Annotated in this window: 62 protein-coding genes and 4 tRNA genes (2 of these 66 running past the window's edge); 28 read left to right on the top strand and 38 right to left on the bottom strand. The window is 51.9% G+C overall.

Annotated elements, in window-relative coordinates; genetic code table 11:
• The 7 genes from EYA77_RS07145 to EYA77_RS07115 form a co-directional block, all read left to right on the top strand.
• Positions 1 to 243 carry the 3' portion of a 4Fe-4S binding protein gene (locus tag EYA77_RS07145; protein ID WP_167816314.1) on the top strand. 354 nt of this gene lie to the left of the window's left edge, so the window shows 243 of its 597 coding nt (coding positions 355–597); its start codon lies beyond the left edge, outside the window; it ends in the stop codon at positions 241 to 243.
• Positions 244 to 1,944 carry a formylmethanofuran dehydrogenase subunit A gene (locus EYA77_RS07140; RefSeq protein ID WP_042699936.1) on the top strand — a complete coding sequence of 567 codons (1,701 nt, stop codon included), beginning with the start codon at positions 244 to 246 and terminating at the stop codon, positions 1,942 to 1,944. It abuts the gene before it with no gap.
• Positions 1,941 to 2,711: a formylmethanofuran dehydrogenase subunit C gene (locus EYA77_RS07135; RefSeq protein WP_042699933.1), complete on the top strand. Its 771-nt coding sequence runs from the start codon at positions 1,941 to 1,943 to the stop codon at positions 2,709 to 2,711. Before EYA77_RS07140 ends, EYA77_RS07135 begins: the two co-directional genes overlap by 4 nt.
• Positions 2,712 to 2,906: 195 nt before the next feature.
• Entirely contained in the window at positions 2,907 to 4,385 is a 1,479-nt protein-coding gene (gene argH, locus EYA77_RS07130) for an argininosuccinate lyase (protein ID WP_042699931.1), read from the top strand.
• Positions 4,382 to 5,617, top strand: coding sequence for a Glu-tRNA(Gln) amidotransferase subunit GatD (gene gatD / locus EYA77_RS07125; protein WP_167816313.1), 1,236 nt, complete (start codon positions 4,382 to 4,384; stop codon positions 5,615 to 5,617). The genes argH and gatD overlap by 4 nt, the downstream gene beginning before the upstream one ends.
• The gene (gene gatE, locus EYA77_RS07120) at positions 5,617 to 7,446 is read left to right on the top strand and encodes a Glu-tRNA(Gln) amidotransferase subunit GatE (RefSeq protein WP_042699925.1); all 1,830 of its coding nucleotides are present in this window, start codon (positions 5,617 to 5,619) and stop codon (positions 7,444 to 7,446) included. Before gatD ends, gatE begins: the two co-directional genes overlap by 1 nt.
• A 67-nt stretch (positions 7,447 to 7,513) precedes the next feature.
• Positions 7,514 to 7,792 carry a DUF5350 domain-containing protein gene (locus EYA77_RS07115; RefSeq protein ID WP_095642073.1) on the top strand — a complete coding sequence of 93 codons (279 nt, stop codon included), beginning with the start codon at positions 7,514 to 7,516 and terminating at the stop codon, positions 7,790 to 7,792.
• Positions 7,793 to 7,968: 176 nt separating this feature from the next.
• Here the strand turns inward: EYA77_RS07115 and EYA77_RS07110 are convergent, their stop codons facing one another.
• Positions 7,969 to 9,213: a tRNA (N(6)-L-threonylcarbamoyladenosine(37)-C(2))-methylthiotransferase gene (locus EYA77_RS07110; protein WP_167816312.1), complete on the bottom strand. Its 1,245-nt coding sequence runs from the start codon at positions 9,211 to 9,213 to the stop codon at positions 7,969 to 7,971.
• 79 nt (positions 9,214 to 9,292) lie between these two features.
• Between EYA77_RS07110 and ppk1 the strand changes: the two genes are divergently transcribed.
• From ppk1 to EYA77_RS07085, 5 genes are all read left to right on the top strand, one after another.
• Positions 9,293 to 11,362, top strand: coding sequence for a polyphosphate kinase 1 (gene ppk1 / locus EYA77_RS07105; RefSeq protein ID WP_095642075.1), 2,070 nt, complete (start codon positions 9,293 to 9,295; stop codon positions 11,360 to 11,362).
• A 55-nt stretch (positions 11,363 to 11,417) separates the two neighbouring features.
• A complete protein-coding gene (locus tag EYA77_RS07100) occupies positions 11,418 to 11,987 on the top strand; it encodes an HdeD family acid-resistance protein (protein WP_042699922.1) in 570 nt (189 codons plus the stop codon).
• A 284-nt stretch (positions 11,988 to 12,271) separates the two neighbouring features.
• Complete coding sequence (locus EYA77_RS07095) at positions 12,272 to 12,841, top strand: MerR family transcriptional regulator (protein ID WP_095642076.1); 570 nt, start codon at positions 12,272 to 12,274, stop codon at positions 12,839 to 12,841.
• A 71-nt stretch (positions 12,842 to 12,912) separates the two neighbouring features.
• A complete protein-coding gene (locus tag EYA77_RS07090) occupies positions 12,913 to 14,076 on the top strand; it encodes a hypothetical protein (protein WP_167816311.1) in 1,164 nt (387 codons plus the stop codon).
• A 139-nt stretch (positions 14,077 to 14,215) separates the two neighbouring features.
• Positions 14,216 to 14,713 (top strand): hypothetical protein, encoded by a 498-nt coding sequence (locus EYA77_RS07085; RefSeq protein WP_167816310.1) that lies wholly within the window; start codon positions 14,216 to 14,218, stop codon positions 14,711 to 14,713.
• Positions 14,714 to 14,772: 59 nt separating this feature from the next.
• On the opposite strand, the gene EYA77_RS07080 is transcribed toward EYA77_RS07085, so the two are convergent.
• Genes EYA77_RS07080 through EYA77_RS07050 form a run of 7 tightly spaced genes read right to left on the bottom strand, consistent with a single transcriptional unit; the run spans position 14,773 to position 18,754 of the window.
• On the bottom strand, positions 14,773 to 14,955 hold the full coding sequence (locus tag EYA77_RS07080; RefSeq protein ID WP_095642078.1) for a hypothetical protein: 183 nt from the start codon (positions 14,953 to 14,955) through the stop codon (positions 14,773 to 14,775).
• A 24-nt stretch (positions 14,956 to 14,979) separates the two neighbouring features.
• Positions 14,980 to 15,357 (bottom strand): YigZ family protein, encoded by a 378-nt coding sequence (locus tag EYA77_RS07075; protein WP_042699914.1) that lies wholly within the window; start codon positions 15,355 to 15,357, stop codon positions 14,980 to 14,982.
• Positions 15,354 to 15,965, bottom strand: a complete 612-nt coding sequence (locus EYA77_RS07070) for a DUF5591 domain-containing protein (protein ID WP_167816309.1) — start codon at positions 15,963 to 15,965, stop codon at positions 15,354 to 15,356. The genes EYA77_RS07075 and EYA77_RS07070 overlap by 4 nt, the downstream gene beginning before the upstream one ends.
• A 2-nt stretch (positions 15,966 to 15,967) precedes the next feature.
• Positions 15,968 to 16,213, bottom strand: a complete 246-nt coding sequence (locus tag EYA77_RS07065; protein ID WP_042699910.1) for a PspC domain-containing protein — start codon at positions 16,211 to 16,213, stop codon at positions 15,968 to 15,970.
• Positions 16,214 to 16,237: 24 nt separating this feature from the next.
• Positions 16,238 to 16,948 (bottom strand): HesA/MoeB/ThiF family protein, encoded by a 711-nt coding sequence (locus tag EYA77_RS07060; RefSeq protein ID WP_042699907.1) that lies wholly within the window; start codon positions 16,946 to 16,948, stop codon positions 16,238 to 16,240.
• Entirely contained in the window at positions 16,945 to 17,577 is a 633-nt protein-coding gene (locus EYA77_RS07055; protein WP_042699905.1) for a TfuA-related McrA-glycine thioamidation protein, read from the bottom strand. Before EYA77_RS07055 ends, EYA77_RS07060 begins: the two co-directional genes overlap by 4 nt.
• Positions 17,549 to 18,754: a YcaO-related McrA-glycine thioamidation protein gene (locus EYA77_RS07050; RefSeq protein WP_167816308.1), complete on the bottom strand. Its 1,206-nt coding sequence runs from the start codon at positions 18,752 to 18,754 to the stop codon at positions 17,549 to 17,551. Before EYA77_RS07050 ends, EYA77_RS07055 begins: the two co-directional genes overlap by 29 nt.
• Positions 18,755 to 18,887: 133 nt before the next feature.
• Between EYA77_RS07050 and msrB the strand changes: the two genes are divergently transcribed.
• The 4 genes from msrB (at position 18,888) to EYA77_RS07030 (ending at position 22,084) form a co-directional block, all read left to right on the top strand.
• On the top strand, positions 18,888 to 19,877 hold the full coding sequence (gene msrB, locus EYA77_RS07045) for a peptide-methionine (R)-S-oxide reductase MsrB (protein ID WP_167816307.1): 990 nt from the start codon (positions 18,888 to 18,890) through the stop codon (positions 19,875 to 19,877).
• Positions 19,878 to 20,266: 389 nt separating this feature from the next.
• Entirely contained in the window at positions 20,267 to 21,295 is a 1,029-nt protein-coding gene (gene hypD, locus EYA77_RS07040; RefSeq protein ID WP_167816306.1) for a hydrogenase formation protein HypD, read from the top strand.
• Positions 21,296 to 21,305: 10 nt separating this feature from the next.
• The gene (locus EYA77_RS07035; RefSeq protein WP_167816305.1) at positions 21,306 to 21,965 is read left to right on the top strand and encodes an HAD family hydrolase; all 660 of its coding nucleotides are present in this window, start codon (positions 21,306 to 21,308) and stop codon (positions 21,963 to 21,965) included.
• A gap of 45 nt (positions 21,966 to 22,010) precedes the next feature.
• Positions 22,011 to 22,084, top strand: a tRNA-Arg gene (locus tag EYA77_RS07030).
• A 78-nt stretch (positions 22,085 to 22,162) separates the two neighbouring features.
• Here the strand turns inward: EYA77_RS07030 and EYA77_RS07025 are convergent.
• Complete coding sequence (locus EYA77_RS07025; protein ID WP_081406700.1) at positions 22,163 to 22,954, bottom strand: FkbM family methyltransferase; 792 nt, start codon at positions 22,952 to 22,954, stop codon at positions 22,163 to 22,165.
• 187 nt (positions 22,955 to 23,141) lie between these two features.
• Between EYA77_RS07025 and EYA77_RS07020 the strand changes: the two genes are divergently transcribed.
• The 10 genes from EYA77_RS07020 (at position 23,142) to EYA77_RS06975 (ending at position 32,648) form a co-directional block, all read left to right on the top strand.
• Positions 23,142 to 23,471, top strand: coding sequence for an ATPase (locus EYA77_RS07020; RefSeq protein ID WP_042699886.1), 330 nt, complete (start codon positions 23,142 to 23,144; stop codon positions 23,469 to 23,471).
• Entirely contained in the window at positions 23,458 to 25,443 is a 1,986-nt protein-coding gene (locus EYA77_RS07015; RefSeq protein ID WP_167816304.1) for a V-type ATP synthase subunit I, read from the top strand. Before EYA77_RS07020 ends, EYA77_RS07015 begins: the two co-directional genes overlap by 14 nt.
• A gap of 3 nt (positions 25,444 to 25,446) precedes the next feature.
• Positions 25,447 to 25,698 carry an ATPase gene (locus EYA77_RS07010; RefSeq protein WP_042699880.1) on the top strand — a complete coding sequence of 84 codons (252 nt, stop codon included), beginning with the start codon at positions 25,447 to 25,449 and terminating at the stop codon, positions 25,696 to 25,698.
• Between the two features lie 15 nt (positions 25,699 to 25,713).
• Positions 25,714 to 26,292: a V-type ATP synthase subunit E family protein gene (locus EYA77_RS07005; protein ID WP_042699879.1), complete on the top strand. Its 579-nt coding sequence runs from the start codon at positions 25,714 to 25,716 to the stop codon at positions 26,290 to 26,292.
• A gap of 8 nt (positions 26,293 to 26,300) precedes the next feature.
• Complete coding sequence (locus tag EYA77_RS07000; protein ID WP_042699876.1) at positions 26,301 to 27,359, top strand: V-type ATP synthase subunit C; 1,059 nt, start codon at positions 26,301 to 26,303, stop codon at positions 27,357 to 27,359.
• Positions 27,360 to 27,662, top strand: coding sequence for a V-type ATP synthase subunit F (locus EYA77_RS06995; protein WP_042699873.1), 303 nt, complete (start codon positions 27,360 to 27,362; stop codon positions 27,660 to 27,662).
• A complete protein-coding gene (locus EYA77_RS06990; RefSeq protein ID WP_042699871.1) occupies positions 27,653 to 29,398 on the top strand; it encodes a V-type ATP synthase subunit A in 1,746 nt (581 codons plus the stop codon). Before EYA77_RS06995 ends, EYA77_RS06990 begins: the two co-directional genes overlap by 10 nt.
• Positions 29,399 to 29,400: 2 nt before the next feature.
• Positions 29,401 to 30,777, top strand: coding sequence for a V-type ATP synthase subunit B (locus tag EYA77_RS06985; protein ID WP_042699868.1), 1,377 nt, complete (start codon positions 29,401 to 29,403; stop codon positions 30,775 to 30,777).
• A 7-nt stretch (positions 30,778 to 30,784) separates the two neighbouring features.
• On the top strand, positions 30,785 to 31,450 hold the full coding sequence (locus EYA77_RS06980; protein ID WP_042699865.1) for a V-type ATP synthase subunit D: 666 nt from the start codon (positions 30,785 to 30,787) through the stop codon (positions 31,448 to 31,450).
• 250 nt (positions 31,451 to 31,700) lie between these two features.
• Complete coding sequence (locus tag EYA77_RS06975; protein ID WP_167816303.1) at positions 31,701 to 32,648, top strand: MBL fold metallo-hydrolase; 948 nt, start codon at positions 31,701 to 31,703, stop codon at positions 32,646 to 32,648.
• Between the two features lie 164 nt (positions 32,649 to 32,812).
• Here EYA77_RS06975 and EYA77_RS06970 read toward each other — a convergent pair whose 3' ends face one another.
• Genes EYA77_RS06970 through EYA77_RS06960 form a run of 3 tightly spaced genes read right to left on the bottom strand, consistent with a single transcriptional unit; the run spans position 32,813 to position 34,080 of the window.
• Positions 32,813 to 33,007, bottom strand: coding sequence for a 30S ribosomal protein S17e (locus tag EYA77_RS06970; RefSeq protein WP_042699859.1), 195 nt, complete (start codon positions 33,005 to 33,007; stop codon positions 32,813 to 32,815).
• Between the two features lie 9 nt (positions 33,008 to 33,016).
• Positions 33,017 to 33,529, bottom strand: a complete 513-nt coding sequence (locus tag EYA77_RS06965; protein ID WP_052320004.1) for a thiamine-phosphate synthase family protein — start codon at positions 33,527 to 33,529, stop codon at positions 33,017 to 33,019.
• Entirely contained in the window at positions 33,529 to 34,080 is a 552-nt protein-coding gene (locus EYA77_RS06960) for an HDIG domain-containing metalloprotein (protein ID WP_167816302.1), read from the bottom strand. The genes EYA77_RS06965 and EYA77_RS06960 overlap by 1 nt, the downstream gene beginning before the upstream one ends.
• Positions 34,081 to 34,134: 54 nt before the next feature.
• Here EYA77_RS06960 and EYA77_RS06955 point away from each other — a divergent pair, with 54 nt between their 5' ends.
• Positions 34,135 to 34,317, top strand: a complete 183-nt coding sequence (locus tag EYA77_RS06955; RefSeq protein WP_042699853.1) for a hypothetical protein — start codon at positions 34,135 to 34,137, stop codon at positions 34,315 to 34,317.
• A gap of 32 nt (positions 34,318 to 34,349) precedes the next feature.
• On the opposite strand, the gene EYA77_RS06950 is transcribed toward EYA77_RS06955, so the two are convergent.
• From EYA77_RS06950 to EYA77_RS06840, 23 genes are all read right to left on the bottom strand, one after another.
• Positions 34,350 to 36,038, bottom strand: coding sequence for a class I adenylate-forming enzyme family protein (locus EYA77_RS06950; protein WP_167816301.1), 1,689 nt, complete (start codon positions 36,036 to 36,038; stop codon positions 34,350 to 34,352).
• A gap of 159 nt (positions 36,039 to 36,197) precedes the next feature.
• A complete protein-coding gene (locus EYA77_RS06945; protein WP_167816300.1) occupies positions 36,198 to 37,886 on the bottom strand; it encodes a class I adenylate-forming enzyme family protein in 1,689 nt (562 codons plus the stop codon).
• A 4-nt stretch (positions 37,887 to 37,890) separates the two neighbouring features.
• Positions 37,891 to 39,597: a class I adenylate-forming enzyme family protein gene (locus EYA77_RS06940; protein WP_167816299.1), complete on the bottom strand. Its 1,707-nt coding sequence runs from the start codon at positions 39,595 to 39,597 to the stop codon at positions 37,891 to 37,893.
• Between the two features lie 92 nt (positions 39,598 to 39,689).
• Complete coding sequence (locus EYA77_RS06935; RefSeq protein ID WP_167816298.1) at positions 39,690 to 42,122, bottom strand: heavy metal translocating P-type ATPase; 2,433 nt, start codon at positions 42,120 to 42,122, stop codon at positions 39,690 to 39,692.
• Positions 42,119 to 42,715 (bottom strand): L-threonylcarbamoyladenylate synthase, encoded by a 597-nt coding sequence (locus tag EYA77_RS06930; RefSeq protein ID WP_167816297.1) that lies wholly within the window; start codon positions 42,713 to 42,715, stop codon positions 42,119 to 42,121. Before EYA77_RS06930 ends, EYA77_RS06935 begins: the two co-directional genes overlap by 4 nt.
• Positions 42,715 to 43,383: a DUF5612 domain-containing protein gene (locus EYA77_RS06925; protein WP_095642092.1), complete on the bottom strand. Its 669-nt coding sequence runs from the start codon at positions 43,381 to 43,383 to the stop codon at positions 42,715 to 42,717. Before EYA77_RS06925 ends, EYA77_RS06930 begins: the two co-directional genes overlap by 1 nt.
• 10 nt (positions 43,384 to 43,393) lie before the next feature.
• Positions 43,394 to 43,464: transfer RNA gene (locus EYA77_RS06920), tRNA-Gly, on the bottom strand.
• Between the two features lie 42 nt (positions 43,465 to 43,506).
• Positions 43,507 to 44,130 (bottom strand): ArsR family transcriptional regulator, encoded by a 624-nt coding sequence (locus EYA77_RS06915; protein WP_052320003.1) that lies wholly within the window; start codon positions 44,128 to 44,130, stop codon positions 43,507 to 43,509.
• Between the two features lie 183 nt (positions 44,131 to 44,313).
• On the bottom strand, positions 44,314 to 44,922 hold the full coding sequence (gene rpsB, locus EYA77_RS06910; RefSeq protein ID WP_042699835.1) for a 30S ribosomal protein S2: 609 nt from the start codon (positions 44,920 to 44,922) through the stop codon (positions 44,314 to 44,316).
• A 1-nt stretch (position 44,923) separates the two neighbouring features.
• On the bottom strand, positions 44,924 to 46,123 hold the full coding sequence (gene eno, locus EYA77_RS06905; protein WP_042699831.1) for a phosphopyruvate hydratase: 1,200 nt from the start codon (positions 46,121 to 46,123) through the stop codon (positions 44,924 to 44,926).
• 2 nt (positions 46,124 to 46,125) lie between these two features.
• Positions 46,126 to 46,314, bottom strand: a complete 189-nt coding sequence (locus EYA77_RS06900; RefSeq protein ID WP_042699830.1) for a DNA-directed RNA polymerase subunit K — start codon at positions 46,312 to 46,314, stop codon at positions 46,126 to 46,128.
• Positions 46,315 to 46,351: 37 nt separating this feature from the next.
• Positions 46,352 to 46,426: transfer RNA gene (locus EYA77_RS06895), tRNA-Pro, on the bottom strand.
• A gap of 16 nt (positions 46,427 to 46,442) precedes the next feature.
• Positions 46,443 to 46,631 carry a DNA-directed RNA polymerase subunit N gene (locus tag EYA77_RS06890; RefSeq protein ID WP_081406697.1) on the bottom strand — a complete coding sequence of 63 codons (189 nt, stop codon included), beginning with the start codon at positions 46,629 to 46,631 and terminating at the stop codon, positions 46,443 to 46,445.
• A 72-nt stretch (positions 46,632 to 46,703) separates the two neighbouring features.
• Complete coding sequence (locus EYA77_RS06885) at positions 46,704 to 47,102, bottom strand: 30S ribosomal protein S9 (protein ID WP_011833613.1); 399 nt, start codon at positions 47,100 to 47,102, stop codon at positions 46,704 to 46,706.
• Between the two features lie 14 nt (positions 47,103 to 47,116).
• Positions 47,117 to 47,539 carry a 50S ribosomal protein L13 gene (locus EYA77_RS06880; protein WP_052320013.1) on the bottom strand — a complete coding sequence of 141 codons (423 nt, stop codon included), beginning with the start codon at positions 47,537 to 47,539 and terminating at the stop codon, positions 47,117 to 47,119.
• Between the two features lie 7 nt (positions 47,540 to 47,546).
• Entirely contained in the window at positions 47,547 to 47,900 is a 354-nt protein-coding gene (locus tag EYA77_RS06875) for a 50S ribosomal protein L18e (protein WP_011833615.1), read from the bottom strand.
• Positions 47,901 to 48,728 carry a DNA-directed RNA polymerase subunit D gene (locus tag EYA77_RS06870; protein WP_042699825.1) on the bottom strand — a complete coding sequence of 276 codons (828 nt, stop codon included), beginning with the start codon at positions 48,726 to 48,728 and terminating at the stop codon, positions 47,901 to 47,903.
• Complete coding sequence (locus EYA77_RS06865) at positions 48,729 to 49,124, bottom strand: 30S ribosomal protein S11 (RefSeq protein WP_042699821.1); 396 nt, start codon at positions 49,122 to 49,124, stop codon at positions 48,729 to 48,731. It abuts the gene before it with no gap.
• Positions 49,125 to 49,126: 2 nt separating this feature from the next.
• Positions 49,127 to 49,672, bottom strand: coding sequence for a 30S ribosomal protein S4 (locus EYA77_RS06860; protein WP_042699818.1), 546 nt, complete (start codon positions 49,670 to 49,672; stop codon positions 49,127 to 49,129).
• A 13-nt stretch (positions 49,673 to 49,685) separates the two neighbouring features.
• On the bottom strand, positions 49,686 to 50,138 hold the full coding sequence (locus tag EYA77_RS06855) for a 30S ribosomal protein S13 (protein WP_042699816.1): 453 nt from the start codon (positions 50,136 to 50,138) through the stop codon (positions 49,686 to 49,688).
• 74 nt (positions 50,139 to 50,212) lie between these two features.
• Positions 50,213 to 50,297: transfer RNA gene (locus tag EYA77_RS06850), tRNA-Ser, on the bottom strand.
• 184 nt (positions 50,298 to 50,481) lie between these two features.
• Entirely contained in the window at positions 50,482 to 50,754 is a 273-nt protein-coding gene (locus EYA77_RS06845; protein ID WP_042699813.1) for a DNA-directed RNA polymerase subunit L, read from the bottom strand.
• A gap of 61 nt (positions 50,755 to 50,815) precedes the next feature.
• A complete protein-coding gene (locus EYA77_RS06840) occupies positions 50,816 to 51,430 on the bottom strand; it encodes a translation initiation factor IF-2 subunit beta (protein ID WP_042699810.1) in 615 nt (204 codons plus the stop codon).
• Positions 51,431 to 51,634: 204 nt separating this feature from the next.
• Here EYA77_RS06840 and EYA77_RS06835 point away from each other — a divergent pair, with 204 nt between their 5' ends.
• The gene (locus EYA77_RS06835; RefSeq protein ID WP_167816296.1) at positions 51,635 to 52,798 is read left to right on the top strand and encodes an archaellin/type IV pilin N-terminal domain-containing protein; all 1,164 of its coding nucleotides are present in this window, start codon (positions 51,635 to 51,637) and stop codon (positions 52,796 to 52,798) included.
• A gap of 23 nt (positions 52,799 to 52,821) precedes the next feature.
• On the opposite strand, the gene pgk is transcribed toward EYA77_RS06835, so the two are convergent.
• The 3 genes in view from pgk to EYA77_RS06820 are tightly spaced (at most 43 nt apart) and all read right to left on the bottom strand, a layout consistent with a single transcriptional unit that may run on beyond the window.
• Positions 52,822 to 54,039, bottom strand: coding sequence for a phosphoglycerate kinase (gene pgk, locus EYA77_RS06830; protein ID WP_042699804.1), 1,218 nt, complete (start codon positions 54,037 to 54,039; stop codon positions 52,822 to 52,824).
• 43 nt (positions 54,040 to 54,082) lie between these two features.
• Positions 54,083 to 55,147, bottom strand: a complete 1,065-nt coding sequence (gene priL / locus EYA77_RS06825; protein ID WP_167816295.1) for a DNA primase regulatory subunit PriL — start codon at positions 55,145 to 55,147, stop codon at positions 54,083 to 54,085.
• Positions 55,148 to 55,152: 5 nt separating this feature from the next.
• A protein-coding gene (locus EYA77_RS06820; RefSeq protein ID WP_042699802.1) for a DNA polymerase sliding clamp crosses the window boundary here: on the bottom strand, positions 55,153 to 55,181 show its end. Its footprint extends 715 nt past the window's final position; 29 of the gene's 744 nt are visible here — the last part of the coding sequence; its start codon lies off the right edge, out of view; the stop codon is at positions 55,153 to 55,155.

The following is a 55,181-nucleotide window of genomic DNA, read 5'->3' as shown; positions in this document are numbered from 1 at the left end:
ACGGACCTTTGCACAGGCTGCGGAAACTGCACGACCGCGTGCCCCGCAAATCACGAGTTCGATCCGCTGATCAGTGCAGGCGGGACCTCAAACTCTCAGGAGGGGGTCATCCGGGTCGAGCATGGTAAAAATAAGGTCATGCACAATGAACGATGCAAAGGATGCAAAGTGTGTATGGAAACCTGTCCAAACGGTGCGATCCATGTGATTCGAAACGTGGCTGCGGTCCAGGAGGAGGCGTAAATGAACTATATCATCAAAAATGCCTATGTCGTCGACCCGGTCAACAAAATATCCGGCGAAAAGATGGATATCTTTGTTGCCGACGGCAGGATCACTGACGAGGAGCCGAAAAATGCCGAGATCATTGACGCCGGAGGATTCCTGACACTTCCCGGGGGGATCGATTCCCATACGCATATCTGCGGAACAAAGGTCAACTTCGGCCGATATATGAGTCCGGAGGATATGCGGGCCGGCCGTGCTCCGCGAAGAAACGGGATGCGGGCCGTTTCCGGATACAGCATCCCGACAACCTACGGGAACAGTTACCGGTATGCCCAGATGGGGTACACGACCCTCACCGAAGGCGCCATGGCCCCGCTGGAAGCCCGCCACACGCACGAAGAATTTAAAAACACCCCTCTGCAGGACGGACTCATTCTGACCCTCTTCGACGGAGACTGGGGCGTGATGCGGGCAGTAGCCTCCGGCGATATCAAACGGGCCGCCGCGCTTATAGCCTGGCGTCTGGATGCAGTCAAAGGATACGGCGTGAAACTCACCAACCCGCTCGGCGCCGAGATGTGGAGCTGGGGAAAAAATGTGGAATGCATGCGAAAACCGATCCCCGAGTTCGACCTCAGTTCGGCGGAGTACATCAAAGGCGTGATCGAGGCAAACGAGATGCTGGATCTCCCGCATTCGGTCCACCTCCACTGTAATAACCTGGGCAAACCGGGAAACTTCACCTGCACGATCGGCTCGATGGGGCTCGTTCCTGATCTGAACCCAAAACGGCAGACCTGCTATCTCACGCATGTCCAGTTCCATTCATACGGCGGGACCGGATGGGGAGATTTCTGTTCGAAGGCCGAACCGGTCGCAAACATGGTGAATCTGCGCCCGCAGATCACCATCGATATGGGCCAGGTGATGTTTGGACGGACCACGACCATGACGGCGGACGGTCCGATGGAGTTCAACCTGTACCGTCTCCATCAGGACAAATGGAGTAACCATGATGTCGAGATGGAGACCGCATCCGGTGTCATTCCGGTGATCTACCGGCGGAAAAATCTGGTGAACAGCATCATGTGGGCGATCGGTCTCGAACTTGCCCTTCTCGTGAAAAACCCGTGGCAGTGTATGCTGACGACCGACAGCCCGAACGGAGCGCCGTTTGTCAAATATCCCGAGATCATCGGACTTCTGATGAGCAAGGAATACCGTGACCGTGAGTTTGCCACCATCCACCCAAAGACCGAAAGCCGGGTTGTTCTTCCTGCGCTGGACCGTGAGCTGACCTTCGAAGAGATCGCCGTAATGACCCGGGCGGGTCAGGCGCGTGCTCTTGGTCTTATCGACAGAGGGAAAGGACATCTCGGGCCAGGAGCCGAAGCCGATATAGCGGTCTATCCGTTCAGACCCGACAGACTCGACCCGTCAAAACAGTATGCAGAAGTCATCAGAGGGTTCGCACAGACAAAATACACGATGAAAGCTGGTGTTCTGATATCCAAAGACGACACGATCCTTGCCGACAAACAGAACCGGATCTTCTGGTGCAGCCCGAAAGTTCCGGAGAAGTATGATATGGCGAAAGATCCGGATCTCATCAAAACCTTTGAGAACAATTACTCGATACGCATGGAAAATTATGCGGTCGATGAGAAGTTCTATCTTTCAGGCAGTGTGAAGATCGAGACGGAGACGCGATTATGAGACGGATAACCCTGATCTTACGCGAGGAGATCGATCCATTTCTGCCGATCGAAGCAGAATCGATCAGCCCTGAGATCCTGTCAAAGAGGATCGACGTGCCGGTTTATGTGGGAAATGAGCAGAAGCTGCTCAAGGATGTCTTCTACATCAGAGTTGACGGGGAGGCAGCCGGCCCTTCGGCGACCGAGATCATTCTGGTCGGTGACTGTCATCAGGTCAAACGTATCGGTGAATACATGACCGACGGGAAGATCATTGTCGAAGGGGACATCGGGATGCACTGCGGGGATTTTATGAGCGGCGGCACGATCGAGATCATGGGTGATGCCGGACACTGGCTTGGTCGTGAAATGCTTGGCGGAAAGATCATCTGTCATGGAAATGCCGGTAACTACTGCGGCTCCGGGTATCGGGGCGGAAGAAAAGGTGTCAGAGGCGGCCAGATCTTTGTTGAGGGAAACGTCGGTGACTACTGCGCCGAGTGTCTGTTTGGCGGCCTGGTCCACGTAAAAGGAAATGCCGGCATCCATGCCGGAGGTAATATGAAGGGCGGCAAACTCCTGATCGAAGGAGACTGTCTGATGCCCTGCGGAGATATGTTCGACGGAGAAGCGACGATCTACGGCCATGTTACGGATTTCCTTCCAACATTTGTACAGACAGGTCACATAACCGAAAAGGGACACAGACTCACGGTTTTCAAAGGTGATATGGCGCACAGAAACCCGAAAGGGACCCTGCGTGTAGGATCGTTCGAGCGAATCTGAGAAAACTATTCTGGACGCATACAGCAGAGCGGATCATGCAGAGCTTTTCTCATGATCCCTTCCTCTTTTTTCTCTCAAATCGAGATGAGCTGATATTTCTTCTGATGAAAAAACTGTGCGGCAGCTTTTCTTACTGCATGCACTCAACCATTTTAACTCCTCCGAACCAAATAATTACACAGGTTTAGAGTTTACATGGCAAAAGATCAGATTCGTAACGGAAGACTGGAAGGCGGACGTTCTGCCCTGGTAGAACAGTATCTTTCCTCAATGGAAGCTGACCGAGAGATAGCGGACAGCGATATCCGGGTTGATATCGCGCATATCCTGATGCTTAGAAAACAGGATCTGATCGATGCAGTATCTGCAAAAAAACTGCTCACGACGCTGCTGGGCTATATGGAAAACGGTCTTCCTGCCGATGTATTCGATATGACCCGCGAGGATATCCATGCCGGGATCGAAGCTCAGCTCATGGCTGATGCGGGTTCTGATGCGGGCGGGCGGATGCATCTTGGCAGGAGCAGAAATGACGAGGTTGCGACCTGTCTTCGCATGCGGACCCGTGAACTCCTCATCGACACGCTGACCGCCTTGTTTGAGCTGCGTCAGTCTCTGATCTCCCGCGCAGAGGAGCATACGACCACAATAATGCCGGGTTTTACGCATCTTCAGCATGCTCAGCCGACAACGCTGGCTCATTACCTTCTGGCCTACGAAAGCCTCTTTGCCCGTGACACTGCCCGTCTCTTCGATGCCTACACGCGTGTCAACATCTCCCCTCTTGGATCGGCCGCCTTTGCCGGAACGGGTTTTGCTATCGACAGAAATCTCACTGCCGCGTATCTCGGATTTGCAAACCCTATGGAAAACAGTATGGATGCCGTGGCGAATCGTGACTTCATCGCAGAAACACTCAGTTCGCTTGCGATCCTGATGACGAACATCAGCCGCATCTGTGAAGAGCTGATCCTCTGGTCAACGTCATTTGTCAGATTCGTTGATCTGAATGACGCTTACTGTTCGACAAGCAGCATCATGCCCCAGAAGAAAAATCCTGACACGCTCGAGATCATGCGGGCAAAAAGCGCCGCCGTGATCGGAGAACTGACAGCAGCCCTCACGCTGATCAAATCGCTTCCCATGAGCTACAACCGCGATCTGCAGGATCTGAACCCGCATCTCTGGAACGCCTTCCGTCAGACGAATATGTCTCTGCCCCTTCTGGCAGAAATCATTTCTACTGCAGAGTTCAATGTGCCTGTGATGAAAAAGCAGGCTTCGGCCGGCAATACGACCGCCACCGAGCTTGCTGATTTCCTTGTCCGCGAGTACGGCATCCCGTTCAGGACCGCACACAACATCGTCGGACGCGCCGTGAAACTCGGATCTCTCGAGCTCGACGTCGTGGATGCCGCGGCAAAAGATCTTGCGTCGATCTCGCTGAAAGAGAAGGGACTGACCGAAGAAACCATCAAAAAAGTCCTTCATCCGGCAACGATCCTCCGGCAGAAGCAGAGTTTCGGTTCGCCGAATCCGAAGATGATGAAAAAAGCCGTAAAAGTGGCAGACATCCGGCTGGTCCAGGATCAGGTGACCGCCGATATCCTGCAGGATCAGCTCAGAGATGCGGATGAAAAAATGAAAACAGCCATACAGGAGCTAGATTTATGAGTCTGAACAACAGTGATCCGGTAACCGTAAGATTTGCGGGAGTCGAGATGGACGGTATTTATATCAACCGTTCCGGTGAGAATGCGATCGTAAAACTTTCAAGCGGATACAATATCTGTGTCCCGACCTCCCTCTGCTCCACAAAAGAACAGACGGTCCCTGCAGAAAAACCCCGCGTGCTGCCGATAAAACAGGATCCGGCTCTGCCGCTTCTTTCAATAATATCGACCGGCGGAACGATCGCAAGCACCGTCGATTACCGGACCGGGGCCGTTTCCTCCAGATTTACAGCCGAGGACATACTCCGCAGCATCCCTGAACTTGCAGGGATCGCACGGTATCACACCCTTCAGCCGTTTCAGGTCCTTTCTGAAAACATGAATCCTGCCATGTGGCAGGAGCTTGCCGGAACGATCCATGACGAGATCCTGCACGGGTCAGAGGGGATCATCATCACCCATGGTACAGACACGATGCTCTACAGCGCGGCGGCGGTTTCCTTTATGCTGGACACTCCCGTTCCGGTCGTGTTTGTCGGGGCGCAGAGGAGCGCCGACCGTCCAAGCAGTGATAATGCGATGAATGCGATCTGCTCGGCGAAAGCGGCCGTCAGTCAGATGGGAGAGGTCGTTGTCTGTATGCATGCGAACGAGAGCGATACGACCTGTGCTCTTCACCGGGCGACCCGGGTCCGCAAAAATCACACCTCACGCCGTGACGCGTTCCAAAGCATCGGACGTGGTCCTGTCGGAGAAGTGAGTTATCCCGACGGAACGGTCGTTCCTGCAAAAGATGCGGTCCTTCGCGGAACAAAGGAGCTCCGCCTCGCGAATAATCTTGAACCGTCCTGCGGTCTCCTGCAGTATTATCCAGGCATGGATCCGGCAGTCTTTGACGCCTTCAAAGGTTACAAAGGTCTCGTGATCGCAGGAACGGGTCTTGGACATGTGGGAACAGACTGTATCAGCCGGATCGCCGGTCTTACGGCGTCAGGAACTACCATCATCATGACGTCCCAGTGTCAGGCGGGAAGCGTTTGTGACCGCGTGTATGAGACCGGCCGTGATCTTCTGGATGCCGGCGTCATCGAAGGAGGAAGCATGCTTCCCGAGGTCGCACTCGTGAAACTGATGTGGGTGCTTGGAAATGCAACGCGAAAAGAGGATATCCTCCGTCTGATCAGGACAAACCTCAAGGGTGAACTTGAATATGATCTTTGGAGGTATGCATAATGGATTATGAAGCAGTCGGTCTGAAAGCAGGACTTGAGATCCACCAGCAGCTGAACACGAAAGAAAAGCTGTTCTGCCACTCGCCGACGGTCATCCGTGACTCGGCGGAACACACAGGCGAGGTCAGCAGATATCTGCGTGTCGCCGTATCTGAGATGGGGGACGTTGACCGGGCGGCAAAGGAAGAGCTGATGAACCAGCGTCTTTTCACATATTACACGTATGATACCACCGGTCTTGTCGAGATCGATGAAGAGCCGCCCGCACCCCTCAACCCGGATGCGCTGGACATCGTTTTGACGATCGCCAAGATGTTTGAGATGACGCCCCTTCCGGAGATCCATACGATGCGCAAGATGATCGTGGACGGCTCGGCGACCAGCGGTTTCCAGAGAACTGCCCTGGTCGCGCTGAACGGAGCGATCGAGCACGCCTGCAGGGTGGAAACGGTCGCGGTAGAAGAGGAGGCATGTCAGCGTGTCGAAGACACGATTTTCTCTGTCGACAGACTGGGAATCCCGCTCATCGAGATCACCACCTCTCCCTGCATGAAGACCCCGGAAGAGGTCCATGACATCGCCCAGTATATCGGGATGACGCTGCGTTCGACCGGCCGGGTCAAGCGCGGGATCGGCACGATCCGGCAGGATGTCAATGTCTCGATCAGAGACGGCGCACGAGTGGAGATAAAAGGCGTCCAGGAGCTAGATCTTATCGCTGAGGTCGTCCGCCGCGAGGTCCAGAGGCAGCTCTCGCTGCTTGCGATCCGGGATGAACTCCAGGCAAGAAATGCACTGGTGAACGGAGAAGTGTATGATGTCACCTCTGTTTTTGCCAGGACCCAGTCCCAGGTCCTGAAGAAAGCACGCGTGATCCTTGGAACCGTGCTCCACGGATTTAACGGCCTTGTCGGTCTGGAGATCCAGCCGGATCGCCGTCTGGGCTCGGAGATGTCTGATTACGCCAAGAAATGCGGGGTGGGCGGACTTTTCCATACGGACGAACTGCCGGCCTACGGCGTGACCGAGGAGGAGGTCCATGTTCTGAAAGAGACCCTCGGCGCCGGACCTGAGGACGCCGTCGTTATCGTTGCATCTACGGAACAGAAATGCCGGTGCGCCATGCAGATGATCATCCGCCGGGCGAAGATGGCGTTCGAAGGTGTTCCCGAAGAGACCAGAAAGATGCTGGAAGGAGGTTCGACCGCCTACATGCGTCCGCTTCCGGGCGCTGCGCGAATGTATCCGGAAACTGATATTCTCCCGGTCCCCGTTACCAAAGAGTACTGGGAGAGCATTGCAGCCCCTGAGCTTTTGACGGTGAAAGCAGAGCGGTTTGTCGCCGAATACGGACTCGACCCCGGTATGGCACGGCAGATGGCGTTCTCTGAAGAACTTCCGCTGTTCGAGCGCGCAGTATCCGAAGGGATCCGGCCGGTGTTTGCCGCACGAACGATCCTTGCCTCTCTTAAAGAGCTGTCACGAGCGGGCATCTCCTCCGACGCTTTATCCGATGACGCGATCATTGCCGTCATGAAGACGGTCGAGGCCGGAAACGCCGCTAAAGAGGCTGTTTTAGATATTCTCACGGCATGCGCCAAAGGAATGTCAGTCTCCGATGCGGTATCGCGGGTCGCTCCCGCATTCTCCCGCGAAGAGCTTCAGGATCTGGTACATGGTATCGTGAACGACCGTGTGGAGTTCATCCGCACCCGCGGGAAAGCGGCTCTGGGCCCGGTCATGGGCGTAATCATGAAGGAGGTCAGGGGAAGGATCGACGGGAAAGTCGTTTCCGAAGTACTGGATGAGGAACTTGGCCGGATCATCTGAGGTTATACAGGTGAAGCATAGAGATATGTTTAAGTGAATGGGGCACTAACAAAATACGGAGTTCAATATGGGTAAGACAGGAAGTATCAACTGGCACCAGGTAAAAGGTGTCAACGGTCAGATTCGCCTTGTCCCGCAGAAAGAGGGAGAGGTCAAAAAGCCCGGACCGAATCAGAGATTCAAGAGAGCAAGCATCGTCTCCAAGATTGAGAGCCGCATGGCAAACAATCCGCAGCAGGGACGCGGACGCGGACGCGGGCCGAAGATCGCAGATCAGCGTATCCGCCACCGGATCCGCCGCTCGAAGAAATCGATGATGGGCGCAAAAGCAAAAGCAAAGCGTTAACATTTCTCATCAATTTTTTTACATTAACATCAATACATGATGCGGAACCCCGCGTCATTATTTTTCTCTTGTTTTAGAAAGCAGAACTAATTAGCGCATACGCTTCTCTTCAGGCAGTATATCCGGGATATCCCGCGGCGTATAACGAATAAAAAAAGAGGACCGTCTTTTTCGGATCAGATCAGCTCCCCGATCAGATAATGACGCCGGTGTCCGGTTATTTTTACCCGGATCTCTGTTCCGATCGGGATATCCTGCATAACCACGATGTTCTGATAGGTCCGATCGCGCGCCGTGACACTGCCCAATTTCACCACTTCTGTCACGACTGCCTTGAGAATACGGCCGATCATCTCTGCATTATTGGCATCATACACCGAGTTTGCCGCCGTGGTAAGCTCCCGCGAACGCTGTTTTTTTATCTGTTCCGGGATCTTTTTCATCTTTGCGGCAGGCGTGTTTTGCCGCACGGAAAAGCGAGTAATATTCACCTTCCCGGGTTTTGTCCGCCGGATCTGTTCCACAGACGCCGCCGCATCTTCATCCGTCTCACCGGAAAATCCGGCGATATAATCCGTGCTTATCCGGATATCGGGAAACGCTTCCCGGGCCCTTGTACAGATCTCTTCATACTGGGCAGAGGTATAGCGGCGCCCCATCAGTCTGAGGACAGGGTCAGACCCGGACTGAACCGGTATGTGCAGAAACAAAAAGATCTTCGGATCCTGCAGAGCTTCAAGAAAATCATCGAGAAGCGGCAGGAGCGTATCAGGATTTGCCATCCCGATCCTGATCATAAAATGACCCGGGAGCTTACAAAGCGCCCTGAGGAGATCGGGAAGTCTCTGCCCGTCGTTTCGGTCCATCCCCCAGGAAGAGGTGTCCTGAGCGGTCAGCTGGATCTCGGACGCTCCCGCTTTGATGATGCTTTCGGCCTGCCGGAGAATATCCTCTGCCGGAAAACTCACCAGTTTTCCCCGCGCGAGCCGGGTTATGCAGTAGGTACAATGACCATTACATCCCCGGGCGATCTGGAGAACACCATTTGTTCCGGAATGCGCCGTTGCGACCTCCATATAGCAGGCGTGGATATGATCCGGATCGATGATATGGATGTGAGGATACCTGGTTTCGAGAACCTCTTTTGCGACCGGAGGCAGACATCCGGTAACAAACAGGAGTTTTTCTGCATAACAATCCAGACGTTCATACATGTGCTGCTCGGTCCTCCCGATCACCACGCAGGTATTGATCAAAACCGCGTCCGCCTGATCTGCCGACAAAGCAGGAACACATCCCTGACTTCTCGCGATCTCCATAAGCTTCTCGGTATCCCCTGCATTATAGGTACACCCGTAGGTTTCGGTAAAAATGGAGAGATTTTTCAGAAGCTTCAGTGATCCGGCGGTTTGTGCGTCCATGAGTACCTTACTATTTTCTGCCCGCAGATAAATAATTAAATAGTATTCAGACTATCATTGTAAAACGGAAATACAGAATATGGGAAGTATACATAAACCCGGAAAAACCCGGAAAAACAGGTATGTAAGAAAAGCCACGCGGTTTCCAAAAGAGTCGGGACGATATTTCAACCGTGAGCTTTCCTGGCTCAAATTCAATGAACGAGTATTATTCGAAGCGGAAAATACCGACAATCCCCTCCTTGAACGGGTGACCTTTCTCGGGATCGTGGCAGGAAATCTGGATGAATTTTTTATGGTCCGGGTGCCTGCGTATCAGAAAGGCGCCACCTACTCGGCTGATGAATTCAGCGAAGTGATCGGCAGCAGCACCCAGCTGGAGATGATCTACTCACGCGTCATCGTTCTGATGCGCCATATGGCCGAGGTGTGGAACAATGATCTGGTCCCAAAACTCGCTGCGGAGGGGATATTTTTCCTCCGGTATGCGGAGTGCACCGATGAGGAGAAAAAAGCCTTCAAAAAGGAGCTCGAGGAGGAGTCGTTCACCATTCTCCGGGGAGACCGGTTCTCCGACATTCAGCATGACGAGTATCTCCACGGATTTGCCATGCTCGTTCAGACAGACAAAGGGCGAGCTGTCATCCCGGTCCAGAGGATCATTGATGAGAAGGGTAGATTCGTACCGGTCGGCGATCGGAAAAATACCTTCATATTCCGTGAGGATCTGCTGAAAAAACATATCCTGTCACTGTTTCCGGATGAGACCGTGTACGCCGTGATGCCGGTTCGTCTGACGCGGGATTCGGATCTCGATCTCAAAGGCGACGATGCCGATGATCTGATCAGCGCCATCATGGATGCGCAGAAAACGCTGGCGAAACGGTATCCAAGCAGACTTGAAACGCTGGACACGATGCCGTTTGGCTATATGGCCCCTCTCGTGGATGCCCTTTCCCTTGTCCCGGAACTCGTGTATGATATGGCCGCTCCCCTTGGCCTCATCGATCTGAAAGAGTTCCCGGTAAAACGTCCGAACCTGAAATTTCCCCCGTATACCGCGTCCCTGCCGTCCGGCCTGTCCGGGAACGTATTTTCCGCGATCGCCAAAAGAGACCGGTTCATGTTCAACCCGTACAACAGTTTCGACGGGCTGATCCGTTTCATGTCGGCGGCAGCCGATGATCCTACGGTCGTAAAGATCCAGATCACGCTCTACCGGCTGGGTTCCGAGTCTCCGGTGATCGATGCGCTTTTGGCAGCGGCAAAAAACCGAAAAGATGTCACCGCCGTTGTTGAACTGAAAGCGAGTTTTGATGAAGAGACCAACTTCCGCTGGGCGACGAAACTCAAAGAAGGGGGAGTGAATGTCATAATGGGATATCCCGGCGTGAAAGTCCATGCAAAATGCTGTCTGATCACCAGGATCGAGAATGGACAGATCGTCAGATATGCAAACATCTCCACCGGGAACTACAATGCAAATACCGCAAAGATCTACGCGGATATGGCCATATTCACAGCAAATGAGGAGATCTGCACGGATGCCGCGGCAATGTTTGCGATGCTGGCCGGCACGTTCTCTTCCCCGGTCTACCGCCGGCTGATCATAAGCCCGAACTCGATGGACCAGGAGATCATCCGCAGGATCGAACGGGAAGCGGAGATTTCCGGGACGAACGGGCGCATCATCATGAAGATGAACTCGCTCACGGATCGGGACATCATCAATGCGCTGTATGCCGCCTCAGAAAAGGGTGTCAGGATCGATCTGGCGGTCAGAGGAGTATGTATGCTTCGGCCGGGGGTCGAAAAGCTCTCGGAGACGATCAGTGTGATCTCGGTTGTCAGCAGATTTCTGGAACATGCGAGGGTGTATTACTTTGAAAACGGCGGGGATCCGGAGGTGTTTATCGGCAGTCCGGATATGATGCCGAGGAATCTGCACCGGCGTATCGAGATCCTCTGTCCGATCCTGGATAAACGGATCAAAAAGGTGCTGATACAAAAAATACTCCCTGCGTTCATCGACGATCCGGTAAAGGGGCATACGCTGGATGCGTACGGGAGATATCACCCGCCTGAGCGGAGACCCGGCGAACTGAGTTCCCAGCAGAAGTTTATCGCGATGCAGAGGGCGTGGAGATAGACAGTCTTCTTTTTTTCGGATATCTTTATCATCTGTTATGTGACAGTATGTCAGTATGACAAGTGTTGTAATCATTGAGCAGGAACTCAGGCCAAATGCCTGGAAGATTCAGATCCTTAAAGCGGTCATATTTGTTCTGTTTGGAGTGTTCTGTCTCGTGTTTCCGTTCTCTGCCCTGAATCTCGGCGCCTATCTGGTCGCATTTTTCCTGCTGTTCGTTTCGATCGCAGCATTGTTTTCCGGATTTGCCGCATTCGGCGAGCCGAAGACGACCTGGTGGATGATCGTGCTTGGTGTCATAGGTATCATTATTGCAGGATATTCGTTTTTGAACCCTGCATTTATGATCACGTTCGGCACGATCTGTGTAGGAATTATCGCCCTTCTCTCCGGCCTGACCGATATCATCCTTGCCTTCAGTCAGGGACTTTCGGCAGGTATCCGTGTTCTGACCTTTATTTTAGGTGTTCTCGGCCTTCTCGTCGGACTGATCTTTCTGCTTCAGCCGGGGATCGGTGCCGAAGTTTTGGTCGTTCTCTTAGGGATCTTCCTTATCCTCGGCGGGATCGTTGCTTTCATTGAAGGTCTTCTGTTCAAAAAATTCATTGCTGAAGTGACGAACTGATCATTCATTTTTTCTTTTTGATAGGACTTATGCGGTGTTGTGATCTTGACCGAAATAAACTGACGTACGTATGAGATGCACTTCGATTTCGAGCAAGGGATTCGTTTTGACACAAGAGAAAAACCAACCGCGCCGATTCGCGGTTGGTTTTTATCTCATCTGTCCACACCCAACAACCTCCTTCCTAAATTAGGACCACACCCACACCGCGTAAGTACCATTTGAAATACCGCGAGTGCCAAACCTTTTATTATATCGGTGCAATAGAATCAAAGAAGAGCAGTATGGCGGAAAATACAAAAAAAATCGCAGAGATCTCAGCAATTCTCGGCATCGACGAACAGACCTGCCGGACAATAGCAAAAGAGTATGAAGAGATCCTCCCCTGCAGGAAAATCGGAAAAGTCAGCGTCTACGAAGACAATACCGTAGACCGGTTCAGAAAGATCGCCGATCTTCAGGCCCAGGGACTCCCAAAAGAGGTGATCGTCCCGGCGATCCGCGGAGGGAAATCCCTGATGGAGCGGGCAATAGAAGATATGAAAAAGATGGGGGTGGATATCCAGACCGAACCGAAAAAAGAGGCGCCAAAACCGATTCCGCGTTCCGAGACGGAAGAGGAACTCATTCTTGCCGTTCGATCCGCCCAGACAAGCATTGCCGCAATGGAACACCGGCTTTCTGCGTTCCGGGAAAGATCCGAGGCCGATACCACTGCGATCCTTGACGCGGTCTCTTCCGTCTCTGCAGAAGTTGCAGAACTGAAAACCCAGGTGCATACTCTCTGGGATCAGATAGCTACCCTGGAAGAGTTCCTTCGTGCATCCCAAAACAGATCTTTCTGGAAACGCTGAATCCTCAGTATACCCCCCGCAGCCCGGACACAAAACCCTAATCCCTCACGCACCAATATCTACCTGATATCATGCCCTCCCAGTGTGCCGTATGCAAAGGAAAAGGACTCTGTGGTCTGCCAAGCTGCCCGATCACGCGGCGTTTCCATGCACTGAAAGACACACAACCCGTTTCTGAATATATGGGAGCGTCTCCTTCGGTTTTCGTCGGCAGTTACGGCTATCCGCGGGTCGTCGGCGGCCCCCTTATGATCAACGATTCCGACAACCCTCTTGACTGGGTCAGACAGGGATTCTCCATCGATGATATCGTTTCCGTTCGTTCCAGAACGATCCGGGGAGGATCCGATCTGGATGTAAAGATCCCAAACATCGGCAAAGTTCAGGAGATCGCCCTTTCGGCCAGGCCGCTGGACGTCGAGGTGGCGTTTGAAAAACCGGTCTCGTTCGATATAAACTTTGACGGGACCGTCACCCCGGTCGGCATGTCGGGTGCGATGAAAAAACTGGATGTCATCGACAATGCCTCGGTTTCCCGGATCGTTGACCGATGTACCTCGGATACCGATCTCAAGGCAACCGAGGCGGCACGGATCATGTTTGAGAATGGGACGGATGTCTACAAGATCACAAACCTCCTGACAGCCGGCCTTCTCGGGGTGAAACGCCGCGTTGTCCCCACCCGCTGGGCGATTACTGCCACAGACGACATGATCTCCACCTCGATCAAGCGCGAGGTCATAAAAATGCCGGCTCTCCCCGAGTATCAGGTGTTCTCCGGGACCCTGTATGGAAATACGATTTGCTTCATTCTCATCCCGTCAAACGACTGGAGGTTCGAGATGCTCGAACGCTGGCAGAAACATTCTCTCTGGTCCGGGGACGAGGAGACCATAGTCGTTGACGGGGAGAAGGGGCTCAGCAAACCGAAGTATTCTCCAATCGCGGGAGCCTATTATTCGGCAAGACTTGCTGTTCTCGAGTATCTGAAAAGCATCGGGAGATGTGCACGGGTCTTGTGTATCCGGGACATTTCCGGTGAGTACTGGGCTCCTCTTGGGACATGGGTCATCAGAGAAGCCGCCCATGCATCGCTTTCTTCGCCTGCTGACCGGGTGGGAACACTTCAAGAGGCGCTGACTTCGGCCTCGCAAAAACTCGGGACCAGTTTCTGGATCCAAAAAATGGGTCTGCTCAGAGATATCAGGCAGCAGAAGACGCTCTTTGAGTTCTGAAATATCGGGCAGTCCCAAATCAACGGCGGCAGAGCCATCACAAAAATAAACTTTTCAGACAGCATATCTACATCTATTGTATGATCCGCACGCCGATGCCGGCAGTTGTCAAAAAGCATCGGAAGACGGAGGAGAAAACATGAAAGCTATCGTTTACGAATCAAACACAGGATTTACGCAGAAGTATGCAGTAATGCTGAGCGAAAAGACCGGCATTCCGGCATTCCCGTTAGAAACGGCGAAGAACGAACTTCAGAAAGGAGAGGAGATCTTTTTCCTCGGGTGGATCTGCGCAGGGAAAGTCAGCGGGTATGCGAAAGCCGCGAAACTCTTTTCCGTGCAGGGAGCCGCCGCGGTGGGAATCATGTCTCCTGATGAGACCACGATCCCCCAGCTGAGGGAGAACAACAAGATCACCGATATCCAGCTCTTTTTCCTGCAGGGAGGGGTAGCTCTAGAAAAACTCAGCATGATCAAACGCAAGATCCTGAACATGGTGGCCAAAACGGTGGAGAAAGCCGGACCGAAGAACGAAGGCGAGAGAGAGATGATCGATGCCCTCCGGATCGGCGGGGACTTTGTCAGGGCGGAGAATCTGGATGAGATCGTTGCGTTTATTCAGGAAAAAGAGAGATAATCTTTTTTTGCATATCTCTCTCCGCCAAAAAACTGACAACTCTCAAAAAAAGTATACGTTCAGGTCCGTTTCCCTTCAAGGAACTCAGCCGGAACATTGTGTTCGAACGTAGCTCTGACATCCTGCGCCCGGAGATAGCGCACCATAACATTCATCGTACAATCCTTCCACTCTGGATCCCACCACTGACAGGAACCCAGAACACAGGCCTCCTTCAGCAGCGGACATAATCTCTCACTCATAATCCATTACTTATCGCCGCAGGATTATAATGCCTTTCTTCTCTCCTCATACTCCGTCACGACACCGTTTCCCGCTTCACGAAACGCCCGCGCCACGCCGGCAGGACCAAGCTTGATCCCGCCGAAAAGCCGTGAAACGATCAGAACATGACTCGAAAGACCGTGCCGTTCCAGGATCTCGGCAAGCACGCGGCCCGGAGAGCCGACCTCCCCGTCCGCACGGCTGTCCAGAAACGTCCCAAAGGCTGCCGCATAACAGTGATGGGCTGCCTTTTTATACAGCTTTTCATGGATCTCGCGGATCGCGGCAACATCATCGACCGAATCAATCTCATACAGATGAGCGTAAAACTTCGATTTCTTCTCATCCAGTCTGACGGCCGCGACCTCCCGAAACGTCATATCTTCCTGTCCCTCATCTCAGTCAGGGCAACTCTGAACTCATGCAGATACTCCTGCATGGAAAGACTCCCTTCCGGAAACGGACAGTCCGCATCGTAAAGCTTGTCGATCATAGGATTTGTCGGATAGATCTCCACAGGAATGCCGGTCTGATGAACGGCAGCCTCCATAGCTTTTCTGAAAAGCCCTATGCAGTAGGCTATCCGGAAGGTATAGGTATCCTTCGTCTTCTCCAGATAGCCGGCGATACGTCCCGTCTCGATCCTGAGAAAGTCATCCTTGATCTTCTGATCCTTCACATTGCCGAGCATATAATGATAATGGGCAAACGGATACATCAGTTCAAGTTCCGCAGGAACCGTCCCGCATGTGCCGAAGATCACGACATGATACTTCGACTTATCCAAAAACACGTCATCAAATACGGAATGAAACAGCTTATGGCTGGGGCTCGAACTATAGGGTTTTCGCACTGCACAGGGAATAAAGATCCCGATATCCCGCGGAGCAACAGAATACTCCCTGATTATGTATTGGTATGCCTCTTCAAACTGGGGCAGATAAAACGGGGGATCGGTCAGATCCTGCGGATCCTCCGGCGGATGCATGATTATTCCTTAACTTTGAACTCGGCGTCGACGGTATTCGGGTCAAGGGCTTTTGGCCCGAGCGGGACGAAGATCCACATCAGGATATAGATCAGGATGCTTGGGATCGTCAGATAGGGAATGAGCGTGACAACGACCCAGATAAGCCGTACGAGCCAGGTCGGGGCATCCAGATATTCTGCGACCCCGCCGCAGACGCCTCCAAGGAACTTATCGGTCTGTGACCGGTGAAATGTTTCCAGTATCATGTCCTACATGTTTTTCCCGAGAGGCTATAAGGTTGTGCACACAGGACAGCGGGGACTCTTTTTCACGGTAAAGACCTCCATGGAGTTCTGCGCTCCGTCATAGAGCAGCAGTCTGCCGGCAAGCGTGCTGCCGATACCCGTGAGATGCTTGATGACCTCAGCAGCTTCGATACTGCCGATAACACCGGCTGCAGCGCCGATCACAGGCGTTTTTGCCGTGGTTTTCGCATTCTGAAATATGCACGAAAGACACGGCGTCTTTCCGGGAACGACAAGAGTCGCCTGACCGGTGAATCCGGAAACGGCGCCATGCATCAGAGGAAGACCAAGATCCAGGGCCGCTTTGTTCAAAGCGAACCGTGCGGAAAAATTATCCATACAGTCAACGATGATGTCGGCATTTCCTATCAGCCTGCGAACGGAAGCCTCGTCGATCTTTTCAGAGAGGGCCGTGACGCGGCACTCGGGATTCAGGGACTCAAGGGTCATTTTCGCGGATTCTGCTTTGGAGGCCCCGATCCGTTCTTCGGTGTGGAGGATCTGCCGGTTCATATTGGAGAGCTCGATGACGTCCAGATCACAGATCCGGATCGAACCGATCCCCGCGGCGGCAAGGTACAGAGAAGCCGGCGAACCGAGCCCTCCCGCTCCGGCGATGAACACCGTTGTGTCGTGCAGTTTCTTCTGACCCGCTTCTCCGAGGAGAGGCACCTGCCTGACGTAGCGTTCGTTCACAGCATATCCCTCACGGTTTTCAGGCACTCGACCGCATCGAGCCGTTTCTGATCAACGGAATGCTCTTTGAGCCAGGAGGTAAGCCGGGTTTTGGTTTCGTCACTGACGAGAGCGTCTTTGATGACCCGCCGGTAGGTCCGGTCGGGATAATAGATCTTTTTGCAGGCGGAAAGGAGAGCTGTCGCCTCGTCGTCTGTGATGATCCCGTCATGGCAGGCTTTGGAAAAACTCGCCCGCATATTGACCATGGGTTCGGAGAGCGCGATGCCTGTTTCCGCATCATAGACGAGTCCTACCTCGTCATCGGCGATGATCTCACCGGATCTGTACTGCTGATAGATCTTGCCAATACCGGTCATTCCGAGAGTATCCAGTTCGGATGCGCGAAGCGCCCCCATCGACGAGGAGCCAAAGACTTTGACGCCGGAACGTATCACGCCGAGAATCTCCCGGTGGCCGACAGCCTCGTCCTGGAAAAAGACGCCGTCGATGATGACCATGATATCCGCTTTCTCTGCCGCAGCAGAAGCGTCGCCGCGTTTTACCGGGGGTAAAAAGACCGCGTCAGGGAGGATGGATTTGGCAGACGCCTGATCCAGACTAGGACCGATGAAGACGACGACGTTCAATGTCCACGCACCTCTGTCCTCTGCGTTCGTTGTCGATGGTATAACACTCAAGTCCCGGAACAACGACTCTGACGACCGGGATCTTGAGTTCAGGATCCGTGAGGTCACAGACGATGACCCGGTCAAGCCCGACGGCGGCAAGATTTTTCACGATCAGCTCGATGTCGGTCTTGAAGTCACCGGAGGAGTTGTCCAAAAGCTCGGATGCGGATCTATACTCGTCGCCTTTGAACCAGTAGGCGTTCATCCGTTTGACCCGGTCATAGCCCATCATCTCGCGGAACTGGGCAATGGTCGCATCCTCGCGTGCTCCGTGGATCTGGGTCGCCCGGCTCTGGGCAACTTCGGATAATGCCCGGATCATGGCGATCTCCGGGTTGGTGTGGGTCCCCATGCCGATGGTGAGAAGCCGGGGATCTTTGAGTTCGATATCATCGGAAACGGCGGCGATCGTTGGGATCCCGACGTCGGAGGTGATGTCTCTGAGGGTCACCTCGACTCCGGCGGCAGTGAATTTTGCGAGCATATCGGCCGCTTTTTGCGGAAGATCAGTGAGTTTTGGACCGGTGTTTCTGGTCGTCTCAACCAGAGACCAGGCATCCCGCTCGATCACTTCGGTGAGCGCATAAAAGATCGCCTCTTCCAAAGTGTTTCCCGACGCGATCCCGTTTGAACTGGTTCGAAACAGAGTGGGATAACTGAACGGATTGGGATGGATGACGGCGCAAAGCGGGAGTTTGACCGGTTCGTTATTGGTTATGTCCCATCCGTCGACCCAGGGGATCTCCAGATTCGGGTCTGTCGAATTGGGGAGGATCAGGTCTTTTGGATCGACCGAAGTCTCGGTTTTCCGGATATTGCTGTAGGAGAGATTTGCGATGTCACGGGGGATCGCTTCCGCCGAGTAGCGTTCGATCCCTTCCATGATCCCGGCGACGCGTGCCTCGGCGGGTGTCCCGCCTTTTCCATTGTATACGGAGATCGCCCCGTCGGCTGCGGTCGGGCGGATGCATGAGTATACCGGGATCCCGATCCGGTCGAGATCAGTGATGTCAGCAACGCGGGTGATTCCGGCTTCCGGAACATGCTGTTCGATCCGCCTGAGGGTCTCGTCCGGTGTGCAGCTCCGTTCGGTCCACCCGGCGTAAACTTTGGGAGATGACTGCAGTTCTATCATTGTATGAGTATCTGCGGGGAAAGCTAAAGTATGTTGCGGGGCGGCGGGCAGGCTGATGTTTTTGCCGATTCCTGCCGGTTTATAGAGTTATATATACAGACCGGGAAAATACTCATACATATCAGAGGCAGCTATGGTGCAGAAAAACGAACCGACATATCTGCCCGGGGAAGGGATCTTGGTGATCTATCTTGCGGGCGGTTGTTTCTGGGGGATGGAGAAGCTTATGCGTTCGATCCCCGGCGTGATCAGGACGACTGCCGGGTATGCGAACGGTAAGACCGGCGTGATCCCGGATTATGAGACGGTATCATCCGGAAGATCCGGCTACCGGGAGACCGTCCGCGTGGAGTATGATCCGGCGAAGGTGAGTCTGGACGCTCTGCTGTTTGCGTTTTTCCGCGTGATCGATCCAACAGTGGAGAACAGGCAGGGAAACGATCATGGGACCCAGTATCAGACCGGGATCTATTTTGCCGACGAGGCATCGAAAAACACTGTTATGCGGATCGCGGAGATCGAGAGGGAGCGGCACCCGGCGTTTAAGGTGGAGATCGGACCGCTGCAGTCGTTTTATGAAGCGGAGGAGTATCATCAGCGGTATCTGGAGAAAAACCCGGGCGGATACTGCCATATCGGCAGGACGGCGTTTGAGGAGGCAAACCGGATGGTCGTGGATCCGGGACGATATCCGCGCCCGAAGCCTGAAAAGATCGCAGAGATGGTGGATAAGACGGCGTTTGGGGTAACACAGAAGGGAGAGACGGAACCGGCTTTTCAGAATGCGTTCTGGGATCATGATGAGAAGGGGGTCTATGTCGATGTGGTGACGGGCGAGCCGTTGTTCACTTCATCGGACAAGTATCGGAGTTCCTGCGGGTGGCCGGCTTTTTCGAAGAGTATCGACAGCAATGCGATCGTTTCACGGGAAGACCGGTCGTTTGGGATGAAAAGGATCGAGGTGAAGAGCAGGGCGGGAAATTCGCATCTCGGGCATGTGTTTTCGAATGACCGGGAGTCGCCGACGGGAACGCGCTTTTGTATTAACAGTGCTGCGCTGCGCTTTATCCCCTATGAGGAGATGGAAAAGGAGGGGTATGGGTATCTGAAAGAACTGCTGTAAGGCATGACGGGCCTGATCCGGATCATAGATGAAGAAGATGGAGTATGCAGGGTATTCGGGAAGGAGTCTGTCGTTACCGGGAACGAGGTCATCAGCCTCTCATATACTGCAGGGATCTTCTCTGCTCTTGTTCTTTTTTTGGGGGGGTATTTTGGTTTCGTGTTTTCGTGTGGATTTCGTGAATTTGGTGTGATGAGTGGTACCACCCAAAGAATCCAATCCCACTCGCAAGTCTATCGACTTGGTCGCAAGTTTCCTTCGAAAACTTGCTCAGCTGAGGGCGACGACAAAGTCGTCACCCCGCTTCCGCTAAGGTCGGCCGCCCCTTCGGGGCAGCCCGCAACTCAAAAAGATGTGATTATCTGGAGTGACGTGCAATATACATACATATGACGCTCGGCACGGATATTGCAAAAAAACTCTCCGAGGTAGTGGATACAGACATCAGGATCATGCACGTCTGCGGCACCCATGAAGCCGCCATCGCCAAATACGGCGTAAGATCCGTCCTTCCTCCCCAGATGAAAATCGTGATGGGACCCGGCTGCCCGGTCTGCATCACCCCTCAGGGAGAGATCGATGCTGCATGCGAACTTGCCGAGCGGGGCTGCATCGTCTGCACCTACGGAGACCTCCTCCGGGTCCCCGGATCCAAAACCTCCCTCGAACATGTGGACGGCGATGTCAGGATCGTCCAGGGAATAACCAAAGCAGTCGAGATCGCACGCCAGAACCCGGAAAAGGAAGTCGTGTTCATCTCCGTCGGATTCGAAACCACCGTCCCGACCGTCGCCGCGACCCTCATCACCAACCCGTCCGAGAACTTCAGCATCCTCGTCTCTCACCGGCTCGTCCCTCCCGCAATGAAATGGCTCATGGAACAAGGCGAAGCAGACCTCCACGGATTCATTCTCCCGGGCCATGTCTGCGCCGTCATGGGATACCATGAGTATGAACAGTTCAAGGTCCCGCAGGTGGTCGCCGGATTCGAACCCGAAGACATTCTCCTCAGCCTTCTGATGCTTGCCGAGCAGATCAAAAACGGCGAAGCAAAAGTCGAGAACGCCTACCCCCGTGTTGTGACCTACGAAGGAAACGTCAAAGCCCAGAACCTCATGAAAGAGGTCTTCACCCCATCCGACGTCGAATGGCGCGGATTCCCGGTCATCCCCGAATCGGGTCTTGCCCTGAAGCCCGAGTTCGAAGCCTTCGACGCCCAGAAAAAGTTCGACCTGGTCTATGAAAAGATCACCAAAAAGGACGGCTGTATTTGTGATCGGGTCCTTCGAGGTCTCGCCGACCCCTCGGACTGCAAACTCTTCGGCAAAGCCTGCACACCGCGGGTCCCGGTCGGTCCGTGCATGGTCTCCCACGAAGGAGCATGCAGGATCTGGCATCAGTATCAGCAGAAAAAATAAAAATCCCGGTATGAAAACCTACACCAATATCGTCTTCGATCTCGACGGAACACTCACCGACCCGGCTCTCGGCATAACCAACTCCGTCATGTATGCGCTCGAAAAATACGGCATCCCCGTGCCGGACAGGAGCAAGCTGCTCAAGTTCATCGGGCCGCCCCTCATCGAATCATTTCAGGAGTTTTACGGTCTTTCCCGCGATGAAGCGAAGATCGCCGTTGAGTATTACCGCGAATACTACCGGGCAAAAGGCATGTTTGAAAACAGCGTCTTTCCGGGGATCGAAGACCTGCTGATATCCCTCAAAGCTAACGGCAAAAACCTGATGGTCGCAACAGCAAAGGTCGAGCAGTTTGCAGAGACCGTCTTGGAACACTTTGGGATCGCGAAATATTTTACCTGCATTGCCGGCAGCGATCTGGAAAACACGATAACGTACAAAGGCGAGATCGTCCTCTCCGTCCTGGAACGCTGCGAAATAACCGATAGGGAACACACCGTCATGGTCGGGGACCGGATGCACGACATCCTCGGCGCGAAATACGCTAACATCGATTCGATCGGCGTATTGTTCGGCTACGGCACGAAAGAGGAGCTGGAAAACGCCGGAGCCGATATCATTGCCGAAAGCGTTTCCGATCTGAAAAGGATCCTTTCACCCCAGGTATAAATACTCTCACGTGTAATATAGTAAGGCGTTCAATCTAATGCATGTGCACCGATAGGGTAGTCAGGATATCCTATGGGCCTCCGGAGCCTATGACTCGGGTTCGAATCCCGACCGGTGCGTCGTTTCTTTTTTAATGATCGTATTCTTCAAAGCAAAACTTTCCGCGTGAGCGATTCTCAAAAAAAAGAGGGTCAAATCTATTTCGCGAAGACCATCACCACATATCCGTTTCCGGCTGCAGCCTCCCGGCTCTTTTCCGCAAAGCCAAGCAGCTTCATCTTTTCCGCAAATGAATCCGGTGTGTTCTTTCCGTCGGCATATACCGCCGAGATGACCGTGCTCACGTTCCGGCTCAGGAACTCCGCCTCATACTGGACAACGGCATGCTCATACCCCACAATATTCATTACAAGTGATATATTCGACAGGAACCCTGCGTCTTCAGCAAGTTTTCGCACCGTTGTTGCCTCCACATCCACAGATTTCACGATCGCACCGTTTGACTTGACGATACGGTTATTCGTGATATCCGAGGTCACGGATACCGCGACCTTCGCCGATCCGTAACCGATCGCCTTCTGGACAAACGTCACGCCGAGATCGTTCATCTGTTTGGTTTTCTCCAGCGAAGGGATCAGATAGGGGTTCGGCTCGACCGAGATCTGATTCACCGGCATCGTCAGCTTATCGTTCATATATGCTGAAAGTGCGCCGATTCCCGCTCCAAGCTCGATAAGCGGGTTTTGTATGATCAGATATTCATCCGCCGCAGCAATCATCTCCGGTTCATATCCGTTTGGGTCCAGCAGAAGTTTCCAGATAAACGACCCGTCAACATATCCCGGGTCGACAAAAATCAGATTTCCGCGGATCATGACCTCACTTGGCGTCGGATTCACCAGACCCACACACCCAGCCGTCAGCATGATACCGACGACCAAAAGAGCTGAGATCAAAACTGAAACAGTTGTTCTCCCCGGCTTATTCATGGTAAACTTTCGGAGTGCAATCTATTTCTAGATATTGTTTGCCAAAGCCGGACACCCGGGCATTTTTCCGCCGGTCATATGGTATGTTCACCATAGATGGATGTTCAGACTGCAGCAAGCCCGGGTAAATAACGTAAGTATAAACATATCCGTTACCAAATAATATATGCCGTGAGAGGAGGGTTGGATGAAAACTGAGGTTCTGAAAAGCATTAAAGAAACCGAAGCAAAAAGTAAATCCACAATCACCGCAGCTGAGAGCGCCGCCGAGCAGACGCTTGCAAACGCAAAACTCGAAGCTGACAACCTGATTGCCAAGGCAGCAACCATTGCCGAGGATTACAAAAAGCAGAGACTTTTAGATGCACGGAATGTAGCAACAGCAAAGCATGCCGCTATCGTTACCCAGGGGAAGGCAGACGCCGATAACCTGATCAACGCAGGAAGCAAAAAGCTCCCGCAGGCAGCTTCGCTATTCGTAGAGCGGTTCAAGGAGAAACTGCATGTTTCAGCCTAGACCGATGACCCATTTGTTAATTGCCGCGAGCAAAGAGCAGATGGCGTCAGTTGTGACCGAATTATATCGTCACCAGATTTTCCACATCACCGATTTTGTAGAGCAGGGGAAAGAAGGGTATGAAGGAGTAAAAATCGGCGTTCCATTTGGCAATGCCGGCGATCTCTCGAATAACCTGCTGAAAATACGCTCCATTGAAAGCGTATTTCAGACCGCCCCGTCAACGCAAAGCACAGTCCAGATGCGTCCTGCAGAAACGATTCGAGCAGCAATAGATAGCGAACTTCCGAAAATTGATGAAGAAGTGAGCAGTCTCACGGTAAAGCGATCGAATGCAGAGACCCGTATCCGGGAATGCGAACAGCGTATCAATGAACTTAAACCATTTGCCTTAGTGCCCCTTGAGCTTGATCTCTACCGGGGTTACGAGACTCTGACTGTTTTTGCAGGGAGCATCGAGCATGACCTTGAGATCTCTGTTCCGCACGAGAAAAATTTTGTTGCGGGAAAAGACGGAAACTTCATAGTCGTCTTTGCAGAGAGCAAAAATGCAGCAGATATTGAAAGGCAGATGGCCGATGCAGGCTTCCAGAGTGTTTCCCTGCCGGTTGAATCCGGCACCGTACAGGCAGCAGTGGAAAAATACACTGTTGAACTGAACAAACAGACACAAATCCGCGAAGACTGCAACGCAAAGATCGTTGAACTCAAAGCAAAATACGCAGACTTACTCGCCGCTTGCGACGAAGTACTGTCCTGCGATGTGGAACGTGCCGAAGCACCGCTTCGATTTGCAACCACTGACGAAGCTTTCGTCATCGACGGCTGGATCCCGGCCGACGCAGTGGAAAAAGTCACCGCGGCGCTGAACCAGGCAACTGGTGAACGCGTTTATGTGGTCGTCGACTCCTCAGAGATTGAGGATACCGCGATCCCGGTGGAGTATAACAATCCATCGTTTGCAAAGCCCGCAGAATTATTTATGGACCTCTATTCCCGTCCGAAATACAAAGAACTGGACCCGACCATTATCCTTGCGATCATGTTCCCCTTACTCTTTGGATTTATCGTCGGCGATCTTGGATACGGTCTTCTTTATCTGGCACTTGCCCTTGTCCTTCGGAAGTTCTTACTCAAGATGGGCGAAATGGGTAAGAAAGCCTTTATAGTCATCCTTGGAGCAGCTATTTCCACGAGCGTCTTCGGACTGCTCTATAGTGAGTTCTTTGGTATGAGTCTTCCCTGGCACTCGATCATTTTCTCCCGCCACCTTCCAATTGGTGCCGGCATGGAACATGCGATGCCCCAGGTAATCGAACTGCTGATAATATCAGCCCTTCTTGGTGTAATTTACATCAGCGTTGGCCGTTTCTTCGGAATGATCAATCACTACAGAATGGATCACCCCGGAAGCCACCGGACAAAAGCAATCCTTGCTCAGCTTGGATGGAACTTTATCCTGTGGGGCATCCTGGTACTTATTCTCAGTGTGGCTGACTTAAACGAATACAGCCAGTTCCCCATTGCACTTCCCACATTAGTCGGAATCCCGACCATTGCCGGAATTATCGGTGCAATTCTGATCATCGTTGGTTGTGTGTTCGTCGCAATAGAGAACCCACTTGACCTGATGGAAATCCCAACAAACACGCTTTCCCACATGCTGTCCTTCTGCCGTCTTGCTGCAGTCGGTCTTTCATCCGTGGCGATCGCGATGGTTGTAAATTTCATGGCATTTGACTTATTCATAAGCCCGGCCATGAGCGACCTGAATGTTGTTGGTGTACTATTGATTATCGTGGGTGTCATAATTCTCATATTAGGTCACGCACTTAACGTCGCTCTCGGTATACTTGGTGGTGCTCTGCACCCGATTCGTTTACACTATGTCGAATTCTTTACCAAATTCTACCAGGGCGGAGGAATCATATACAAGCCCTTTGGACTTAAACGAAAATTCTCTGAGGAATAAAAAATGGCAATCGAATCTATGACAGTAGAAGCAGCACAGGCATTAGCATCCGGATACACCGCAATCGGCGCAGGTCTCGCAGTAGGTCTCGCAGGTGTCGGTACCGGTATTGGTGAAATGGGTATCGGCGCAGCCGCAGTCGGCGCAACCGCAGAAGACCGCGGAATGTTCGGTCTTGCATTACTCTTCACCGTTCTTCCGGAAACCGTCGTTATCTTCGGTCTCGTTATCGCACTGCTCTTGATCTTCGTCTAAGCGGAGCAGTCTGATATGGGACTTGAGGTAGTAGTAGACGAAATCAAAGCAAAGGGTGACCGAGAAGCTGCAGGCATCAAAGCCGCAGCAGAGGCACAGGCAAAAGAGATCGTCAACGAAGCAAACCTCCGTGCAAATGAGATCCGTCTCGCAGCCGAAAAAGACGCTGAGATCCAGGCAGAACGGATCATGATCCGTGAAGTCGCCAGCGCCAATTTGGTCGTGAAACGTGATTTCTTAAACGCACAAAAGGAACTTCTTGACAAAGTCTACACCAGTGCCGCCGAGGAGATCGCTAATCTTCCGGCAGAAGTACACGCAAAAGCGGTACGAGAACTCTTAAAAGAGTCTGCCAAGCAGATCAAAGCCGGTGTCGTTTTCACGAACGCACGCGACGAAAAGTCTGCAAAAGAAGCATTAAGCAGTTTAAAAACCCTGAGCGGATTTACGTTTGGAGGAATCACCGACATCGCAGGCGGTGTCGTTGTACAAAGTGCCGATGGTCAGCTCACACTTGACTTCTCATACCAGACCTTCATGGGTGAAGTCTGGGAAGCAAGTCTGAAAGATGCATCGGAGATATTGTTCGGATGAGGTAAACAATGACTGAGGTAATGAGCGGAATTGCTCCCTATATCTATGTCTCAACCCGCATGCGGGTCCGCAAAGCGAAGCTCATCCCCCGGGAAGAATATCTTCGCATGCTGAACATGGGTCTCCCTGAGTTCACAAGACTCATTGAGGAATTGGAGTACAAACGCGAAATCGATGAACTCTCTGCATCCTTTAAAGGTGTGGATCTCATTGAAAACGCCATGTCCTGGAACCTTGCAAAGGAGTATCAGCGCGTAATCGCTCTGGCTCCCGGAGAGATGAAAGGATTTACCCGTGATTACCTGCACAAGTGGGATATCCAGAACATTCTGAGTATCCTGCGAGGTAAAGAACTCGGATTTTCCGATGGGAAGATCCGTGCAGTACTTGTTCCGGCCGGTGCACTCGATGCCCCGACACTGGACAGGCTCATTGCTGAATCTTCAAGTGAGCGCATCGTTGAACAGCTGCCGATCAAGCAGATGTCAGCGATTCTCAGTGAAGGGCTCAGCGAGGCACTCGAGACACATTCCTTTGGGAAGATCGAGAACGAGCTGTACAAGTACTATTATGCAACGCTGATCAAAGCAGCACGTGGCGGTATGAAGGGCGGACTTCCGTTCCTGAAATATGTCATGTTCGAGATCGACATCAAAAACATCACCAGTGTTTTCAGAATGCGTGCACAGGGCGGCGACAACGCGGCCCAGCAGAACATCTGGATCCCCGGCGGTTCCTTCAAGCCTGAAGAGCTCGAAAGACTCAGCAGTGTTGAAAGTACCGATGAAGTGGTCGATTCGCTGAAAAAGAAGATCAAAGTCACCGTACTCCTTGATGCATTGGAATCACTGCGGGAAAAGAAACCGATTTATTCGATCGAAAGCACTCTGATTGCAACACAGCTCAATCAGATGGATAAAGTATCGAAACGCAATCCGTTCTCAATCTCGCCGCTTCTCGTGTATCTCGAAAGAAAGAAGTATGAAGTATCCAATCTCCGTGCCATTGCCCGTGGAAAAGAAGCAGGCCTGGACGCAGAGATTCTCGAAAAGTACCTGGTGATGTAAATGGAAATCGCAGTTATAGGAAAGAAGGAGTTCGTCTTAGGGTTCCAGCTCGCTGGCATCAAAAAGACCTACTCTGCCGAAAATCCCGAAAAACTTACCGAGACCATTACAAAGGTACTTGAAGATACAAATGTCGGAATACTTGTGCTGCAAAGCACGGACCTTGACCAGATCCCGCGTCGCCTGCAGGTAATCATTGAAAATTCTGTCAAACCGACCATCGTGACGATCGGTGGGCAGGAGGCAGGTCTCTCCCTGAGGGAGCGTATAAAACGTTCGGTGGGTGTTGATTTGTGGAAGTAACTAGCAAACCAGGAATACTCAAAAGAATTGCAGGACCAGTCGTCACTGCAGTTGATCTTGATGCACATATGTATGATGTGGTCAAGGTCGGAAACGAGGAACTGATGGGAGAGGTCATCAAGATCGACGGTGCAGACACCGTTATTCAGGTCTATGAATCTACCACGGGCATTCGCCCGGGTGAGCCCGTCATAAACACCGGTCTTTCGCTCGCAGTCGAGCTTGGCCCGGGTCTCTTGACCAGTATCTACGACGGTATCCAGCGTCCGCTCGAAGTGCTCATCCAGAAGATGGGTAACTTCATTGCACGCGGTGTTACCGCGCCGGGACTGGACCATGAGAAGAAATGGACCTTCAAACCGGTCGTTCATGTCGGAGACTCCGTTGTCCCCGGACAGATCGTCGGTGAAGTTCAGGAAACACGCAGTATCGTGCACAAAATCATGGTCCCGCCACTCGCAAAGGGCGGCAAGGTCACCAAGATCAATGCAGGAGACTTCACCGTTGATGAGATCGTTATCGAACTCGACTCCGGTGAATCCTTCCCGATGATGCAGAAATGGCCGGTCCGTGTCCCGCGTCCTTACGTGGAAAAACACAGCCCGAGCATCCCCCTTCTGACTGGACAGAGAATCCTTGACGGACTCTTCCCAATCGCAAAAGGCGGAACAGCAGCTATCCCCGGACCATTCGGATCCGGAAAGACCGTTACCCAGCAGCAGCTGGCAAAATGGTCCGACGCAGAAATCGTGGTCTATATCGGCTGCGGTGAACGCGGTAACGAGATGACCGAAGTTCTGACCGAGTTCCCCGAACTCCAGGACCCGAAAACCGGAAACTCTCTGATGGAGAGAACGATTCTCATCGCAAACACTTCCAACATGCCTGTGGCAGCCCGTGAAGCATCCGTATACACCGGTATCACTCTTGCAGAGTACTTCCGTGATATGGGCTACGACGTTGCATTGATGGCAGACTCCACCTCCCGGTGGGCAGAAGCAATGCGTGAGATCTGTTCACGTCTTGAAGAGATGCCCGGAGAAGAAGGATACCCGGCATACCTGTCGTCCAGACTCTCCGAGTTCTACGAGCGTGCAGGACTTGTCGAGCCGCTCGCAGGCGGATCAGGCTCTGTTTCCGTTATCGGCGCAGTTTCGCCTGCAGGCGGAGATTTCTCCGAACCGGTTACGCAGAACACGCTTCGTATCGTCAAAGTCTTCTGGGCACTTGATGCAAACCTCTCCCGCCGTCGCCACTTCCCGGCAATCAACTGGCTGCAGTCCTACTCTCTGTACATGGCTCAGCTGAATGATTACTACGACGAGAAGGTCTCACCCGACTGGAACAAACTCCGGTCCTGGTTCATGGAAGTTCTGCAGAAGGAAGCAGAACTGCAGGAGATCGTGCAGCTGGTCGGATCCGACGCACTGCCCGAAACCGAACAGATCACCATCGAAGTCGCCAGAATGATGCGGGAACTTTTCCTGCAGCAGAACGGTTTCGATCCGGTCGACACCTACTGTGATCTGCCCAAGCAGCTTGACATGTTCAAGATGATCAGAGCCTATGCAGACCTTGCATATGCCGCCCAGGCAGCCGGCATCCCGCCGTCGCAGATCCTTGCAGTCAAAGCAAAGAACGAAATGCCGCAGGTCAAGTTTGCCAAGGACTACAAACCGGTCCTCGACAAGATCTACGCAGGCATGGAAGCAGAATTCAAGGCACTGAGGGCATAATCATGAAAGAATATAAGACAGTCTCTAAAGTTGCCGGACCACTGCTTTTCGTCGAGAAGACAGAGCCGGTCAGCTACGAAGAGCAGGTCAGCCTTGTTCTTGCCGACGGCACGATGAAACGCGGACAGGTCCTTGATACCTCCGAAGATCTCGTCGTTGTCCAGTGTTTCGAGACCACGACCGGTCTTGGACGCGACACCGGTGTCAGGTTCCTTGGTGAAACCTTCAAGATGCCCGTCTCAAAGACCATGCTCGGACGTATCCTGTCCGGCGGTGGAAAGCCCATCGACGGCGGACCGGCGATCGTCCCCGACAAACGTCTCGACATCAACGGAGCAGCTATCAACCCGTACGCACGCGGAACGCCGAGGGATTTCATCCAGACCGGTATCTCCACCATCGACGGAACCAACACCCTTGTCCGCGGTCAGAAGCTCCCGATCTTCTCGTCTGCCGGTTTACCGCACAACGAGATCGCCCTTCAGATCGCCCGTCAGGCAAAAGTGCCCGGATCATCCGACGAGTTCGCCGTAGTTTTCGCTGCAATGGGTATCACCCGTGAAGAAGCAAACTACTTCATGGCAGACTTCGAGAGAACCGGTGCACTCGAGCGTGCAGTCGTGTTCCTGAACCTCGCTGACGACCCCGCCGTCGAGCGTACGGTCACCCCGCGTCTCGCACTCACCACCGCCGAGTACCTCGCATACGAGCTTGGTTACCACGTACTGGTTATCCTGACCGATATGACAAACTACTGTGAAGCGCTTCGTCAGATTGGCGCTGCCCGTGAAGAAGTTCCAGGCCGCCGCGGATATCCGGGTTACATGTATACCGATCTTGCATCCATCTACGAGCGTGCAGGTATCATCAAGGGCCTGAAAGGATCCGTGACCCAGATCCCGATCCTGACCATGCCCGGTGACGATATCACCCACCCGATCCCCGATCTTACCGGATACATCACGGAAGGTCAGATCGTTATTTCCCCGGAGTTACACCGTAAGGGTATCTATCCGCCGATCAACGTTCTGCCGTCCCTGTCCCGTCTGATGAACCTCGGTATCGGAAAGGGCATGACCCGTGATGACCACAAGAAGGTCTCTGATATGATGTATTCCGGTTACGCAGAAGGTGTCGATCTCCGCGGCTTAGTGGCCATTGTCGGAAAAGACGCACTCTCAGAGCGTGACCAGAAATTCTTAGAGTTCGCCGATGCATTCGAGAACAAGTTCGTCCGTCAGGGATCCGACGAGGACAGAACCATCGCTCAGACACTTGATGTTGGATGGGGTATGTTCACCCAGCTCCCGGAGAGCGAACTTGAGAAGCGTATCGACCGTGACCTCATCAAGACCTATCACCCGAACTACAGGAAGTGATTAAGTCATGGCGCTGAACGTGAAGCCTACCAGATCCGAACTGATCGCCCTGAAAAAGCGTATCAAACTCTCGGAACGTGGGTATAAGCTTCTGAAAATGAAGCGCGACGGACTTATCCTTGAATTCTTCAAGGTGTTAGCGGAAGCTAAAGATCTCAAAAATCAACTTGCGGAGAAGTACGAACGTGCACAGAAAATGATTGCGATCGCAGAAACTGTGGACGGAAGTATCGGAGTCAAATCAGCGGCGTTTTCGGCATCCGAAAACCCGGTGATCGACCTCAAAAGCAAGAACATTATGGGAGTAGTTGTACCAAAGATCGAATCCCAGAGTGTGAAGAAGTCTCTTACGAACCGCGGTTACGGTGTTCTTGGAACATCCGCCGCGATCGACGAGGCTGCTGATGCATTCGAGGAGTTAGTGGAGTGTATCATTCTCTCCGCTGAACTGGAGACGACTATGAAGCGTCTCTTAGATGAGATCGAAAGTACAAAGCGCCGTGTGAATGCCCTGGAATTCAAAGTTATTCCGGAGTTGATCGAGGCCCGCAATTTTATCAAGATGCGGCTCGATGAAATGGAACGCGAAGAGCTGTTCCGAATGAAAAGAACAAAGGGAAAGTCTGCTGCGAAAGCCGCAAAACTTGCCGCTGCACATGCAGCAGAAGTGTAATGCGAATTTCCAAAAGACCGGGAGAACCTCAGGGACTGCCGGAACGATCCGGGGTCTTCTTACCCGAATCTCTTTTTCTTTTTTATCTGTTTTGCCACAGCTGACCTGTGAATCTTTCTTACATCAGTAAACGGTTCTATATGAGTATGGCGATCAGTTCGACTGCGGATACATTGATGTTTGATCCGAAGACAGCCCGTATTTTCTAACAATAATATTCATATTATCTCCCGACCCTTTACTGTAAACAATGAATAATCTGTTCCCCGCCGACAAAGCTGATAAAATAGCCGGTCTGTTTTCCTTTACGGATGAAGAAAAACGTCGTTTTGTAAACAATGCCGGAAAGGTCATTGAATATCACGGCAGGGATGATCCTGATAAAATAGTTTCAGCGATCTGCGGATATGCAGATCATATTGCAGAAAGCAGAGGAAACGGGTATATTCCAGAGATATACGAACACACGCTTGGCGGGATCGAGATCACCCGCATCGAACCGCCGTGCGGAAGCAACACCTATATCCTGAAGACACCTGACGGATTTCTGATGATCGACAGCGGTTTTCCCTGTTATGCCGAAGATCTGAAAAAAACGGTGCTCTCGCTCTACCCGGAAATTTCTGAAAAGAAGACCGAACTTCTGATCACTCATATCGATATGGATCACATGGGAGCGATGGATCTTTTCGACTGCGTGTATCTGAATGCCACAAGCATGGAGAACTTCATGCGGGAAAAGACCGGGGTTCCAAACTACCGGGTCAAAAAGCAGGATCGGGCGCCGTTTTACGACATGGTGGTCATGATGACCGGCTATAAAACGCCTTCCTTAGAAAACGTCAGGCTTATAGATTCGGTCAAACCCGATCACTCGATTCCGCTGTCTCCTATCGGCGGGCTGAACGCTGCGGGTCTTACCTTTACGGTATATGAGGGGTTTGGCGGCCATGTCGAAGGTTCGATGATCTTTCTGGAGAAAGAACGCGGTCTGATATTCACCGGAGATATTCTGATAAATCCCGACAGTTTCACGCCCGAACAGATGATTTCCAACAGATATCCGGCCATACTTGCCGGCGGAAGCGTCAACGAAGATTCAAAGAAGGCGGCGGCAGAACGTTATGCGGCATATGATCTGATGCAGGGAAAACGATGGATGGTCTGTCCGGGTCACGGAGCTGTGTTCCAGCTGTGAACAGATACCTTCAATAACCTCAAAATCAGCTTGGATCCGCCCCTTCCCGCCTATTTTGAGAATACTGGATACAATCAATTTGGGAGAAGATAGCTGAAAATCTGCACGCATACGTACGCGGCAGATGCGAAAAAACGCAGGAAAAAGATATTGGGCCGGATACGTTACCGGCGGGCGGGGGTCGTGTTGACCTTGCGGGTGACGTAGCCTGCGACCCGGTTGCGGATCATTTTGCTCTCAATGGTCGTGATTTCAGTAACAACTTTCTTGTTGTCGTCAAAGTTGCCGTTGAAGCTTTTTCCGTGCTGTTCGAGAAGGGCAATGCCCATTGATTTGATATAACTTGGCTTGATTCCCATGAGTATTCCTCAGATGTCTATATATGTAAGACGTTGAGATATGATAAGTATTCTGTTTGCTACCTCGTCCGGCGTGGTGCCAAGCACGTAGATCCTGCCTGGACCGCGGGCGGATTCCGGACAGGCGATCGCGAGCGGCACGCCTTTCCTGCACACGGAAGCAATACCCCAGTCCATGGTCGAAATACCCGGCGGATACTTTTCCGGCTCATACGTCTCAACGTCGCGGAGTGTTTCGATCGTGGTTTGAAGGATATCATCTTCATACCTGATACATGCAGCTGAACGAATGCTTGGATCAAAGCGCCGGATCGTGAGAAGTGTCCGGACGATCGGTTCATCAACACCAAACCCGATACTCGTTCCGCGCGCGATAGCGACCCCTTTATGATCGACGGCATTGACCGTTGTACAGGCAATTGCAAGATCGTCCCGGGGAATGATATACCGGGAGACATCGAGCAGCTTTCCGTGAGCTTTCTGGAGATCACGGAGAACGGATGACTGGGCAGCTGCAGACATTACATCAGCCCCAGTTCATCTTTTATCGCCGCGATCTCGGAAATAGCGATCTCATACATTCGTTCACGGGGTATCAGAGCGTCGCCAAGCGCGATCCTGTTTCTGTCGCATCCGGCGGCAAACGAGGGGGCCTTATATTTCTTGGTGACCGTCTTTACCGAGACATCAGAGATATTTCCCCCTTTGACATATGCGCAGGCAACGATCAACCCGGACACGCTGTCTGCGACCTGAAGACAGATTTCAACAGGTGTTGTGTAGTCAGATCCAAACAGCAGGTGGTTATGACGTTTTATCGGGAGAGCGATCTCCTCGCCGATTCCTGCGTCACGGAGGATCTCATACCCGGCGATCCCGTGTTTCTCCATATCTTCGTGTATCTCCTCAAAATCGATGTCATGAAGGATGCCTATCGTTTCCCATACAACTGCGTCTTGTCCCAACTCGGCGGCCAGACCTTTCATAACCGCTGCCGTGGAGAGACAGTGACCAAGAAGGGAAGGAGAGACGACGTGCTGCTTGAGAAGCGTTAGCGCCTCGGTTTTTTCCATGCATATGTATTGGATATGAAAAGGGATAAGAGTCACGACGCACAATGTACATGTATGAAAGATTGGATACTCGATGTGATTATCGGCGTCTCGGCAATCATTTTGTTTGCCGTTCTGCTTCTCGCTTTACCGCATGTCCTTCCGGCAGCCTACGGATATGTAGCGGCATTCCTGATTTTTGTTGCATACCTCACAACAGCCGGACTGACATTAATAAAGAACTCAATCAAAAAATAATTTTTTTTCTCAATAAAAACACCGAAGAAAAGCTATTCCTGCTTTTCCAGTGCTTTATAATCTGTTTTATTCATTTTCGTAAGAGGCATTTTATCCAGGATAGATACCGAGACAGGAACGCTCCAGTGATTCAGATTCGCTTTGGCAAAGGAGATGATGTCTTTTATTGCGGTCTCAGGATCCATCTTATGTTTCAGCGTCACATAGAGTTTGATCCGCGTGTCGGTCTTCCACGGAATCCCCATAGCGCATGACTGGGAGATGACAGGGCATTTTTCCATGACGGCCTCGATCATGAGCGGATAGACATTGTAGCCGTTAACTTTGACCAGTCGCTTATACCTGCAGCGGAAATTGATGTTGTTCCCTTCCCCGATGGAAACGATGTCCCCGGTGTGGAGCCAGACACGGCCATCTGCATGCATACGAAGGACCGACGCGGTCTCTTCCGGATTATTATAGTATCCGGTCATGATGGCAGGCCCGATCATACACAGTTCTCCTTCCTCAGTGTTTGGAAGAACATCCGTCGTGCCTGGAGCCACAACACAGATCTCAGTTCCTTTGAACGGAACACCCACGCCGCCCTCTGATAAAGAGGTATAATGAACGTCAGTAATCACACATGCCCCGCCGGCTTCGGTCAGACCGTAGCCTGGACGGAATTCTGCACCGCCGTTTTCTCTGCCGAGAATATCATTATAGCGGTACGCGAGATCGAGGGTGACCCGGTCGCCGCCGCAGACCAGATGTTTGATACAGGAGAGATCCTTCCCTTTGAGATACGGATACATCCGTTCATACATCGCAGGAACACCGCAGAGGAATGCCATTTTTTCTTTGACAACGAGACTGGCGCACTCTTTTGCATCGAATCTCGGACAAAGGATCACCCGCATGCCTGATGCAAGCGGCGTGTGGATACAGACGGTCAGACCAAACGCATGGAAGATCGGCAGGACGGCGAGGAACCCGTCACCGATGTGAGAAGTACCTTGAACATAGTCAGAAATAAGCTCGGTCGCAAGATAATTTTCCGCGGCATTGGAAAGCATCACACCTTTTGAGGGACCGGTCGTTCCTCCGGTGTACATGATCACGGACGTGTCCTCGGGCCGTACATCGTGCGGCGGGAGATGCGTGATTTTCAGGGATTCACGGCCTTCCGCAAGAAGTTCATCCCATTCACTGGCTTTACCCGTGGTTTTTTTGGCATGACGGACCTTGTGGTTGTACACCGTCTTCATGATCCTGCCTTTGATATTTGCAGGGAAGTATGCCGGCGTTTTACAGCGGATGACTTCGACATCGAGATCGGAACAGTGTTCCTCGTTGAGTTCGAAGGTCAAAACGATCCTGGACTCGGTAAGTTCCACCGCATACCGAAGCTCATCCTTGGTCGACAACGGGTGAACGAGATTGCAGATCGCGCCGATTCTGTTTATTGCATAAACTGCGATCACACTTTGAGGGATATTCGGCAGAAAAATGGTGACAAAGTCCCCTTTTTTCACACCGTGACGGAGCAGTCCTGCTGCACAGGCATGTACCTGCTCCATCAGACTTGCATAGCTTATATGATTATTATAATACTGAATCGCGGTCGCTTCTGGTCCTGCATGGGTCCCACCATAGGTGAGCATGGTATAGAGAGACCGTTTCGTCTCATCCGAATACTCCAAATTGGTGATGGAATCATTTCTGTATATGCGGGCTGACATGAACCATTACTATATGGAGGGTACCATATTATAGCTGGCGGTCACACAAAAATATGCCCGGAAATCCGGGTGATTTTTCAACGGCATAAATGTCCCTACTGAGAGAAGAAAGGATTTTTGTGAAAGACGGACAGACCCGTTATGTAAAAAAAGGAGTGATTATTCTCTGTCCTGCAGAGCCATATAATCGAGTTTATTCATTTTCGTCATCGGCATCTCATCAAGAATGACGACAGCTTTTGGAACACTCCAGTGATTCAGGTGTTCGTTTGCATAGGAAAGGATCTCCTTTTCTGCGTCAGCATGATCCATCTTCCGCTTAAGCGTCACATAGAGTTTGATCCGCCGGTCATCCCGCCACTTAAATCCGACAGCGCAGGCTTTTGCGACGATCGGACAGCCTTCCATCGCCGCTTCGATCAGAGGAGGATAGACATTATATCCGTTGACCTTGACCAGACGTTTGATGCGGGATCTGAAACAGAGATTGCCCTCTTCGCCGATGGCGAATATGTCTCCCGTATGGAGCCAGAGTTTGCCGTCCGGATGGCGTTTGAGGACATCATCCGTCGCCTCGGGATTTTTATAATAGCCTTTCATCAGCGAAGGACTCAGGATGCACAGCTCTCCTTCTTCGCCATCCGGGACTGGCTCGCATGTCCCGGGCTTCACGAGACAGATGTCTGTTCCTTCGACCGGGATCCCGACACACCCTTCCGGAAAAGCATGATACTGATTTCGCGTAAGAGAACAGGTTCCGCAGGCCTCGGTCAGCCCGTAGCCCGGACGGAACTCCGCACCCCCCTTGTCCTTTCCGAGGATCTCATTATACCGGTAAGCGAGATCATGACTCACCCAGTCGCCTCCGCAGACCACGTGCTTCATGAACGATAGGTCGTGATCTTTCAGATACGGATACATCCGCTCGTACATCGCGGGAACGCCGATCACATAGGCGACCTTCTCTTTCAGAAGAAGACTGCTGCACTCCTTATCGTTGAACCGGGGAGAGAGCATGACCCGCATTCCCGACGAAAGCGGGGCCTGGATACAGACCGCAAGCCCGAATGCATGGAAGAGCGGAAGGATCGCGAGAAATCCGTCCCCGATATGGGCGGTGTGCGTGACGTTCTCGAGAAGAAGACGCGTCGTGACATAATTCACCGACCAGTTCGAGATCATCACGCCTTTCGCGGGTCCGGTCGTCCCGCCGGTGTACATAATGACAGCCGTGTCATCTGCTTTCACATCAGAGGGAGGGAGCGGCTTTGTCTGGAGCCGCTTTTCTCCGGCGGCCAGAAGATCCGTCCATTCGGTGACGCGAGACGATGCCTTCGGCGATTTCCGGACCGAGTGGGTGTACACGGTCTTCATCACAAATCCCTTCGGACCCGGCGGGAAGTATCCCGGCGTTCTGCATCGGATGATATCGACATCGAAGCCGGCCGCCAGACCTTCGTTCAGCTCAAAGGTGAGGATGAGTTTACTCTGCGTGAGTTTGACTGCGTTCTCCAGCTCCGACAGGGTCGAGAGAGGGTGGACCATATTGCATATCGCACCGATCCTGTTGAGAGCGTACACTGCAATGACGCACTGCGGGATATTCGGGAGAAAAATGGTGACAAAGTCTCCTTTTTGTACGCCGTGTTCAAGAAAGCCTGCAGCACATCTGTTGACAAGATCATACAGTTCCCCGTACGTGATCCTGTTATCGAAATATTGAATAGCCACGGCCTCACGGCCTGCATGTTCCACACCATAGGTGAGCATGGAATACAAAGACTGTTTCGTCTCGTCAGAGTATTCCAGTTCCGTTTTTGCATCGTTTCTATATACAGGACGTGCCATGATATTACTCGGCCTGCTTTTTTTCGTTCGCCCGGGAAAGTTCCTGTTTCTCCAACAGACGGTAGTCGATCTTGTTGAACTTCGTCATCGGAAGATCGGCCACAAATTCCACTTTGACCGGAACACTCCAGCGGTTCATCTGCTCTTTGGCGTATTCGATCAGGAGCTTTTCCTCTTCGGCCGCATCAAAGGTGCCGAGCGGCTTTTCCGGAACAACAAACAGTTTGATCTTCCGGTCCAGCTTCCAGGGGGTCGCAACGGCGCAGACCTGTTTGATATCCGGATGGTTCTGCATCGCTTCCTCGATAAGGGTCGGATACACATTATACCCATTCACCTTCACGAGTCTCTTATGCCGGGAACGGAAACATATGTTCCCGTCCTTCCGGATCACAACGAGATCTCCTGTGTGAAGCCAGACATTTCCGTCATCGTGGAGGCGGAGAACATCCTTTGTGGCATCTTCGTTCTTGTAGTATCCTTTCATGACCGAAGGACCAAGGAAACACAGTTCGCCTTCAACACCGTCGGGAACGAGTTCGGTCGTACCGGGTTTTACGACGCAGACTTTTGTGCCGGTGACCGGGGTCCCGACGCAGCCTGTTGGAAGTTTTTCATATTCATTTGCAACAAGAGAACAGGCACCGCATGCCTCTGTCAGCCCGTATCCGGTCCTGAACAGGATATCAGCTTTGGACTTTTTCAGGAGAACATTATACTTATTTGCAAGCTCTTCGGAGACGCGGTCGCCTCCGCTGACCATGAGTTTCATCCTGGAGAGATCTCTCTGCTCAAAGTAGGGATACATGCGTTCAAAAAGCGCCGGCACTCCCGGAAGGAACAAAACATCCTCGGAAAAGATCTGCTGGGCACATCCTTTCGGATCGAATCTGGGAACAAGAACCACTTTCATACCCGAGATAAGCGGTGCATGGACCGATACGGCAAGTCCAAAAGCATGGAATATCGGAAGGATCGCAAGGAACCCGTCACCCACATCGGTTTTTCCGTCACCAATGTCGATTAAGAGCTGGATAGACATGGAGTTGACCGCATAATTCGAGAGCATGACGCCTTTTGAATCACCCGTTGTTCCGCCGGTGTACATGATCACCGCGGTATCATCCGGCTTCACGTCATCAGCCGGGAGCTGGAAACCTTCTTTGATCAGCTTCTTTCCTTCAGCAACGAGATCGTCCCAAAGAGTGATCTTTGCAACGTTCTGTACTTTTGGATATTTGCGCATCACAAACCGGAATCCTTTGTCCAGAACGAATCCTTTGGGGGTCGAGGGGAAGTAGCCGGAGGTTCTGCAGCGGATGACCTCGATGTTTTTTCCGGAGAGGAACCCTTCATTCACCTCGCAGGCAAGAACCACGTTACTTTCCGTGAGTTTTATCGCATAGTCGATATCTTCCTGCGGAGACAAGGGATGGACCATATTGCATATTGCGCCTATCCGGTTGACAGCATAGATTGCGAGAACTCCCTGGGGAATGTTCGGGAGGAAAATGGTGACATAATCTCCTTTTTTTACACCGTGTTTTACCAGAGCCGCTGCGATGGCATGGACTTCATCCATGAACTGTTTGAATGAAATGTGTCTACCATAATATGCAGCTGCAGGTGAACTCTCACCCGCCCGGTTGAAGCCGTAAAGAAGTCCTTCATACAGCGAACGTTTGTTATCTTCAGAGTAGTTTAATGTCAAATAAGTATCCTCCGATCAAGCGGTAAAAAAATCTAATAGTATTATTTGCTCTGGAACATATAATAGAAACGTAAATATTTTTGGGGATTTTATCAGTTAATAGACAGAATCGTATAACCTGACTTGGAAATCACCCGAGTAAACTCTTCGTCGGAAACATTTCCGGAAAGTTCTACCGTGGCGGTTTTTGCCTTGAGATCCACACGTGCGGAGACGACGCCGGGGATCCGCGAGAGAACTTTTTCAACAGTCATTTTGCAGTGATCGCACATCATCCCGTCAATAGTAAGTACTTTTTTCATGGTTTCCTCATTTGAAGTTGTTGGCATCTCAGATGTAAAAAATCTGAGCCTTAGAGCATTTAATACGACACATACGGAAGACAGACTCATCGCAAGAGCGGCAAACCCGGGAGAGAGTTTCCAGCCGAACGGCACAAAAAAGACACCGGCAGCAAGGGGGATCCCGATCGTGTTGTAGATAAATGCCCAGAAGAGATTCTCCTTAATGTTTCGAAGCGTGGCGCGGCTCAGACGGATCGCCGAGACAATGTCCCAGGGATCACTTTTCATTAAGACGAAGTCAGCTGATTCAAGAGCGATGTCAGAACCCGCACCGATCGCGATACCAACATCGGCCCTCGCAAGAGAAGGGGAGTCATTGATCCCGTCACCCACCATGATGACATGATGACCTGCCTCCTGCAGCGTTCTGACCTGACCTTCTTTTTCTGCAGGCATCACTTCAGCGATGACGTTTTTGATCGACAGCTGCCGGGCAATAGAATCGGCAACCGTATGGGTATCTCCGGTCAAAAGCACGACATCCAGACCGAGAGCCTGCAGTCCGGCAACGGCAGCTTTAGAGGTCGGACGGATCTTATCGGCAACAGAGATGATGCCGAGCAGTTCGTTTCCGCTCGCAAAGTAGAGCGGGGTCCCGTTGACGCTCGCCGGAGTGAGCGGGATCCCGTTCTCTTCCATGAACGCGGCGTTTCCGGCATAACAGATCTTCCCGTTTATCGAAGCGGAGACGCCCCGACCCGGGACCGCGGAGAAGTCCTGAGCTTTGACAAAGGTGATCCCATTCTCCTCGGCATAGGTGATGACCGCTTTCGAGAGAGGGTGTTCCGATGCGGATTCGACCGATGCGGCGACCGCGAGAAGATCTTCTCTGGTGCCGGAGAGCGTGATGACATCGGTGACCTCGGGTTTTCCGATAGTGACCGTCCCCGTTTTATCCAGAAGGATCGTGTCGGCACGACCAGCAGTCTCGAGAGATTCCGCAGATTTTATCAGAATACCGAGTGATGCCGCTTTCCCGGTCGCAACCATTATCGCTACAGGGGTCGCCAGTCCAAGAGCACACGGACATGAAATAACGAGGACCGATATCGCGATGGAAAGCGCAAACGTGAACGGCTCGCCGAGAAGCAGCCAGACCGCTCCCGAAAGAACGGCGATGGACATGACCAGCGGTACGAATATCCCGCTCACTTTGTCGGCGAGTTTTCCGATAGGCGCCTTGGATGCATTGGCATTCTGGACGAGTTCAACGATCGCCGCGAGTGTCGTGTCCTCGCCGACCTTTTCCGCACGGAACGTGAAACTGCCGAGCGAGATCGTTCCTGCTGAGACAGAGTCTCCTGGATTTTTTACAACAGGGATACTTTCGCCAGTCAAGGCAGACATATCGATCGGAGCAGAACCTTCCGTTATCGTGCCGTCGACCGGGATGCCGGCACCGGGTCTGACCACGATTAAGTCGCCGACCTCCACCTGTTCGGCGGGGATGACGACCTCGACGCCGCTTCGGAGGACGGTTGCCGTTTTCGGGGCAAGGTCGATGAGTTTTCTGACCGCCTCGGTGGTTTTTCCTTTTGATCGTGCCTCAAGATACTTGCCGATCGTAACGAGAGACAGGATCGTCGCAGCCGATTCAAAATAGAGATCCATAGACCACATGCCGGCAGCGGTCATATCGCCTATTGAAAGAGCCGAAAAAATAGCATAGATAGCATAGACCCCATACGTAAGCGCCGCGAGCGAGCCTATCGCAACCAGGGAGTCCATGTTCGGTGCACGGCGGAAGAGTGCCGGGATCCCGGATGTGTAGTATTTGTTGTTCGCGATGACGATCGGAATGGTCAGCACAAGCTGGGACAAAGCAAATATCCCGGCGTTTGCCGGATCATGGGTCCATTCGAGGAGGGGGAAGCCCCACATATGTCCCATGGAGAGATACATAAGCGGAATAAGAAAAGCAAAAGAGATGGTGAGCCGGATCTTCATCGGGCGAAGAAGAGACCCATCACGGGGCGGGTCACCCATAACCAGATCATACCCGGCTGCGCGTACGGCCTGTCTGATCTGCTCATCAGAAATATCGTCCGAGTCGACGACCAGACGATTTTCGAGAAGATTTACCGAGGCGGATCTCACGCCTTCCACACTTTTCGCGGCCTTCTCAACATGAAGAGAGCAGGCCGAACATGTCATGCCGGATACTGAGTAGGTTTTTTTCATTTCGCGTTTTCTATAAAGAAATGAGCGATCTCATCCAGCATTGCGCCGGGACGCTCGATTTTCCTTGTATCAAGGTTAACGACCGTGCTCGGGATGCCCGGAAGAACGCCGCCGTCAAGCAGATAATCATGGGGGACGTTGACCTGATCGACACTGACCGGCGAGACTTCACCGGAGATGTTTGCCGAGGTCGCGGTTATCGGACAGTCGAATGCGGAGATCAGTTCAAGAGCAAGAGTGTGGTCAGGATACCGGATACCGATCGTACCTGTCCCGCCGGACAAGTCGCCCGGCAGACAGTTTTTCACCGGCAGAACGATCGTGACCGGACCCGGGAGAAATTTGCTGATGAACCGTTCCGCAAACGGACTGACATCGGCGATCCCGCAGATCATCTCGATATCGGAAACGGCGACCGAGATCGGTTTTCCAAGAAGCCGCTGTTTTGCTTCATACACTTTGAGGACTGCAGTCTCCGATAAAGCGTCCGCACCGAGTCCGTAGACCGTTTCTGTAGGATATACGACAAGTCCGTCGCGGGATAAAACGCGGACGGCTTTTTCTATTCTGGTTTCTTCTGTTGGTGTTATCATCAGAACTCTTTCCCTCTCACTTTTTCGATATCAAATACCCCGATCGTGCTTATGTGCATTACGGCCATGACCCCTGCCTGGATCGGATCGGTGACGACCAGATCAGCTGCCGACGAGGCACTGCCTGCCATTTTCAGGCAGATCACAGGGATGCCGTCCGCCTGGATCGATTTAATTGCCGTGGTTATTTCGCCGCCCATAAGTGAGCCGGCAAGAACAAGGATCGAAGCGCGGGGAAGGCGGCCGACCGCTTCAACGGCACTCGCCAAATTTTCCTCCCCTACAAGCGGGATCGTATCAACAGAAATGCGTTCACCGCGAATATTATGCCGGTCGGCCTCGTTCACTGCCCCCATCGCGACCTGGGCGACCTGAGCACCTCCGCCGATGATGATGACGCGCTTTCCAAATATTGCCCCGAACGTGTCGTGCAAAACGACTTCACGAATACCGGTAACGCATCGAAGCTCTGAAAGAACAGCATCGATTTCATCGCCCCCTTCGATCTCGATATCTGCCCAGGCACATCCTTTGTCAGGTCCCCGGGTAAGTATTTCCTGCTGGATGGAGGTGATGTTCGCATTGTGTTCAGCACAGACCGAACCGATATCTCTGAGAATACCTTTCTGATTTTCGGCGATGAGGCTGATTGCGTGATGAGGCATCATAAAAATCGAATGCGATAACCGGGGATCGAACCCGGATTAGAGGCTTGGGAAGCCCCTGTCATGCCATTAGACCATTACCGCATCTCTGTAGTATTTTGTTTGCAGGGTTATAGAGATTTCTTATTAGGAGGTGAGTTCCGTGGTTTCCAGTGCCTGATGCGGAAGGCCGCAAAGCAGATACCGGCCTCCCTGCGCGTGAACATAGCCTTTGGATGCCAGAGAGCGCAGAGCCGCTGTCACTTCAGGGATACTACGCCCGCTGGTGTAGGAGAGTTCTATTGGCGTTAACGGGGCATACACCAAAGCGAGAAGAAGTTCGGCCTCGATAGTGTTCTGGAAAACTGTTCTTCCGTTGACGATCACGTCACTCATCATCTCATCGATATCCTTTTCCACAGCTTCAAGATTTTCGATGAGCTTTTCTCTGGAATCAAGGAGCCGGCGTATCATCATGATCTTGTCGGAAAGCGGGAGTGCATCCCCATTTTCGGCACAAACCGGCTCGGGAGGCTGCTCGGTTTTTGTGACCTGGACCGAGAGGGTGAAGTCATTCACGAGATAGTAGTATTTTCGCCGTTTGTCATCCTGATAACTGGAGATGACCGCTTCCTTCTGCATTATCGCAAGGTGTTCGATGACGGCTTTCGGGTTGATGACCAGACGATCGGATATTTCGGTAACGAAACAGGGTTTCTGGCGGAGAAGATCAAGGATCCGCCGGCGATTCCGGTTTCCAAGGATGTCCAATAAATGAGATATATTATCTTGGTCAAGCATATTTATCGAGATTACATTATGTAAGGGGATATTTATTTAAATGTCTTCTTATTAACACAGTGATATATCTGGTCGTATCCAAATAGGTAATCACTAAAAAAAAGGGGGGATTTTCTATTGTCTGCTGAGTGTCGCCTTCGGCTTGTGTCAGCTTTAGAACTCAGACTCAAAGTCTTCAACCGTCATGGCTGAGACAATGCCTTTCTGTCTGAGGAACTCTTTGGTCAACAGGAAGTAAACCATAGAGAGTGCTTTGCGTCCCTTGTTGTTGGTCGGGATGACGAGATCAACGTTGTTTGTACGGTTGTTGATATCACAAAGTGCAATGACCGGCATACCGGACTGGACTGCCTCGGTAATGACCTGGGCATCTCCGATCGGATCGGTAACGATGACGACCGAGGGTTCAACATACTTCGGGAGTTTCGGGTTGGTTAAGGTTCCGGGGATGAATCTGCCAACGTGGGAGAGTGCACCTATCGTATCTGCGAACTTCTGTGCCGGGTACTGACCGTACTGACGGGAAGTAACGACGAAAATCTTTGCAGGCTCGTAGCGTGCAAGGAACTTTGCTACCTGTTTGATGCGCTCATCGGTCTTTCTGATATCGATGATATAGAGACCGTCAGCTCTGACACGGTAGATGAAGTCTTTCATGTCGTTGTCTTTCTGCTGGGTTCCAATGTGGACACCGGCGGCAAGATATTCTTCTACGGATACTAATGGTTCGTTTAATTCAATTCCAAGTTCATTGTCGGTCATTTTAGAAATGCTCCTCAATTCTTATAAGTTCATTTAATTTAGCAATGCGCTCTCCGCCGACAACACCGCTCTTCATAAAGCAGCAGCCGAATGCTGTTGCGAGATGTGCGATGGTATTGTCGGTCGTTTCACCGGATCGGTGGCTCATGACCGATTCATACCCGTAATCACGGGCGAGACTGATCGTTTCGAAGGTATCTGTCAGCGTACCGATCTGATTTGGTTTGATCAGGATACAGTTGCAGGCATCATTTCTGATACCTTCTTCCAGACGGACAACATTCGTAACGAACAGGTCGTCGCCGCAGATAAGGGTGTCACGGCCGGAAACTTCCTCGGTGATACGTGCAAACCCTTCGAAATCTTCTTCCTGGATCGGGTCTTCGACATAAAGCAGGTTATAGGTCTCGGTCAGGTCTGCAATGTATGCAATCTGCTCCTCAGTAGTTCGCTTTGCATTCTTATAGACGTATCTCCCGCTTGCAGCATCCCACATCTCTGACGCGGCAACATCAAGACCCATGCGGACTTCAATGCCGGTCTCGTCAAAGACTTTGGTGGTAGCTTCGTTCACGATTTCAAAGGCTTCAAGGTCAGCGATGTGCGGAGCCCATGCCCCCTCGTCACCCTTTCCACAGCCTTTGCCGCGCGCAATAAGGATCTCTTTGATGCGTTTGTGGACGAGTGCGTTCGTGAATACAGCCTCGGCTGCAGAAGATGCGCCGGTCGGTATGATCAGAAACTCCTGGATATCGGTCGCGTCAACTGCGTGGGCGCCGCCGCCGATAACATTGCCTAACGGCAGAGGGGTCTGGGAAATGAATGCGCCGCCAAGATACTGGTAGAGTTCCATGTTGAGGGAACTTGCAGCTGCTTTTGCATTCGCAAGTGAAAGAGCAACGGCGATGTTGGCGCCGATCCCGGAAAGGTCAGACGTTCCGTCGATCTCGTGAAGGGTCTCATCAAATCCGCGCTGGTCGGCCGAGTCAAGTTCGATAAGTTTCGGGATCAGATGTTCCCTGGCTTCAAAAACAGCCTCGTCGGATGGACGGACTTTTGCCTCGTAGATGCCGGTCGAGGCTCCGCTCGGAGCGCATGCGCGGCCAAAGCCGCCGGAGATCGTGGAAATCTCGGCTTCGACGGTTGGATTACCGCGCGAGTCGAGAATTGTCCGAAGTAAAATGTCAGCAATTTCAGTCATACTTACAGCACCTCTGACCGGACACCGAACTGGCGTTTCACCGTTATCGGGACCCGATCAGCGTCGAACTCCTCAAGTGCAATTTCAAGAGGATCAATCTTTGCAGTTTTCACGAGAACCGGAGCTCCCATGGAAATCTGTAAAGCACGCGCCCCGACGATACGGGCGCGTTCATAACGTGTATATGTCATAGAAAATCACATCCACAAATAAGAGAGAATGGAAAAATGGGGTCGCTGAGATTCGAACTCAGGTCACTACGTCCCGAACGTAATAGGATGGTCCAGGCTACCCTACGACCCCGCAATTCATTCATGTCTCACGTGTACGGATACAACTCATCAACAGTCTCTTTGTGAGAGATAAGCATTCTTCTGCAGCAGTATCGGTCTAACCCGAGTGAATCAAGAATCTCTTTGGGATCCTCGCCTGCAGCTTTTCTCTGTTGATATTCTTCCCATACAGTAGAAATTACTTTTCCACAGGTGAAACATCGAACTGGTATCATAAGTTATCTTTACGTCCTTATTAAATTGTTGATATGTGGGGTTGCCCCCGCATATATTCTGTATGCTGTGCCTTAACGATAAGACTTCTGGAACCGTGCACGGGCACCGCGTCCATGGGGCTTTTTCGCTTCCTTCTGACGGGAGTCGTTGACCAGGAGAGTTCTGTCGTAAGAAAGGTACACTTCCTTGATCTTCGGGTCATTGGTCCAGGAAAGGATACCGCGGCCAAGTGCCGTGCGGATTGCCTCTGCCTGTCCCATGACGCCTCCGCCGGAGACATCAATATCAACATCGACATTGTCGATGGATCCTGGTGCAAGTGCAAGTGCCTCGGAGATCTTCATACGGATGATCTCGTTGCCGTACACTTCAAGAGGGACAGAGTTGATTCTAACTCTGCCTTTTCCCTCGCGAAGGGTGGCGCGGGCAATTGCGGTCTTTCTTTTTCCACTGGTGTTAATAATTTTCATCTTAGATCACCTGTTTAGAATTTTGCTCCAAGGTTTTTGCTGATCTCGCCAACAGAGATGTATCTGGCTCCGCTCAGCCGTTTCCGGTGTGCGTCTTCCAGAACTTCTGCCTCTACGTCTTTGAATTCGTAAGGAACTCCGACGTATGCCTTGACGCGGCGGAAAGCTGCTGCTCCCGGCCGGGTCTTGTAGGGGATCATTCCACGGATCGTGCGTTTTACAAGGTGATCCGGGCGTCTTGGGAAGAATGGACCTCCCTCAACGGATCCGCGAACACGAGTTACCTGGTATTCGTTTAAGACCATTGCACGGGCACCGGATACGATGACCTTCTCGGCATTGATGATTGCAATCTCCTCACCGGCGAGGATGCGGGTTGCAACGATACTGGAAAGTCTTCCAAGAAGGAGATTTTCTCCATCAATAACTGTTACCATATTCATCTCACCTCAGGATCCTTACGCGGCTTCCTTTCGGATTTGCAGCAACAAGCTCTTCGATTGTCATGCAGGTGCCTTTTGCTTCAGTTATTTTCTCACGGGCAGCATCGGAGAAGTTGAGAGCTGCAACTGATACTGAAGTACCAATTACACCTGCTGCGAGCACTTTGCCCGGAACCAGGATGATCTCATTCTCGTTTGCATAGCGGTTGATTTTACCGACGTTCACTTCTGCCTGATTCTTGCTGGACGTGTTCAGACGGCCGGCAATCTCACGCCAGATGTTTGCCTCGTTCTCCCGGGATGCGCGTTTAAGCATCATGATTAAGGATTCGAGACGTGGGTTAGTTTTATTCATTTACAGTCCCTCCTGTAATGCTTCAATCAGATCTGAAGATCGTGATTTGATATGCAGCAGTGCTCTTTCAATGATCTCTTTCACCGGTAAGGACCCGTCGCTTTCAACAACGAAGATGAACTTCGTGCTGTCTGCACCAATAATAATGGCCGGGTCCTCGCCGATGCCGCTGTCCATACATGCAGTCTCACAGAGACGGCATAACGAACAGTCTTTTTCCTTGCTTTCGCCGTTTACAACACGGATGCTGACGGTATCTTTCGTGAGTTCCAGAACGTCGCGGGGACATTCAGAAACACATTTTCCGCAGCCGTCACAGGTATCTTTAATGGTGATGACCGGATACTCAGAGTAGCCGCAGGCAAGAGTCGGCTGCCATTTGGCATGCTCTTTCCCGTAGTTTACTTCTGCCACTGCTTCTAAGACGACCTTCTGATTTTCCCAAAGTTTGACGATCGGGATGTTGTTGTGGACCGGAACGGTGTTTTCGTCCATGGAGATAAGATCACCGGAGGTGACCATCTTCGGGCCTTCAACACTCAGAGTGAACATCACAGTGCAGTGAGGACATCCCGCGCCGCCGCAGGAACATTCGCTTCTTGGAACATACTGCGAGAGATCGGTCTTGATCGGGATGAGTCCCATTCTGTGTGCCAGCATCTCATCAAAGAGAACACTGGTATTGTCATAGATACGGATATCTTCGATGGCGAGGGTTGGCACCTCACCGATCATCGAGCGACGAAGTGCGTTGGCGAATGCAGGAGTCGCTCCGTGAATAGTAAAACGTGCGACAGAGTCATCGAGCCTGCTGAATACCAGATCCATTCAGACTCTCCTGCCCCTTCTGCCACCTTTAGCACGAATGCTGTCGTGTGGTACCGGAGTTACGTCTTCGATTCTGCCGATGCGCATACCTGCACGTGAAAGTGCACGGATTGCAGCCTGGGCGCCGGGCCCCGGTGACCGCTGTCTGCCGTTTCCGGGAGCGCGAACACGGATGTGAAGTCCGGTGATACCTTTGTCCTTTGATGCCTGGGCAATGTTGATCGCCATCTGCATTGCTGCATAAGGCGAAGACTCATTGCGGGCCTGCTTAACGACCATACCGCCGCTTGACTTGCAGACGGTTTCTGCGCCTGAAAGATCGGTGACGGTGATGATGGTGTTGTTGAATGAGGCAAAGATGTGGGCAATGCCCCATTTTTCAGTTGCTTCTGCCATGATTATGCCCTCTGATTCATGATACGCTGACGTTCACCGTTGGCTTCATCAACAAGACTGGAGGTTGCATAGTACATAACTCCTGCTTCTTCCGCGATCGGAACCATGTAGCTTGGAACACTGACACGCTGCCCATTGATGGCAATGTGTCCGTGGGTGATAAGCTGACGAGCCTGTTTCGGGCTGCGTGCAAGACCTTTGCGGTAGACGATCGTCTGAAGACGGCGCTCAAGGACATCTTCCACCTTTAAAGACAGAATGTTATCCATTGATGCATCCGGACCAATAAGTCCATAGCGCTGGAGCGTGGCGACGAGTTCGTCACGGCGGGCAATAGTCTTTGGTGCTTCGCCGACAGAGGAGGTCATTGCAAGAACTTCTCGAGCGCCCCCTCTGTGTTTTCTGAGGACTTCGGTGGCTCTCCAGATCTCGCGTTTGTTACGCAGACCATAGGTGATCGCAAGGGTGCGTTCTGATTCAATACGTGACTTCTCGAAGCGGCGCTTCGGGGAAGAGTACTGTTTGGTGTTCTTTCCTGGGTATCCCATTTAAATCACCTGATTAGTTCCGCCTCTTGGAGACACCGACGATCTTTCCAAATCTGCCGGTTGCTTTAGTACGCTGTCCGCGAACTTTGAGACCATTCTCATGACGGATACCGCGGTAACACCGCATCTTCTTCATGAGGTTGATGTCATCATCCTTCGCAAGGGAAAGGTCGCTGCCGTAGAGGTGTTTCGGTTCTCCCGAATACACATCTACCGGGCGGTTGACCATCCATTTTGGCACTGAGGCAGGATATGCTTTGACCTGCTCTTCAATCGCGGCCACATCGTCATCGCCTAAGAGACCCATGGTAGCACGGACATCAACGCCGGCTCGGCGGGCAATGACAAGTGCGGCATGGAGGCCGATGCCCTTAATTCCCGTCAGCGCAAGCTGAACAGGCTGGGTACCGTCCAGATCAGTGTTAATGATCCGCACAAAATATTTTAATTCTGACTCTTCAACCATTTTTTCGCCTCTCTTTTGGAGAGTTTAGTCTAAATTTGAAACACACAAAATGTGTGTGTGTTGCGTACGTTAAGCGCAGACGGAGGGATTTGAACCCTCGAGTCCCAGGGGGACACAGGTTTAGCAAACCTGCGCCATACCAGGCTTGGCTACGTCTACAGAGAACTCCGCATCTTTCCTTCCGACGAATCGGAAGGCTGCACAAAACCCATGTTGAATCGTATGCAGATCGACACTCGCAGTATGCCAGATACTGCTCCACTAAACTGAGTGCTCTATTATGTAAGGGTTAGAGCAATATAATACTTCGCCTATTCCCTTGAGAGAGGGAAGGAAAAAAGTATTAGTTTTTCAGACAGGCAAGAAGAGCGTCGCAACGGTCAACCATATGCTGTGCGGCTTCACGGATAACGGTGATCGGGTCTTTTGCAGATCCGGGTTTCATGGTGACAAACAGTTCCGGGTCGGAGAACTGGTATTTGATCACATATTTGGCAACATCCACTTCGGGATCTGCAAGGATCTCATCCACCAATGCGTTGACCATGGTATGCCCCTCACCTTCCAGGGTGATCCGTATTTTATCCTTCTCAAGCTCGATAATCTTCAGCTTCATTCCCTTATAGATTCGCTCGGCGACACTATATAATTGTGGGGTAGGCGGTAAAAAAAAAAGGTTAGAGGATTTTCTGTGTGAAGGCAACCTGACCGGAGATCCTGGTTATGCGCACTTTCACATTCTGGCCGGCCTTGGTTCCGGCAACATACAGGATATATTTCCCGATTCTTGCAACGCCGTCGCCTTTCTTACTGATAGACTCGATATGGACCTCAAGTTCCTTACCCTCCTCAATAGCAGGACCCTGCACCTCGGTCTTTGCTTTTCGTTTCCGGATCGGCCGCTTTGATCCGCACGCTTCACAAAGAAGCATCAATACGCGGTCATCTTTCACAAGTTTCGTGTCAGGCCGGCCGCACTCGGAACAGATGACGTAATCGCCGACATACGTATCAACGATCGCATCGAACTGTGCCTGTTCGAACTTTCCATTGAACACCGCGCGGTTTCCGTCGATCTTTCCGGCAGTACCGAGCTCACCTAAAATGAACTTCATGAAATGATCCTTATCGCGGTTGAGTGAATCGATAATATCAGAAAAGTTCTCAAGAACCGTCGTTTTACCCTCGATATAGATCTTCGCCTTCGGCATAACAAACCGTTCGCCCGTCTCCGTAGGCTCGCCCATCCCGGAATACGCGGTCTTTAACATATCTTCGTATGACTGCACCATAATACTTAGACATTGGTCGTAAGAACATATAGGTCTGATGCAGACGGGAAAAACGACCCATGGCATTTGAATCGCGCCGTGCCATAATATTTTGTCAAATACGGAGAGGGCGATGAGAAAAAAAGCCGGCCCGAACACAGAAAGACTTTTGTCATTTCAAAAAAGGAGGTACAGTACAATAACATCTGCGTTTGGAATTTTTTCATGATACAGAGAGTTGAGTCCGGCATATCCCCGATAATCAGCGTCATACTGCTCATATTTTTAACTCTGGTTCTGGTCGGAGCAGCAGCACTGGTATTTTTCAGTTTCGCCGGCGATACCGCGGATGCAAAACACACCTATCTTACTGCCGAAGCGACAGGCAGCAGCATTGACCCCCTCTTGATCCATCTCTGGAAAACTGACGAGGGATCCGCCCTGAAATCAGTATATGTTTCGGTCAGCACACCTGCCGGCATATCCGTCGGGACACCCTGCCCGGAGCAGGAAAGATATATTGAAGGATGCAGCATCCCAATCAGATTCGATATCGGATTTCCTAAAGGCAGCTACCCGATGACCGTGACCGGCGTCTTTGATGACGGGAGCGAGCAGGTTCTCTGCATCAGGACCATGACCCTGGAAGCTGAGGGACAAAAGATACAGGAAGTAAGTACAGAAAAGCTGATCCTGGTTGCAGAATATCGCAGCTGGAAACCAAATCAGATTTATCTGACCGACACAACACCCTACACAAATAGAAGTAACGTTTCCTACTGGATGCTTGACTTGGGATATACCGGAGCCGTCACACAGATATTATTCGAACCGCTTGTTGGTGTTGAGTATACATACCCCTTAGAGGTATTCACCAGCCCGGAACAAGACTTTCTGATCACATATACGGCATATTATACCGACGGGAAAACCAAAACCACCATCCGGAAAACAGTACGGCTCCATACAAGCGAACAGGAAGATGAAATCGGAGAATTCATCGGAAATTATAAGATCGGGGGAGAATTCCTCCAGGGAACAGGAGATTCCACACATCACATACCGCTGATTGGAACAACATCCGCCGAGATATGGAGAGAGGATATTGCCGGGAGATATATCATAGTGGACGGACATAACCTCCCTGCTCTTCAGATCAATCTTAATTCACCTAAAAATGGAGCATATTCAGTGACCGTCATCTGCGATACCGAATTCCGCGTGGGCAGTACCGCATATTTTGCGAGCGGTGAGACCTATGAAGGAAATCTGTCGACATTCTACCCGAATACGGCAAACAAATCCTCAATAACCGCCACCCTCAGCGTATATGACATAAACAAAACAAAACTTGCCGAACAGACAACCCTCATTATCATACGAGAGTAAAAAAGGAGGAGAAAAAGAGCCGCTCAGTTGCCAAACTTCTTCCAGGACTCTTCGAGCGCAGCGATCGCCGGAAGTTTCTTTCCTGTCAAAAACTCGATACATGCGCCCCCGCCGGTTGAAAGATGAGAGTATTGGGGCTCAAGACCCAGCTGCTCGATGACCGCCGCCGTATGTCCTCCCCCGCAGACAGAAAATTCCGCATTTGCCGCTGCACGAAGCAGTTCAAAGGTCCCGGATGCAAACTTTGCCTCCTCAAAAACACCGGCCGGACCATTAAACACGATCGAACCGGACGCCGCAAGTTCCCGGGAAAACTGCACGATCGAATCCGTACCCATATCCAGGATCGGACAGTCCTTTGGAATCGTGAGAATAGGATACTCTTTGCGCTCATCCTGCTCTTTCACTGCCACATACTCCGGCAGCAGGACCTTATCCGGATACGAATCAAGTATCACCTTCGCTTTAGCGACCTCACCGTCATACCCGAGAGTGCGGATCAGATTTCGTGAAGGCTCGCCGATATCGATACCCTTTGCCAGATAAAACACATTGGCCACCACCCCGATGACGGCGATCTTGTCTGCTGTTTTATTCGCAAGCACATTTCCGGCCACCGCGATGGAATCATCGACCTTCGTTCCGCCCAGAACAAACGTCACCGGCCTGGGCGCTGAGGTGAACACTTTTGAAAGCATCGCGACCTCCTTTTCCATCAGAAGACCCGCCACCGTTTTCATCGCATAGGGCAGGCCCGTGATCGTCGGCTGCGACCGGTGCGCCGTGCCAAACGCATCATACACACAAAGATCGGCCATGGCCGCAAGTTTTCTCACAAGATGGGTCTTTGCCCCTTCTTCAGGTTTCAGACTCAGATTCTCCTCAGCAGAGAACCTGACATTCTCCAGCAGAACAACATCCCCGGGATGAGAATCATAAACTGCGCGCTTCGCGCAGCTGCCGATGATATCGTCCACATACGTGACCGGCATCCCTAAAAGCCGCTCAAGTTTATCAGCGTGGGCCGCGAGAGTCGTGAAATCCTTTTTACCCGGCCGGCTCTGGTGTGCGATGACCACAACGCGTGCGTCTTCCAGCGCCTGCAGAGTCGGAACATGTTCACGGAATCGTTTATCATCCAGGATAGTATTGGAGGAAGGATCTATAGGGGAGTTGAAATCCACACGGACAAGAACGGTTTTTCCGCGTGTTTCAATATCTGCAAGAGTCCCGAAGTTCATAGCAAAAAGATATGCTTTTCGTACCTATAAATACCCAGTGTCCTCAGTCTTCAGATGCTTCTTTTCCTAAATCCCCGCCGTCCGAACCCTCTGCTTTCTTTGCCGTCGCCTCATCCCTCATCCGCATTTTATCCAGCATCTTCTTTTTGGAGCGGTAATAATTCAGCGGGTGGGAAACCGACTCGCAGAGCCGGTCCTTATTCACACAGATCCCGTGCGTCAGCATTGTCGCGCAGGAAGGCGTGGTATACTCATTCGTCAGAATATGATCGACCTGATAATTCGTCATATCAGGATTATAATCCGGACTCCGCGCAAAGATCCCGCCGATCTGTTCATTGTTCATCCCCACATTATGCAGAAACGCCGTCATCGAAAAACGCCCCGAATGGGTCAGATTCACCCCGGCAGCCGCAGCGGAGATCAGCGACTGGATACAGGGAGGATACGCCGACTCATCGATCGCCCCAAACTCGGCAAGGGTCCGTTCCTGCACTGCCGAGAGGATCTTATCGCTCCACGGCAGATACTCCCGCAAGATCGGCTCGGGAATATCGAGCGGCAGGCCGCAAGAAAGGATGTTTCGGATCCTTTCGGCGATCAAAACATCCATCTCATCTGCAGAAACCTTCACGCGCCCGGCCAGCACATCACGATTGATCAGCCGCCACTTCGCATCACGCACACGGGATGCAAGCTCCACATACCGGATCACGGCGAGCGATCCGTCACCGGTCTCAAGACCGAGTTCCTCACACACCCGTTTTTTCAGAAGCTGATTCTCCTCGGCATGAAAATACGCATAGACCCGGGCAGCCTCCATCCTGCAGAGCCGGTCGATCGTCCGCGTGTCTTTCGTACAGGATACGAGGACCCGTGCCAAAACATAGGTGATGATATCGGAGACCACATCATCTTCCGACTCAGGATAGACGGTTTTTCCGTTAAGTGCGAGCATGATCCGGTCGGCCGCACGGTCAAGATAGGAACAGCCGGTCGTCGAGCCGGAAAGACCGGCCATTTTGATTCCGCGGGACGCAAGCAGCCCCTGTGCTTCAGGTAAAAAAGGATAGTGAGCCAGATCGCGCTTTTCAACGGACGTACGCATAACGGTTAATCTGCCTCGATCCTCGGAGCAAGAA

Origin of the sequence: Methanocorpusculum sp. GPch4 (genome assembly GCF_012062385.1) — an archaeon.
In the GTDB taxonomy this organism is placed as follows: domain Archaea; phylum Halobacteriota; class Methanomicrobia; order Methanomicrobiales; family Methanocorpusculaceae; genus Methanocorpusculum; species Methanocorpusculum parvum.
This window is presented reverse-complemented; position numbering and strand designations above follow the sequence as displayed.

Excerpts from the sequence above, each read along its gene's own strand:
- EYA77_RS06835 (WP_167816296.1), top strand. The coding sequence starts at position 51,635 with ATGATACAGAGAGTTGAGTCCGGCATATCCCCGATAATCAGCGTCATA.
- EYA77_RS07010 (WP_042699880.1), top strand. The coding sequence starts at position 25,447 with ATGGCAATCGAATCTATGACAGTAGAAGCAGCACAGGCATTAGCATCC.
- EYA77_RS06930 (WP_167816297.1), bottom strand. The coding sequence starts at position 42,715 with ATGATAACACCAACAGAAGAAACCAGAATAGAAAAAGCCGTCCGCGTT.
- EYA77_RS07000 (WP_042699876.1), top strand. The coding sequence starts at position 26,301 with ATGACTGAGGTAATGAGCGGAATTGCTCCCTATATCTATGTCTCAACC.
- argH (WP_042699931.1), top strand. The coding sequence starts at position 2,907 with ATGGCAAAAGATCAGATTCGTAACGGAAGACTGGAAGGCGGACGTTCT.
- EYA77_RS06885 (WP_011833613.1), bottom strand. The coding sequence starts at position 47,102 with ATGAAAATTATTAACACCAGTGGAAAAAGAAAGACCGCAATTGCCCGC.
- EYA77_RS06970 (WP_042699859.1), bottom strand. The coding sequence starts at position 33,007 with ATGGGAATCAAGCCAAGTTATATCAAATCAATGGGCATTGCCCTTCTC.
- EYA77_RS06875 (WP_011833615.1), bottom strand. The coding sequence starts at position 47,900 with ATGAATAAAACTAACCCACGTCTCGAATCCTTAATCATGATGCTTAAA.
- EYA77_RS06855 (WP_042699816.1), bottom strand. The coding sequence starts at position 50,138 with ATGGTTGAAGAGTCAGAATTAAAATATTTTGTGCGGATCATTAACACT.
- hypD (WP_167816306.1), top strand. The coding sequence starts at position 20,267 with ATGACGCTCGGCACGGATATTGCAAAAAAACTCTCCGAGGTAGTGGAT.
- EYA77_RS06975 (WP_167816303.1), top strand. The coding sequence starts at position 31,701 with ATGAATAATCTGTTCCCCGCCGACAAAGCTGATAAAATAGCCGGTCTG.
- EYA77_RS07025 (WP_081406700.1), bottom strand. The coding sequence starts at position 22,954 with ATGAATAAGCCGGGGAGAACAACTGTTTCAGTTTTGATCTCAGCTCTT.
- EYA77_RS07065 (WP_042699910.1), bottom strand. The coding sequence starts at position 16,213 with ATGATACTGGAAACATTTCACCGGTCACAGACCGATAAGTTCCTTGGA.
- EYA77_RS06965 (WP_052320004.1), bottom strand. The coding sequence starts at position 33,529 with ATGTCTGCAGCTGCCCAGTCATCCGTTCTCCGTGATCTCCAGAAAGCT.
- EYA77_RS07135 (WP_042699933.1), top strand. The coding sequence starts at position 1,941 with ATGAGACGGATAACCCTGATCTTACGCGAGGAGATCGATCCATTTCTG.
- EYA77_RS07140 (WP_042699936.1), top strand. The coding sequence starts at position 244 with ATGAACTATATCATCAAAAATGCCTATGTCGTCGACCCGGTCAACAAA.
- eno (WP_042699831.1), bottom strand. The coding sequence starts at position 46,123 with ATGACTGAAATTGCTGACATTTTACTTCGGACAATTCTCGACTCGCGC.
- EYA77_RS07050 (WP_167816308.1), bottom strand. The coding sequence starts at position 18,754 with ATGATAGAACTGCAGTCATCTCCCAAAGTTTACGCCGGGTGGACCGAA.
- ppk1 (WP_095642075.1), top strand. The coding sequence starts at position 9,293 with ATGGGAAGTATACATAAACCCGGAAAAACCCGGAAAAACAGGTATGTA.
- rpsB (WP_042699835.1), bottom strand. The coding sequence starts at position 44,922 with ATGACCGACAATGAACTTGGAATTGAATTAAACGAACCATTAGTATCC.
- EYA77_RS07035 (WP_167816305.1), top strand. The coding sequence starts at position 21,306 with ATGAAAACCTACACCAATATCGTCTTCGATCTCGACGGAACACTCACC.
- EYA77_RS06865 (WP_042699821.1), bottom strand. The coding sequence starts at position 49,124 with ATGGCAGAAGCAACTGAAAAATGGGGCATTGCCCACATCTTTGCCTCA.
- EYA77_RS06935 (WP_167816298.1), bottom strand. The coding sequence starts at position 42,122 with ATGAAAAAAACCTACTCAGTATCCGGCATGACATGTTCGGCCTGCTCT.
- EYA77_RS06985 (WP_042699868.1), top strand. The coding sequence starts at position 29,401 with ATGAAAGAATATAAGACAGTCTCTAAAGTTGCCGGACCACTGCTTTTC.
- EYA77_RS07110 (WP_167816312.1), bottom strand. The coding sequence starts at position 9,213 with ATGGACGCACAAACCGCCGGATCACTGAAGCTTCTGAAAAATCTCTCC.
- EYA77_RS06925 (WP_095642092.1), bottom strand. The coding sequence starts at position 43,383 with ATGATGCCTCATCACGCAATCAGCCTCATCGCCGAAAATCAGAAAGGT.
- EYA77_RS06890 (WP_081406697.1), bottom strand. The coding sequence starts at position 46,631 with ATGATACCAGTTCGATGTTTCACCTGTGGAAAAGTAATTTCTACTGTA.
- EYA77_RS07005 (WP_042699879.1), top strand. The coding sequence starts at position 25,714 with ATGGGACTTGAGGTAGTAGTAGACGAAATCAAAGCAAAGGGTGACCGA.
- EYA77_RS06955 (WP_042699853.1), top strand. The coding sequence starts at position 34,135 with ATGAAAGATTGGATACTCGATGTGATTATCGGCGTCTCGGCAATCATT.
- EYA77_RS06860 (WP_042699818.1), bottom strand. The coding sequence starts at position 49,672 with ATGGGATACCCAGGAAAGAACACCAAACAGTACTCTTCCCCGAAGCGC.
- EYA77_RS07115 (WP_095642073.1), top strand. The coding sequence starts at position 7,514 with ATGGGTAAGACAGGAAGTATCAACTGGCACCAGGTAAAAGGTGTCAAC.
- gatE (WP_042699925.1), top strand. The coding sequence starts at position 5,617 with ATGGATTATGAAGCAGTCGGTCTGAAAGCAGGACTTGAGATCCACCAG.
- EYA77_RS07090 (WP_167816311.1), top strand. The coding sequence starts at position 12,913 with ATGCCCTCCCAGTGTGCCGTATGCAAAGGAAAAGGACTCTGTGGTCTG.
- EYA77_RS06845 (WP_042699813.1), bottom strand. The coding sequence starts at position 50,754 with ATGAAGCTGAAGATTATCGAGCTTGAGAAGGATAAAATACGGATCACC.
- EYA77_RS06995 (WP_042699873.1), top strand. The coding sequence starts at position 27,360 with ATGGAAATCGCAGTTATAGGAAAGAAGGAGTTCGTCTTAGGGTTCCAG.
- EYA77_RS06870 (WP_042699825.1), bottom strand. The coding sequence starts at position 48,728 with ATGGATCTGGTATTCAGCAGGCTCGATGACTCTGTCGCACGTTTTACT.
- gatD (WP_167816313.1), top strand. The coding sequence starts at position 4,382 with ATGAGTCTGAACAACAGTGATCCGGTAACCGTAAGATTTGCGGGAGTC.
- EYA77_RS07075 (WP_042699914.1), bottom strand. The coding sequence starts at position 15,357 with ATGACGTTTCGGGAGGTCGCGGCCGTCAGACTGGATGAGAAGAAATCG.
- EYA77_RS06880 (WP_052320013.1), bottom strand. The coding sequence starts at position 47,539 with ATGGTAACAGTTATTGATGGAGAAAATCTCCTTCTTGGAAGACTTTCC.
- EYA77_RS06945 (WP_167816300.1), bottom strand. The coding sequence starts at position 37,886 with ATGGCACGTCCTGTATATAGAAACGATGCAAAAACGGAACTGGAATAC.
- EYA77_RS07020 (WP_042699886.1), top strand. The coding sequence starts at position 23,142 with ATGAAAACTGAGGTTCTGAAAAGCATTAAAGAAACCGAAGCAAAAAGT.
- EYA77_RS07015 (WP_167816304.1), top strand. The coding sequence starts at position 23,458 with ATGTTTCAGCCTAGACCGATGACCCATTTGTTAATTGCCGCGAGCAAA.
- msrB (WP_167816307.1), top strand. The coding sequence starts at position 18,888 with ATGGTGCAGAAAAACGAACCGACATATCTGCCCGGGGAAGGGATCTTG.
- EYA77_RS06900 (WP_042699830.1), bottom strand. The coding sequence starts at position 46,314 with ATGACATATACACGTTATGAACGCGCCCGTATCGTCGGGGCGCGTGCT.
- EYA77_RS06840 (WP_042699810.1), bottom strand. The coding sequence starts at position 51,430 with ATGGTGCAGTCATACGAAGATATGTTAAAGACCGCGTATTCCGGGATG.
- pgk (WP_042699804.1), bottom strand. The coding sequence starts at position 54,039 with ATGAACTTCGGGACTCTTGCAGATATTGAAACACGCGGAAAAACCGTT.
- EYA77_RS07070 (WP_167816309.1), bottom strand. The coding sequence starts at position 15,965 with ATGCATCCGCCGGAGGATCCGCAGGATCTGACCGATCCCCCGTTTTAT.
- EYA77_RS06980 (WP_042699865.1), top strand. The coding sequence starts at position 30,785 with ATGGCGCTGAACGTGAAGCCTACCAGATCCGAACTGATCGCCCTGAAA.
- EYA77_RS06960 (WP_167816302.1), bottom strand. The coding sequence starts at position 34,080 with ATGGAAAAAACCGAGGCGCTAACGCTTCTCAAGCAGCACGTCGTCTCT.
- EYA77_RS06950 (WP_167816301.1), bottom strand. The coding sequence starts at position 36,038 with ATGTCAGCCCGCATATACAGAAATGATTCCATCACCAATTTGGAGTAT.
- EYA77_RS07085 (WP_167816310.1), top strand. The coding sequence starts at position 14,216 with ATGAAAGCTATCGTTTACGAATCAAACACAGGATTTACGCAGAAGTAT.
- priL (WP_167816295.1), bottom strand. The coding sequence starts at position 55,147 with ATGCGTACGTCCGTTGAAAAGCGCGATCTGGCTCACTATCCTTTTTTA.
- EYA77_RS07095 (WP_095642076.1), top strand. The coding sequence starts at position 12,272 with ATGGCGGAAAATACAAAAAAAATCGCAGAGATCTCAGCAATTCTCGGC.
- EYA77_RS07100 (WP_042699922.1), top strand. The coding sequence starts at position 11,418 with ATGACAAGTGTTGTAATCATTGAGCAGGAACTCAGGCCAAATGCCTGG.
- EYA77_RS07080 (WP_095642078.1), bottom strand. The coding sequence starts at position 14,955 with ATGAGTGAGAGATTATGTCCGCTGCTGAAGGAGGCCTGTGTTCTGGGT.